This is a genomic window from Leptolyngbya sp. AN02str (genome assembly GCF_050565595.1).
Classification (GTDB): Bacteria; Cyanobacteriota; Cyanobacteriia; order Elainellales; family Elainellaceae; genus Kaiparowitsia.
On sequence record NZ_JBNXVR010000006.1, the window covers coordinates 115,343 to 173,013 of the forward strand.

General features: G+C 52.1%; 50 protein-coding genes, 1 tRNA gene, 1 riboswitch and 1 other annotated feature (2 of these 53 running past the window's edge). Of the genes, 27 read left to right on the forward strand and 24 right to left on the reverse strand.

The annotated features are described in order from the left end of the window. Nucleotides 1-83: the 3' portion of a hypothetical protein gene (locus ACQ4M4_RS06540; protein ID WP_430683673.1), read on the forward strand. The gene continues 88 nt to the left of window position 1, outside the view; only the last 83 of its 171 coding nucleotides appear in the window; its start codon lies off the left edge, out of view; it ends in the stop codon at nucleotides 81-83. A 126-nt stretch (nucleotides 84-209) separates the two neighbouring features. Continuing rightward, nucleotides 210-527 carry an RNA recognition motif domain-containing protein gene (locus tag ACQ4M4_RS06545; RefSeq protein WP_430683674.1) on the forward strand — a complete coding sequence of 106 codons (318 nt, stop codon included), beginning with the start codon at nucleotides 210-212 and terminating at the stop codon, nucleotides 525-527. 369 nt (nucleotides 528-896) lie between these two features. Here the strand turns inward: ACQ4M4_RS06545 and ACQ4M4_RS06550 are convergent, their stop codons facing one another. Further along, complete coding sequence (locus tag ACQ4M4_RS06550) at nucleotides 897-3,455, reverse strand: endonuclease MutS2 (RefSeq protein WP_430683675.1); 2,559 nt, start codon at nucleotides 3,453-3,455, stop codon at nucleotides 897-899. Between the two features lie 269 nt (nucleotides 3,456-3,724). On the opposite strand from ACQ4M4_RS06550, the gene ACQ4M4_RS06555 reads away from it, so the two are divergent. Next, nucleotides 3,725-3,940: a hypothetical protein gene (locus tag ACQ4M4_RS06555; RefSeq protein ID WP_430683676.1), complete on the forward strand. Its 216-nt coding sequence runs from the start codon at nucleotides 3,725-3,727 to the stop codon at nucleotides 3,938-3,940. A gap of 4 nt (nucleotides 3,941-3,944) precedes the next feature. Here ACQ4M4_RS06555 and ACQ4M4_RS06560 read toward each other — a convergent pair whose 3' ends face one another. Beyond that, nucleotides 3,945-4,199: a hypothetical protein gene (locus ACQ4M4_RS06560; protein WP_430683677.1), complete on the reverse strand. Its 255-nt coding sequence runs from the start codon at nucleotides 4,197-4,199 to the stop codon at nucleotides 3,945-3,947. Between the two features lie 12 nt (nucleotides 4,200-4,211). Here ACQ4M4_RS06560 and ACQ4M4_RS06565 point away from each other — a divergent pair, with 12 nt between their 5' ends. Then, nucleotides 4,212-4,421: a hypothetical protein gene (locus ACQ4M4_RS06565; protein ID WP_430683678.1), complete on the forward strand. Its 210-nt coding sequence runs from the start codon at nucleotides 4,212-4,214 to the stop codon at nucleotides 4,419-4,421. 653 nt (nucleotides 4,422-5,074) lie between these two features. Next, the gene (locus tag ACQ4M4_RS06570; RefSeq protein WP_430683679.1) at nucleotides 5,075-6,244 is read left to right on the forward strand and encodes a cysteine desulfurase family protein; all 1,170 of its coding nucleotides are present in this window, start codon (nucleotides 5,075-5,077) and stop codon (nucleotides 6,242-6,244) included. Between the two features lie 260 nt (nucleotides 6,245-6,504). On the opposite strand, the gene ACQ4M4_RS06575 is transcribed toward ACQ4M4_RS06570, so the two are convergent. From ACQ4M4_RS06575 to ACQ4M4_RS06590, 4 genes are all read right to left on the reverse strand, one after another. Next, nucleotides 6,505-8,019 (reverse strand): tetratricopeptide repeat protein, encoded by a 1,515-nt coding sequence (locus ACQ4M4_RS06575; protein ID WP_430683680.1) that lies wholly within the window; start codon nucleotides 8,017-8,019, stop codon nucleotides 6,505-6,507. 459 nt (nucleotides 8,020-8,478) lie between these two features. Continuing rightward, entirely contained in the window at nucleotides 8,479-11,667 is a 3,189-nt protein-coding gene (locus ACQ4M4_RS06580; protein WP_430683681.1) for an efflux RND transporter permease subunit, read from the reverse strand. A gap of 167 nt (nucleotides 11,668-11,834) precedes the next feature. Beyond that, nucleotides 11,835-13,094 carry an efflux RND transporter periplasmic adaptor subunit gene (locus tag ACQ4M4_RS06585; RefSeq protein WP_430683682.1) on the reverse strand — a complete coding sequence of 420 codons (1,260 nt, stop codon included), beginning with the start codon at nucleotides 13,092-13,094 and terminating at the stop codon, nucleotides 11,835-11,837. Nucleotides 13,095-13,498: 404 nt separating this feature from the next. Continuing rightward, nucleotides 13,499-14,146 carry a tetratricopeptide repeat protein gene (locus tag ACQ4M4_RS06590; RefSeq protein WP_430683683.1) on the reverse strand — a complete coding sequence of 216 codons (648 nt, stop codon included), beginning with the start codon at nucleotides 14,144-14,146 and terminating at the stop codon, nucleotides 13,499-13,501. A 373-nt stretch (nucleotides 14,147-14,519) separates the two neighbouring features. Here ACQ4M4_RS06590 and ACQ4M4_RS06595 point away from each other — a divergent pair, with 373 nt between their 5' ends. The 3 genes from ACQ4M4_RS06595 (at nucleotide 14,520) to ACQ4M4_RS06605 (ending at nucleotide 17,369) form a co-directional block, all read left to right on the forward strand. Beyond that, nucleotides 14,520-14,678: a hypothetical protein gene (locus tag ACQ4M4_RS06595; protein WP_430683684.1), complete on the forward strand. Its 159-nt coding sequence runs from the start codon at nucleotides 14,520-14,522 to the stop codon at nucleotides 14,676-14,678. 163 nt (nucleotides 14,679-14,841) lie between these two features. Further along, nucleotides 14,842-15,450: a fasciclin domain-containing protein gene (locus ACQ4M4_RS06600; protein WP_430683685.1), complete on the forward strand. Its 609-nt coding sequence runs from the start codon at nucleotides 14,842-14,844 to the stop codon at nucleotides 15,448-15,450. A gap of 557 nt (nucleotides 15,451-16,007) precedes the next feature. Beyond that, a complete protein-coding gene (locus tag ACQ4M4_RS06605; RefSeq protein ID WP_430683686.1) occupies nucleotides 16,008-17,369 on the forward strand; it encodes an amidase in 1,362 nt (453 codons plus the stop codon). Nucleotides 17,370-17,660: 291 nt separating this feature from the next. Here ACQ4M4_RS06605 and fabG read toward each other — a convergent pair whose 3' ends face one another. Both fabG and ACQ4M4_RS06615 read right to left on the reverse strand, forming a co-directional pair. Beyond that, nucleotides 17,661-18,359, reverse strand: coding sequence for a 3-oxoacyl-ACP reductase FabG (fabG, locus tag ACQ4M4_RS06610; protein WP_430683687.1), 699 nt, complete (start codon nucleotides 18,357-18,359; stop codon nucleotides 17,661-17,663). A 41-nt stretch (nucleotides 18,360-18,400) separates the two neighbouring features. Next, a complete protein-coding gene (locus ACQ4M4_RS06615) occupies nucleotides 18,401-18,775 on the reverse strand; it encodes a hypothetical protein (RefSeq protein ID WP_430683688.1) in 375 nt (124 codons plus the stop codon). Nucleotides 18,776-18,915: 140 nt separating this feature from the next. Between ACQ4M4_RS06615 and ACQ4M4_RS06620 the strand changes: the two genes are divergently transcribed. After that, entirely contained in the window at nucleotides 18,916-19,239 is a 324-nt protein-coding gene (locus ACQ4M4_RS06620) for a DMT family transporter (RefSeq protein ID WP_430683689.1), read from the forward strand. 132 nt (nucleotides 19,240-19,371) lie between these two features. Here ACQ4M4_RS06620 and ACQ4M4_RS06625 read toward each other — a convergent pair whose 3' ends face one another. Then, complete coding sequence (locus ACQ4M4_RS06625) at nucleotides 19,372-20,733, reverse strand: NAD(P)/FAD-dependent oxidoreductase (RefSeq protein WP_430683690.1); 1,362 nt, start codon at nucleotides 20,731-20,733, stop codon at nucleotides 19,372-19,374. A gap of 469 nt (nucleotides 20,734-21,202) precedes the next feature. Here ACQ4M4_RS06625 and ACQ4M4_RS06630 point away from each other — a divergent pair, with 469 nt between their 5' ends. Next, nucleotides 21,203-21,544, forward strand: a complete 342-nt coding sequence (locus tag ACQ4M4_RS06630) for a hypothetical protein (protein WP_430683691.1) — start codon at nucleotides 21,203-21,205, stop codon at nucleotides 21,542-21,544. Here the strand turns inward: ACQ4M4_RS06630 and ACQ4M4_RS06635 are convergent. The 3 genes from ACQ4M4_RS06635 to ACQ4M4_RS06645 all read right to left on the reverse strand — a co-directional run bounded on the left by ACQ4M4_RS06635 (nucleotide 21,541) and on the right by ACQ4M4_RS06645 (nucleotide 24,673). Then, nucleotides 21,541-22,152, reverse strand: coding sequence for a hypothetical protein (locus tag ACQ4M4_RS06635; protein ID WP_430683692.1), 612 nt, complete (start codon nucleotides 22,150-22,152; stop codon nucleotides 21,541-21,543). The genes ACQ4M4_RS06630 and ACQ4M4_RS06635 overlap by 4 nt on opposite strands. 198 nt (nucleotides 22,153-22,350) lie before the next feature. Then, nucleotides 22,351-24,030: a peptidase M15A gene (locus ACQ4M4_RS06640; protein WP_430683693.1), complete on the reverse strand. Its 1,680-nt coding sequence runs from the start codon at nucleotides 24,028-24,030 to the stop codon at nucleotides 22,351-22,353. A 313-nt stretch (nucleotides 24,031-24,343) separates the two neighbouring features. Further along, on the reverse strand, nucleotides 24,344-24,673 hold the full coding sequence (locus ACQ4M4_RS06645) for a YnfA family protein (protein WP_430683694.1): 330 nt from the start codon (nucleotides 24,671-24,673) through the stop codon (nucleotides 24,344-24,346). Between the two features lie 389 nt (nucleotides 24,674-25,062). On the opposite strand from ACQ4M4_RS06645, the gene ACQ4M4_RS06650 reads away from it, so the two are divergent. Further along, entirely contained in the window at nucleotides 25,063-25,617 is a 555-nt protein-coding gene (locus tag ACQ4M4_RS06650; RefSeq protein WP_430683695.1) for a DUF3124 domain-containing protein, read from the forward strand. Nucleotides 25,618-26,140: 523 nt separating this feature from the next. Here ACQ4M4_RS06650 and ACQ4M4_RS06655 read toward each other — a convergent pair. After that, nucleotides 26,141-26,272: a hypothetical protein gene (locus tag ACQ4M4_RS06655; protein WP_430683696.1), complete on the reverse strand. Its 132-nt coding sequence runs from the start codon at nucleotides 26,270-26,272 to the stop codon at nucleotides 26,141-26,143. Nucleotides 26,273-26,338: 66 nt separating this feature from the next. Then, a complete protein-coding gene (gene ppsA, locus ACQ4M4_RS06660) occupies nucleotides 26,339-28,792 on the reverse strand; it encodes a phosphoenolpyruvate synthase (RefSeq protein WP_430683697.1) in 2,454 nt (817 codons plus the stop codon). 56 nt (nucleotides 28,793-28,848) lie between these two features. Here ppsA and ACQ4M4_RS06665 point away from each other — a divergent pair, with 56 nt between their 5' ends. From ACQ4M4_RS06665 to ACQ4M4_RS06675, 3 genes are all read left to right on the forward strand, one after another. Further along, nucleotides 28,849-29,091, forward strand: a complete 243-nt coding sequence (locus tag ACQ4M4_RS06665; RefSeq protein ID WP_430683698.1) for a hypothetical protein — start codon at nucleotides 28,849-28,851, stop codon at nucleotides 29,089-29,091. Between the two features lie 31 nt (nucleotides 29,092-29,122). Beyond that, on the forward strand, nucleotides 29,123-30,055 hold the full coding sequence (locus ACQ4M4_RS06670; protein ID WP_430683699.1) for a 3'(2'),5'-bisphosphate nucleotidase CysQ family protein: 933 nt from the start codon (nucleotides 29,123-29,125) through the stop codon (nucleotides 30,053-30,055). 134 nt (nucleotides 30,056-30,189) lie between these two features. Next, a complete protein-coding gene (locus ACQ4M4_RS06675) occupies nucleotides 30,190-30,477 on the forward strand; it encodes a hypothetical protein (protein WP_430683700.1) in 288 nt (95 codons plus the stop codon). Nucleotides 30,478-30,842: 365 nt separating this feature from the next. Here the strand turns inward: ACQ4M4_RS06675 and ACQ4M4_RS06680 are convergent, their stop codons facing one another. The 3 genes from ACQ4M4_RS06680 to ACQ4M4_RS06690 form a co-directional block, all read right to left on the reverse strand. Continuing rightward, nucleotides 30,843-31,109, reverse strand: a complete 267-nt coding sequence (locus ACQ4M4_RS06680) for a hypothetical protein (protein ID WP_430683701.1) — start codon at nucleotides 31,107-31,109, stop codon at nucleotides 30,843-30,845. 90 nt (nucleotides 31,110-31,199) lie between these two features. Further along, entirely contained in the window at nucleotides 31,200-31,430 is a 231-nt protein-coding gene (locus tag ACQ4M4_RS06685; RefSeq protein ID WP_430683702.1) for a hypothetical protein, read from the reverse strand. Nucleotides 31,431-31,552: 122 nt separating this feature from the next. After that, entirely contained in the window at nucleotides 31,553-32,293 is a 741-nt protein-coding gene (locus ACQ4M4_RS06690) for a Coq4 family protein (protein WP_430683703.1), read from the reverse strand. 127 nt (nucleotides 32,294-32,420) lie between these two features. Between ACQ4M4_RS06690 and ACQ4M4_RS06695 the strand changes: the two genes are divergently transcribed. From ACQ4M4_RS06695 to ACQ4M4_RS06705, 3 genes are all read left to right on the forward strand, one after another. Further along, the gene (locus tag ACQ4M4_RS06695; RefSeq protein WP_430683704.1) at nucleotides 32,421-33,095 is read left to right on the forward strand and encodes a TetR/AcrR family transcriptional regulator; all 675 of its coding nucleotides are present in this window, start codon (nucleotides 32,421-32,423) and stop codon (nucleotides 33,093-33,095) included. Between the two features lie 428 nt (nucleotides 33,096-33,523). Further along, nucleotides 33,524-36,376: a bifunctional diguanylate cyclase/phosphodiesterase gene (locus tag ACQ4M4_RS06700; RefSeq protein ID WP_430683705.1), complete on the forward strand. Its 2,853-nt coding sequence runs from the start codon at nucleotides 33,524-33,526 to the stop codon at nucleotides 36,374-36,376. A 701-nt stretch (nucleotides 36,377-37,077) separates the two neighbouring features. Beyond that, nucleotides 37,078-39,624 carry a putative bifunctional diguanylate cyclase/phosphodiesterase gene (locus tag ACQ4M4_RS06705; RefSeq protein WP_430683706.1) on the forward strand — a complete coding sequence of 849 codons (2,547 nt, stop codon included), beginning with the start codon at nucleotides 37,078-37,080 and terminating at the stop codon, nucleotides 39,622-39,624. Nucleotides 39,625-39,829: 205 nt separating this feature from the next. Here the strand turns inward: ACQ4M4_RS06705 and ACQ4M4_RS06710 are convergent, their stop codons facing one another. After that, a complete protein-coding gene (locus tag ACQ4M4_RS06710) occupies nucleotides 39,830-41,971 on the reverse strand; it encodes a cation:proton antiporter (protein ID WP_430683707.1) in 2,142 nt (713 codons plus the stop codon). Between the two features lie 250 nt (nucleotides 41,972-42,221). Between ACQ4M4_RS06710 and ACQ4M4_RS06715 the strand changes: the two genes are divergently transcribed. The 4 genes from ACQ4M4_RS06715 to ACQ4M4_RS06730 all read left to right on the forward strand — a co-directional run bounded on the left by ACQ4M4_RS06715 (nucleotide 42,222) and on the right by ACQ4M4_RS06730 (nucleotide 45,521). Next, complete coding sequence (locus ACQ4M4_RS06715) at nucleotides 42,222-42,932, forward strand: hypothetical protein (protein WP_430683708.1); 711 nt, start codon at nucleotides 42,222-42,224, stop codon at nucleotides 42,930-42,932. 2 nt (nucleotides 42,933-42,934) lie between these two features. Beyond that, complete coding sequence (locus ACQ4M4_RS06720; protein WP_430683709.1) at nucleotides 42,935-43,789, forward strand: pentapeptide repeat-containing protein; 855 nt, start codon at nucleotides 42,935-42,937, stop codon at nucleotides 43,787-43,789. A 115-nt stretch (nucleotides 43,790-43,904) separates the two neighbouring features. Further along, nucleotides 43,905-44,477 carry a hypothetical protein gene (locus ACQ4M4_RS06725; RefSeq protein ID WP_430683710.1) on the forward strand — a complete coding sequence of 191 codons (573 nt, stop codon included), beginning with the start codon at nucleotides 43,905-43,907 and terminating at the stop codon, nucleotides 44,475-44,477. Nucleotides 44,478-45,137: 660 nt separating this feature from the next. Then, a complete protein-coding gene (locus ACQ4M4_RS06730; RefSeq protein ID WP_430683711.1) occupies nucleotides 45,138-45,521 on the forward strand; it encodes a Mo-dependent nitrogenase C-terminal domain-containing protein in 384 nt (127 codons plus the stop codon). Nucleotides 45,522-45,723: 202 nt separating this feature from the next. Here the strand turns inward: ACQ4M4_RS06730 and ACQ4M4_RS06735 are convergent, their stop codons facing one another. Further along, complete coding sequence (locus tag ACQ4M4_RS06735) at nucleotides 45,724-46,470, reverse strand: response regulator transcription factor (RefSeq protein WP_430683712.1); 747 nt, start codon at nucleotides 46,468-46,470, stop codon at nucleotides 45,724-45,726. Nucleotides 46,471-46,653: 183 nt separating this feature from the next. Here ACQ4M4_RS06735 and ACQ4M4_RS06740 point away from each other — a divergent pair, with 183 nt between their 5' ends. From ACQ4M4_RS06740 to ACQ4M4_RS06765, 6 genes are all read left to right on the forward strand, one after another. After that, complete coding sequence (locus ACQ4M4_RS06740) at nucleotides 46,654-46,863, forward strand: hypothetical protein (protein ID WP_430683713.1); 210 nt, start codon at nucleotides 46,654-46,656, stop codon at nucleotides 46,861-46,863. 58 nt (nucleotides 46,864-46,921) lie between these two features. Further along, nucleotides 46,922-47,023: riboswitch (TPP riboswitch) on the forward strand. Nucleotides 47,024-47,034: 11 nt separating this feature from the next. Beyond that, the gene (gene thiC, locus ACQ4M4_RS06745) at nucleotides 47,035-48,402 is read left to right on the forward strand and encodes a phosphomethylpyrimidine synthase (protein ID WP_430683714.1); all 1,368 of its coding nucleotides are present in this window, start codon (nucleotides 47,035-47,037) and stop codon (nucleotides 48,400-48,402) included. 155 nt (nucleotides 48,403-48,557) lie between these two features. Continuing rightward, nucleotides 48,558-48,630 (forward strand) — tRNA-Met (locus tag ACQ4M4_RS06750). Between the two features lie 1,245 nt (nucleotides 48,631-49,875). Continuing rightward, complete coding sequence (gene xdhA / locus ACQ4M4_RS06755) at nucleotides 49,876-51,288, forward strand: xanthine dehydrogenase small subunit (protein ID WP_430683715.1); 1,413 nt, start codon at nucleotides 49,876-49,878, stop codon at nucleotides 51,286-51,288. Nucleotides 51,289-51,385: 97 nt separating this feature from the next. Then, a complete protein-coding gene (xdhB, locus tag ACQ4M4_RS06760; protein WP_430683716.1) occupies nucleotides 51,386-53,734 on the forward strand; it encodes a xanthine dehydrogenase molybdopterin binding subunit in 2,349 nt (782 codons plus the stop codon). A gap of 5 nt (nucleotides 53,735-53,739) precedes the next feature. Further along, nucleotides 53,740-54,762 carry an XdhC family protein gene (locus ACQ4M4_RS06765; RefSeq protein WP_430683717.1) on the forward strand — a complete coding sequence of 341 codons (1,023 nt, stop codon included), beginning with the start codon at nucleotides 53,740-53,742 and terminating at the stop codon, nucleotides 54,760-54,762. Nucleotides 54,763-54,817: 55 nt separating this feature from the next. Here the strand turns inward: ACQ4M4_RS06765 and rplL are convergent, their stop codons facing one another. The 5 genes from rplL to nusG form a co-directional block, all read right to left on the reverse strand. Beyond that, a complete protein-coding gene (gene rplL, locus ACQ4M4_RS06770) occupies nucleotides 54,818-55,213 on the reverse strand; it encodes a 50S ribosomal protein L7/L12 (RefSeq protein WP_430683718.1) in 396 nt (131 codons plus the stop codon). 75 nt (nucleotides 55,214-55,288) lie between these two features. Then, nucleotides 55,289-55,822 carry a 50S ribosomal protein L10 gene (rplJ, locus tag ACQ4M4_RS06775; RefSeq protein WP_430683719.1) on the reverse strand — a complete coding sequence of 178 codons (534 nt, stop codon included), beginning with the start codon at nucleotides 55,820-55,822 and terminating at the stop codon, nucleotides 55,289-55,291. A gap of 51 nt (nucleotides 55,823-55,873) precedes the next feature. Continuing rightward, nucleotides 55,874-56,026, reverse strand: a sequence feature (ribosomal protein L10 leader region). Nucleotides 56,027-56,059: 33 nt separating this feature from the next. Next, nucleotides 56,060-56,782 carry a 50S ribosomal protein L1 gene (gene rplA, locus ACQ4M4_RS06780; RefSeq protein ID WP_430683720.1) on the reverse strand — a complete coding sequence of 241 codons (723 nt, stop codon included), beginning with the start codon at nucleotides 56,780-56,782 and terminating at the stop codon, nucleotides 56,060-56,062. 145 nt (nucleotides 56,783-56,927) lie between these two features. Further along, on the reverse strand, nucleotides 56,928-57,350 hold the full coding sequence (rplK, locus tag ACQ4M4_RS06785) for a 50S ribosomal protein L11 (RefSeq protein WP_430683721.1): 423 nt from the start codon (nucleotides 57,348-57,350) through the stop codon (nucleotides 56,928-56,930). A gap of 8 nt (nucleotides 57,351-57,358) precedes the next feature. Next, nucleotides 57,359-57,671, reverse strand: the 3' end of a protein-coding gene (gene nusG / locus ACQ4M4_RS06790; protein WP_430683722.1) for a transcription termination/antitermination protein NusG. Its footprint extends 326 nt past the window's final position; only the last 313 of its 639 coding nucleotides appear in the window; its start codon lies off the right edge, out of view — the gene reads right to left on this strand; it ends in the stop codon at nucleotides 57,359-57,361.

Below are 57,671 nucleotides of genomic sequence, written 5' to 3' on the forward strand. Positions count from 1 at the left end.
CGCAGCGGGTAGAACTGCAAATGTCTCAAATTGTATCATCTCGGTTGCGGCTCTTTGGAAACAGTACGAAAGTGTTAAAGTAGAGTCTGAGATTAAGTAATTCGGTTGCAGTGGTTTTTTCTGGTATTGACGAGTTTTTCGCGTTTTTTATTGGCGGCCTTCTCTCCGAAATCTCACTCTCTGCACTTTTCTGATTTTGGAGACAATCTATGTCGATTTACGTTGGTAACCTGTCCTACGAGGTTACGGATGAAGACCTGAGCGCAGTATTTGCAGAATACGGCTCGGTCAAGCGGGTTCAATTGCCCACCGATCGCGAAACTGGCCGCATGCGCGGTTTTGGCTTCGTAGAGATGTCTTCTGATGCTGAAGAGAACGCCGCCATTGAAGCTCTCGACGGAGCCGAGTGGATGGGTCGTGATCTGAAGGTCAACAAGGCCAAGCCTCGTGAAGAGCGGGGTGGTGGTTCTTTTGGTGGCAATCGTCGCAGTGGCGGCGGTGGCGGTGGCTATTCTCGCCGTTTCTAAGCTTCGTTGGTTTGCATTCAAGCTTTGCAATGGATTGAACATGGGATTTCTTCTACAGGGCTGGGCTTAAGCCTGTAAACCCAGGCATATTGATGAGTCCTGAGAAATCCGTATCGTCACTTTCGTTCGGTTTGATTTAGATTTGGGGCACTGCACGTTTGTGTGGTGCCCCAAATCCTTTAAAGAGGGCAATATTATTGCGTGAGGCTGTAGTGCTTGGAGGGAGGAGTATTGGCGATCGCTTCTGCAGCAACACTCCTGTTCGGGGAACTTCCCCCCGCAAGGTAGGCGAAAGGGTGCGGATTGGGGTATCTACCCAAACTCTGGAACCTACTCCCTACTCCCTAACTCCTAGCCCCTCTCTTCCCACTACTCCACATAAGCAACAGTCACTCCCGTGCCGCCGTCGGCTTGCTCGGCGGGTTCGAAGCGAGAAATTTGAGGATGTTGCTTGAGAAAGTCGTGAACCCCTTGCTTGAGCTTGCCAGTGCCGTGACCGTGGATGATCCAGATGGGGCCTGCGGGAGCGCTGGCGATCGCCCGATCGAGTGTGATTTCGGCATCGGCGACTCGGTTGCCCCGCAGGTCGATAGTGTTGCGGGAGGTGCGAACGGCGGGTGCCTGGTTTACGGGGGTTGCGTCTGCATCAGCGGATTTGTCCGCTTTGCCAGAGTCGCGGGAGGCTTTGGGACTACCGGAGTCGGCGGGCTTTTTGGTGACAACTTCGGCCTTTTCGCCTTGGAGCGACTCCACATCGCTAAGGGAAATCGTCATTTTCATCAGGCCAAAGCGCACCATCAGTTCGCCAGCATCATCTGGGTTGGTGAGCACTTCGGCGGTTTGTCCCAGGCGAGGAATGCGGACGCGATCGCCAACTTTAGGATGAAATCCGGGCTTGGGTTTGGGCGGCTGCTTGCGAGAAGGAAGGGCACGTTGGGCGATCGCCTGAATGGATTCCGTAGCGTGTTGGGCATCTTGAGCGGTGGCAGGGCCGCGCTGCAGCCGTCGGATCACTCCGGCAATGTCGCCTTTAGCTTGTGAAATTGCTCGCTGAATTTCCACTTCTTGCTGCTGCTTCAGCTCTTGTTCCCGCTGCCGCAACATATCCGACTTGCGAGAAATTTCGCGGTGGAGCTGCTCGGCCTGCCGCAGCAACTCTTCAGCCGCCTGGTTTTTCTGCTCCTGCTGGCGGCGCTGGCTCTCTAACCCGGCAATCACCTGATTCACATCCTGCGATGCCTCGACTCCAATGTGCGATCGCGCCGAGTCGATAATGGCCGGATTTAACCCCAACCGCTGAGCAATGGTGAGGGCATTGGAGCGACCAGGAATGCCCCACAGCAAACGATAGGTTGGAGCCAGCTGCACATCGTCAAATTCCACCGACGCATTCTCAAACCGCTCATCCTCATACTTCAGCGCTTTCAGTTCGCCAAAGTGGGTCGTGGCAATCGTGAGCAGGGCGTGATCGGCTAAATATCGCAACAGGGCGATCGCCAATGCGCTTCCCTCCGTTGGGTCTGTACCTGCGCCCACCTCATCTAATAGAACAAGAGCCGGGGCGATCGCGTTGGGAGCCACAGATAGAGCTTGGAAGTCTGGCAGCGCGTCTTGCTCTGCACCTTCCAGCTCAGATGGGGGTGATGCCGTTTCTAGCTCTGGCACAAGCGCCGAAAGAATGCGCCCAATGCGTCGAATGTGGCCAGAAAAAGTAGATAGGCTTTGCTGCAACGACTGCTCATCACCAATATCGGCCAGCACTTGATCAAACCAGGGCAGCTCTACAGGTTCGCGTGCAGGCACAAACAAGCCGACCTTCGCCATCAAAGCAGCTAATCCCAGTGTTTTTAGCGTGACGGTTTTGCCACCTGTGTTGGGGCCGGTGATGGCGACCACGCGAATGTGGGGCTGAATGATCAAATCTGTTGGGATCACCGAGGTTCCCTGTTCGTGCTGCTGCTGCCATACCAGCAGAGGGTGACGCAACTGCCGCAGGACAATCGGTTCTGGCTGTGGCGCTTCGGGGCTGGACGAGACAAATCGAGGCGGATTGGCCCCCAACCATAGGGAATAACGAGCCCGAGCAGTCGCCAAATCGAGCGTGGTGGCGATCGCCAACAGCTCTTCCAAATCGGGCAAAACTTCTGCGACCTGCTCCGTTAGGGCACGCCGAACCGCCTCTTCCTCAGCTTGTTCCTGGCGCACTAATTGGCGAAGTTGGTTCCCCAAGCTCACGATCGCATGAGGTTCTACGTAGAGCGTGGCACCACTGGTGGACACATCATGCACAATGCCGGGAATTGCATCCTTTTGCGGGGCTTTGACCGGAATCACAAAGCGATCGCCCCGCTGAGTGATCAGCGATTCTTGAATGGCGTTGCTGTGGCGTTGCATCAATCGCTGCAGTGTTTGCTGAATGCGATCGCGCTGGCTGCGCAACTGCTCGCGAATGCCACCCAGCTTTGCACTGGCCCGATCGTCAACTTGAGCCCGCTCATCAATACAGCGATGAATTTCTTGCTCTAATTCGGGATAAGTGCGCAGATCGCCAACCAACTCCTGCAAGGTTGGCACATCTTCTTGATTATCAATGACCCGGCGCAGGTTGCGGGCTCCCGACAAAGTCGTGGCGATCGCCAGCAGTTCCTCTCCACTCAGCAACCCGTGCAGCCCTGCCCGATCCAGCGCATTGCCAATATCCTGAATGCCGTCAAAGCTCAGACCACCCGGCAGCCTATTTTCTAGTAGATAGACTTCTTCAGTTTGGGCTAACAGCGCCAAGCTGTCTTCCAGTCTTTCGGGAATGGGCATATCCCGCAGGGCAGTCATTCCCAGCTTCGTAGCCGCAAAGGTAGCCACATGCTGACACAAGCGCGGCCATTCCAATAGGTTTAGGGTTTCGGTCTGAATGGAATCGAAGATAGTCAACGTCAGTACGAGCCGTTTTGTTCATCAACAGTAAGTAATGGATGCCAGCACCCATTCATCCATTATTACGTTTGTTTCGGCTTGGCGTAAGGCCAGCGCATCAGGTTCCATCTCACCAAAGTTGGCAATTCGTTGCAAAAGTCAACATCTTAACTTCCAAAATTAAAGTTTACGTAAATCTACGGGTAAGGCAATTCTTTTTTTAGAGCATAAGTTTTACCCTAAACACCTAATCATTTTTGCATTTACCCCCCAAGGTGCAGAAAAAAATGAAGATTCATCTATCCGAAGAATCAATTTTTGACAGTTCCTTTAAAGAATATGACCGTAGTTCTACGGAGATTACTTTTTCAGGGATTCGGCAGTATGTGCACTATCGGTTGAACCAATGGCGCACCCACAATCGCCAACCGCAACAGCCCGCTAGCCTAGATCCAATCCCCTGTACTGAAGAGATTGCACCTTCCCCTTCAAGGCAGGTCTAAAACTTTATCTCTTGCTCTGTGCGCAGCAGTCGTTTTGCCATCCTTCCGTGAGATATGTGCCGTAGCGATATAGGCAGTAGCTCGTCGGTACTGGATACACCACGGCTGGCGATCGCGTGCGGACATTAGTTTCATCACGCCCATTTAGGTTTGGCCCAGCGTGTAGCGTTCCGTAAACCGCGTTGGGCAGGCATTTCATCTTCCTGTTGCCATCGATGCACACTCGCATCACCGATATCCCTTTTTTAAAACGTGTCATCCTAAGCTCTCTATGAAAAACTCCCAATCTGAAGCATCGATTTTTGATAGTTCAACAGAAGCGTATCTTTACAGCCAGCAAGAACCTCAGTTTACGGGTGTGCGCCAATATGTACGGCACCATGTCCAGCAGTTACTCAGCGGCGATCGCTCCTCGTCAGTTGAGTTTTCCATAGAGAGCACATCCATCCATGATGCGACTAGCCCATCCAAACAGTCCTAATGGATGTCAAGCTGGCGTTGGCGTTGGCTTCCACTCACGTGTTGATCTGGAATGTTGGTTGATTCAAGGCTGAGTTCACACCTGCTTCCTTCGCCACATCTCAGCAAATTTCAGCAAGACTTACGCAGTTGAATGATTTTTCGGATGACGTGCGTAAGTCCTATTCAATTCACAGAATTTTGGGATTGATGACTGCGTGTTGCCTCCGCCAACCATCAATCCCTTTTGGCATGCTAAAAATAGCGCTGGGTTTCCTGCCACATCAGTAGGCTCACATCAGGAAGCCCACACTGGTCAGATCACATCAATAGGCCATCTGTACGCACGGCTTTTGGAAACATGAATCGTTGCGCGGCAGGGTTGCGTCATGATTCGTGCAGAAGGTCTCATCCCCGGACTCGCTGGTGGAATGCTCTGATACTGGGATTACGCGCGATCGCACAGGGAGCAAGATCGACAAGCGCACAAACTCACGTACTATAAGTTCGTTAACATTCGTTCATAGAGTTATCGCAATCCCCACAAGTCGCTTGCTAAAGATTCAGTAAATTCCCCCCTTCTGTTCATTCGGTTCACAAAAGCTGCATGAAGGTCGCGATACATTAGGAGCACTTTTTAGCAATCTCACTTTTTTTGACACAGGGAGCCTCGTCATGTCCCAGCCCATCGTGTATTTGGATTGTCATGCTACGACTCCGGTTGATGAGCGCGTGTTAGAAGCCATGTTGCCCTACTTTCGGGAGCATTTTGGCAATGCGGCTAGCAAAACCCATCCTTATGGTTGGGCCGCCGAGGCCGCAGTCAACCTGTCGCGTGAAACCTTGGCGATCGCCATCAATGCAGAACCTGAAGAACTCGTATTTACCAGTGGTGCCACCGAGTCCAACAATCTAGCGATCAAGGGTGTTGCAGAATCTTACTTTTCCAAAGGTCGACACATTATTACGGCTGAAACCGAACATAATGCCGTGCTCGATACCTGCAAATACTTGGAATCTTTGGGTTTTGAGGTGACCTATTTACCCGTGCAGGCCGATGGTTTGGTTGATTTGAGTGAATTAGAAAAATCAATTCGTAGCGATACGGTCTTGGTCTCGATCATGGCGGCCAACAATGAAACAGGGGTCGTGCAGCCCTTGGCCAAAATTGGCGCGCTGTGTCACGAGCGGGGCGTGCTGTTCCATACCGATGCAGCCCAAGCGATCGGCAAAATTCCCCTAGATGTGCAGGCCATGCACATTGATCTGATGTCGCTCACTGCTCACAAAATTTACGGCCCAAAGGGGGTTGGGGCACTGTATGTGCGGCGCAAAAATCCTCGGGTGCTGGTGGCTCCCCAACTCCACGGTGGTGGTCATGAGCGAGGGATGCGATCGGGCACTCTATACACTCCGCAAATTGTAGGATTTGCCAAAGCGGTGGAACTTGCCCTGGCCGAGCGAGAAACGGAAGCGCGGCGCATTGGCCAACTGCGCGATCGCCTGTGGGCAACGTTATTGATGGCAGGCGGCATCCACCTCAACGGACACCCAACTCAACGGCTGTACAGCAACCTCAACATCAGCATCGATGGGGTAGATGGACAGGCTTTGGCAATTGCTCTGCGGCAATTTGTTGCGGTATCGTCGGGCTCGGCCTGTAGTTCCTCCAAAACCGCTCCCTCCCATGTACTCAAAGCACTGGGGCTATCGGATGAGTTGGCCTATGCCTCGGTACGGTTTGGGATTGGCCGCTTCAACACGGAAGATGAAATTGAGTGGGTTGGGCAGCAGGTCATCGAAACCATTCGGGCTCTACGCAGCGTTCCGGTGGCAGCTCGCTAATTGTTTCAACACGTCAGTTTCGGTTAAGGGCTTTTCTGAGGTTTTCGCGGCGCGAAAACCTCAGAAAAGCCCATTTTTGCGTGCGCGTTGCGCACGCAAAAATGGGCACTTCAGCTTATCCATAACTCACGTTTTCAACAGCTCCAAAAGAGAGTGCGCCCCTCATCATCGCGATCGGGGGCGCTTTCTTGTGAAACGGGGCTCACGCTCCGTATTTGTAATGAATGTCCGGCATGTCGCGCCCGACATCCATCCCGGCACTATCGAGCCATTTGACTAATGGCGTTGCGGTAGCCGCGTCCGTTGCCCTGCTGGCGATACAGTTCCGCTGCCCGCATCAGGTCTTGCCGTGCCCCAGCGCGATCGCCCACAGCTTGCCGAGCCACCCCCCGGTTAAAGAAGGCATCGGCATCAAAGGGGTTCAGCTCTACCGCACGGTTATAGTCTTGAATTGCGCCGTAGGAATCGCCAATGGTGGTGCGCAGTGCTCCCCGGGTCGATAGCGCATCCGCATCGGATGGATTGTTGAACAACACTTGCGTGAGATCCTGTGCGGCACCGAACGCATCGCCCTGAGTTAGGCGCACATCGGCGCGGGCTTGCAATGCCTCTTCCAGGTCAGGCTGTAATGCCAGCGCCCGATCGTATTCCACAACTGCATTAATCACATCCCCCGACATGCGATACACATCGCCTTTGGCCTTGTAGGCGATCGCATTGGAGGGCTCTAGACCGATTGCCCGATCAAGATCTTGAATGGCTCGCTCATAGTCTCCAGCTCGACCTCGCACCAGACCCCGATTGACATAAGCCAGATAGTATTCAGGATTGAGTTCGATCGCCCGAGTCAGGTCTTCGAAGGCAGGCTCCAAGTCATTGAGCAAAGATGCCACATACCCTCGGCTAAAGTAGGCGATCGCCGTTGGGTCATTGCGCACAGCATCATTAAAATCAAGCAGCGCCGCCTCGGTGTTATTCAACACAAAGTGAACACTACCCCGGTTTAGAAATGCGGCTCCATATTTGGACTGAGAGCGAATCGCACTGGAAAAATCGGCCAGTGCGGCCTCATATTCCCCTCGCTCAGCCCGAATGGCACCCCGATGCACATAGGGTTCTGCATAGTCAGACTGAAGGGCGATCGCCTGATTGAATTGAGCTTCTGCCCGATTGATATTCCCTTGCGACTCATACACAACCCCCAGCAGGAAAGCAGCCTGCGCATTGTTGGGTAGGTACTGAGCGGCTAACTGCAAGTCCGACTCTGCAACCACATAGTTGCGAAATTGCAGATACAGCGCCCCCCGGTTCAAATAGGCTTCACCATAATCGGGTTTTAGGTTAATGGCCTCGGTAAAGCTGGCGAGGGCTTGTCCCGTATCCCCCAGCGTGTTGTACACATACCCACGGGAAACATAGGCTGGGGCATAGTCGGGATAAATGATCAAAACTTCTTCGAGGAAGATCAGCGCCGATTCATATTCCTGCTGACTAATCAGCCGTTGCGCATCGGAATATAACCGAGTGACGTACTCATCGGTAATGGGCATTTCGGCGGCCGCGTCCGGCTCAGCAGCCGTAGGGTTGGCTTGGTTGGTGGGTGTCATAGGCACCACTTCAACGGGTACCGTTGTTTCGGTGGCTGGAGCAGGGCTGGCAGCAGGAGTAACAGGCGGCGGCGGCAGGAACTCTGCTTCGGGCAGTGAATTTTGGGCTAGGGCGGGTGCTCCTGCGATAGAGGCGATCGCCCCCATTGTTGCGATGAACTTAGACACATGAACCATAGCTATCCTTAATAACCCCACAAAATTCGGAAGGCTGCACCGAATCACCAACACAGGATGCCCACCATCGCCCAAAATCTTACAGCAGTTTCATCAGAATGAACCATCGTTCTTTTAGGGTAGAAGCCACACCCAGCTTTGTTCTTGTATCTATCGTGCTCGCTGTGGGGATTCATCGGCTGATGCATGGCTGAGGGATAATTGGATATTTTGCGAACTTTTACTCCGTAAATCTCAGGGATGAATCGTGATGAATCGGCAGCAGTCCCCCTTTTGACGGGCAGACGGACACACAAAACACATTGACGCTTGGCTGATGAACAGTCATAAATGGCAATATCAGATATTTGCAAAAAACGGCTGAGCCTGATGTCTAATCAGGGTTTCAGCCGTTTCTTAGAAAGGGTGAGCGAAAGGAATGCGAAGGCTAGTTCACTTCAGGAGAACCCTTTAGCCTGTAATACCTTCTTGCTCCTCAAGGGGTTGGGGTTGGTTACCGTGAATCTCGTCATCGGCAGTGGAGGGATCTTTGGGTGGGAAGAAGTGATCGGCCAACTGCTTCACGATGATGTACAGAATCGGAACCACAAACAAACTAAGGAAGGTGGCAATGAGGTAACCTCCTACCAATGCGGTGCCGAGCGACTGGCGGCTGGCGGCTCCGGCTCCTGTGGCGATCGCCAACGGAAAGAAGCCCACCAAGCTAGAGATTCCCGTCATCAAGATTGGTCGGAGTCGTTCTTGCGAGGCTTCGATCGCAGCTTTGGTAATCGTGAGGCCTTCCTGTCGCAGCTGGTTCGCGTATTCCACAATCAAGATCGCGTTCTTACTGGCAAGACCAATCAGCATCACCAAGCCAATTTGCACGTATACATCGTTGGGAAAACCACGCAGGAAAACTCCACCCAGCGCTCCCAAAATGGCCAACGGCACCGTGAGCAGAATGATGACCGGGTCAACAAAGCTCTCGTACTGAGCCGACAACACCAAAAACACCATCACAATTCCAAAGCCAAAGAACAGCGTGGATTGGCTACCAGACTCAATTTCCTCGAGTGCCGTTCCCGTCCACTCAAAGCCCAAGTTGCGCGGTAGCACTTGCCCCACCAGCTGCTCCATCGCCCGAATCGCCTGTCCCGAACTCTTGCCAGGAGCGGCGCTTCCCTGCACCGAGATAGACCGAAACAGATTGTAATGGGTAATTGTTTGGGCGCTGGTGGTGGGTGTGAGGGTAATGAGGTTCGACAGTGGCACCATTTCATTGTTGAGCGATCGCACATAGAGCTGGTTCACATCTTCTGGATCGGCGCGAAACTGCTCATCGGCCTGCACATACACCCGGTAGGTACGTTGCCCCAGGTTGAAGTCATTGACGTACTCGGCTCCTAGATAGCTCTGCATCGTGTTGAAAACATCGCGAATATCCACATTCAAGGCTTTGGCGCGATCGCGATTTACTTCCACCAGCAGCTGCGGCGTATTAGCCGTAAAGGTTGAGAAGACTGCCATCAAGTTGGGATTTTGGTTCGCGGCACCCAGTAACTGGTACATATTGCCGACAAAGTCCGACAGGGGCAGATTGCCTCGTCGATCTTGCAGCTCCATCTGGAAACCACCAAAGTTGCCTAACCCTTGAATTGCGGGCGGATTCAGCGAAAAGATGCGCGCATCGGTAATGCCAAAGAACTTGCCCTGCACCCGTTGCAAAATTCCCTGAACGGTTTGCTGCGCTCCTTTGCGTTCTTCCCATGGCTTGAGCAGGGTAAACATAATGCCCTGATTAGGAGCCACACCCGCAAAGCTAAAGCCTGTCACTGCAAAGTTGGAGGCCACCTCGGGTTCAGCACTCACCAGCTCCGAGGCTTGATCGGCAATGCGCTTGGTGTAGTTAAGCGACACGCCCTCCGGTGCCTGAATCAGCGTAATAAAGTAGCCCTGGTCTTCCTCCGGTAGAAAGGAGCTAGGCACAATGCGGTACACAAAGCCCGTCAGCACCAACGCTGCAACAAACAGCGCCAGCACCACATATTTCAGCTGGGAGAGGAGGTTGAGCGATCGCTCATACCGCACCCGCACCCGGTCCAAGAAACCATTAAACCGATCAAACTGTCTGCCTAACCAGCCATGCTGCTCAGGCCGAGGACGCAACAACAGAGCCGACATCGCAGGCGAAAAGGTAAGCGCATTAAAGGTTGACACGACAATGGAAAAGGCGATCGTGAGGGCAAACTGTTGGTAAATGGCTCCCGTAGTTCCGGGAAATAGGGCTACGGGAATAAACACAGCCATCAGCACAAGCGATGTGGCAATCACGGCCCCTGCCAGTTCATTCATCGACTCGATCGCCGCCCGAAATGGAGAGAGCCCCGCGTCTACCTTGGCAGAAATCGACTCCACCACCACGATCGCGTCATCCACCACCACACCCGTTGCCAAGGTCAAGCCAAATAGCGTCAGCGTGTTGAGCGAGAACCCAAACAGTTTGGTGAAAATGAACACCCCAATCAACGCGATGGGAATGGCCATGGCTGGCACCAATGTTGCGCGCCAATCTTGCAGAAAGATGAACAGTACCAATACCACCAGCAGAACGGCGGTAAATAAGGTAAACACAACGTCCTGAAGCGATCGCGACACAAAGGTGGTCGCATCAAACGCAACGGCATAGTTGATACCGGGAGGAAATGCCTCGGAGAGATCGGCTAGGGCATTGCGAACCGCCTCCGATGTGGCGATCGCATTGGTTCCGGGCCGCTGCGTAATCCCAATCCCGGTTGCCTCAATCCCGTTGTAGGTCAAGAAGGTGCCGTAATTTTCGGCCCCCAGTTCGACTCGGCCCACATCACGGAGCCGCACCAAGCTGCCATTCTCCGAAGTAGCAACAATCAGATTTTCAAACTCACCAACATCCTGAAGGCGGCTATCAGCTCGCAGATTGAGCTGATAGTCTTGGTTGGGGTTGGCAGGTTGCGCTCCTAACTGCCCCGCACCCACTTGAATATTCTGTTCCCGAATCGCATTCGACACATCCTCGGCCGTTAGCCCCCGTGCAGCCAAACGGTTGGGGTCTAGCCATATGCGCATGGCATACTTACGTTCCCCAAAAATTTGCAACGAACCAACGCCTCGAATGCGGCGCAAAGAGTCCGCCATGTACTGGTCGATGTAGTTGCTCAGGAAGGTGGCGTCATACTGTCCCGTTTCGTCAAAAACGGCGATCGCCATCAAAAAATTACTCGACTGCTGCGAAACCGTGACCCCAGTTTGGGTAACTAGCGATGGCAACCGAGGCTCAACCCGCGAGACCAAGCTTTGCACATTCACCGTTGCCAAATCTGGGTCAACGCCCCCTTCAAACGTTACGGTAATTTGGCTGGTACCATCGCTGCCACTGCTGGAGCTAATGTACTTCATCCCCTTCACACCGTTGATCTCTTGTTCGATCAAGTTGGTGACAGCGCTTTCAACGGTTTCAGCATCGGCACCGGGATAGTTGGCTGTTACGACGACCTGCACCGGGCTAATTTCGGGAAACTGAGCCACGGGCAACGTGGGTGCTGCGATCGCCCCCAGCAAAACAGTGATGATGGCGCAAACGATGGTGAAAACCGGACGTTTGATAAAAAAGTTGACGAACATGAGACAGATGTGGAGAAGGGACTGAAAACACGATCAGGAACGGACAATCCAGACAGTGAATAGCAAATCGTGAAATAGTGAATCAGGCGATCAGAATGAAGGAAGAACAATCCAGGGGTGACCGCCTCACAACTCCTAGCAACTTGTTGGACAAACCTGGGGCAAACTTACTGCTGGCTCACTGGTTGCCCTCTAGAAATGGGAACCCCATCTTGCAAATTCAAAATGCCTGAAACAATGACCTCTTCCCCAGGCTGCACCCCAGAAATGACCTGATAGCCATTGCCTTGAATGCTACCCAGCGTGACCGGACGCTGCCGAGCCACCAGCATGGGTTCCCCGTCGGGGCCGGGTTCTTCCCCGGTTTCCGCTACATAAACAAAAGTTTGTCCAGCAATTCGGGTGACCGCCGCTGTGGGTATTAGCAAACCAGGACTGCTTTCCCAAATCACCCGAGTCCGAACAAGCTGGCCATCCTTCAAGCTGCCATCGTTCGCAAAGGTGACGCGGGCCAGTACGGCCTGGTTTTGGGTTGTCACTTCTGGAGAAATAAAGCTAATTCGTCCGCGCACTGCGGCGTTGCCTTGGGCGTCGAGCAGTTCCACAGGCATTCCAACCCGCAGCTCGGGCGCGCGCTCAATCGGCACCGAAATGTTGAGATCCAGTGTGCTGTTCTGAATGATGCTGGTAATGGCATCACTGGGGGTGACAAAATCGCCCACCTTGGCTGGCACATTGCCCACCACGCCAGCAATGGGGGCCAGCACTCTTTGATCGCGAACCCCCTCTGCCGCAACGGCCTGATCGGCACGGGCACGCTCAAAGCGGGCTTGGGTTTCGGCAAGGGCGGCACGAGCAGCACCAACTTGCTCTTCGGCAGCCCTTAAGGCGGCTTGAGCCGTGGCACGAGCATTCACCGCTTCATCCAAATTTTGTTGGGCAAAGGCTCCTTCATCCACCAGAATGCGAATGCGGCGCAGTTCCGTTTCTCGCAGGGTTACGTCGGCGGCATTGCGATCGCGCTCTGCCTCGGCGGCTCGTAACTGGGCCGTCGCTGTAGTGACAGCTGCTCGCGAGGCTTCCACATCTGCCACGGCCCCCGACAGTTCTGCCTGGGTGCGATCGGCACTCAGTTGAGCAATCGGCGTACCTGCCGTAACTTGTTGGCCCGGCGCTACAAAAATCTCGACAATTCGACCCGATACCTCAGGCCGCAACGCAACCCGATCCGAGGCTTCGAGCGCCCCCACAAACTCGGATGCCTCCTGCACCGTTGATGCTTCGAGCTGCTGCACTTCCACAGGAAAAGCCGGTGGACCGCCCATCATGCCAGCCGGTGGGCCACCGCGACAAGAACTGAGCATCAGGGTTGTTGCCAAAGCAGTGCCCAAAAATCGCCCTGAGCGTGGAATGGTGAACTGTTTCATCGAAGCTCTTGAAGATTGAGAAGAACAAGTGGTGAACGGTGCGAAGGAACCCATCACATCTAAAGATGAACAAACAAAAGATGATGAACAAACACGGTTGAGACCGCCACAACCATGCAATGTTGAGCAAAAATGATGTGTAGAAATGGCACGGAGTAAAAGGTTCCTGCTCTACAAAAACCTTTACATCGGGCTGATTGGGCAATCGTACCGGAGCCACCCTTGGGCTGCATCACCCGATTGGATCAATCGACAATCGGGAGCGGGATCGCGCTCCACCAGCCAAGGCTGCGCGACATTATCCTTTTTTGCGAGGATTTTGCGACCCAGGCTTAGCTTTATAAATCCTTTATAAAAGTTAAAAAGTAATTCTGTGTTGAGTAACAAGCGATAGGCGCTGAAGGTTAGGCGATAGGCCACCCGCGCAGTTGGCAGTGAACTCGCGCCAGGTGCCACATGTAGTCTTCCGGTTGGGGAAAGGATTGGGTTGCGATCGCCACAAATTGCTGAGCCTTATCCCCACGACCAAACGCTTCGTGGTACAGCCCAACATAGAGGTGCGCATAGAACTGGCCGCGATCGCCCAGTTGCCCCCCCACCTCCAACACCTGCCCAGGGGTCGCTGCTTGGGCACACAGTTCATACACCAACTGCATCACCCGGCGGCCATCAGACTGCACCGATGTTGCAATCGGCGTGAGCACCCGTCGAGCCGCGTCACCATCGGTGAGGCGAGCTTCGCACAAATAGCGCCACACCGTTTCTTCAATATCATGCAGGTTCACTTGTAGATCCCGCTCAAACTGGGCAGCCCCCTCTGCAAACTGGCCTGTGTAGTAATACGCTAAGCCTCGCTGCCACAGATACGGAGTTAGATTGGGTTCCAACACTTCGGCCTGGTCAAAATCGGCGATCGCTCCAGTCACATCCGCCAGCTTAAACCGGGCCATTCCTCGGCGAACATAGGCCGTCGCTGGCCCACCCTGACTTTGGATCATGCCGTCCCAATGGGCCAGCTCGGCACGCAAATTTGCGATAAGGGAGCTATTCATAAACGCTCTTCGTGCGAAAAATGAGGATTCAATATCTGGTCGTGTTTCAAATGTTTGGTTATTGGTTAGGGAAGGGGTGCGATGCACCCCTTCCCTAACCAATAACCAAACGTCTAGAACATCACCCAATATCTCTTGAAGGAACATCAGTCAGGACATCCCAACGGGAAAATCTAACGTTTTGATTTGAGGATTTTTAAGGTACCAGGCCATCCACATGGGCTCGCTCAACTAAAATTCTAAAACCGCAAGCCTGGGATGATTCAAGAATCTAAAACCGCAAGTCTTAAACGATTCCAACCATCGATTGAATCGATGGTTGAGGCATTGATCTGAATCTGCATCAGGCCAAAAGACATTCCATCGGCGACTGGTGCATTCCCAGCACACTCGATCGCGCTTGTCGGCTCAGGGAAAAACTGAACAGCGGGCGATCGCGTCCTCTTATCTCCTCTGCAAGCCTTGCTATCCTCCCCAAGCCTTGAAATCGCTAGAAAAATTTGGTGCCGACAGCTTAACGTTTCGTTACTAAAGTCATGCTTGCTGAGGATTCCATCAGCCCAAAGATGTAAACTAGAGCACCAAAAAGCCTGTCGGATGGGAGACGGCAAAGGTAGGTGGGCTGCGTAGGGTAGAGAAGAACAAACGCAAACATTCATGAACTGTACGCCCTCGTACAATTCAACCGGAGGAACATGATGAGTAAACTATCCAAGCGGCTGTTTTTGGGTGTGATGGGTGTTGGTGCAGCAACGATTTTGGCAGCTTGCGCCGAACCAGACACCACCGCTACTGACTCGACCGCACCCGGTGCAACTGCAGAGTCGCCTGCAGGAACCTACGAAGAACCCGTAGCTGGCGCTCCTGCAACGGATGCTGCAGGTACCGAGACAATTGATCAAGTTGTGGCTAACGACGATTCTTTCAGCACGCTAGAAGCGGCTATTCAGGCTGCTGGCGCTCAAGACATGCTGAGCCAGCCTGGTCCTTACACCGTCTTTGCTCCCACCAATGAGGCTTTCGAAGCCCTTCCTCCCGAAACGCTGGATGCTTTGTTACAGCCTGAGAACCAAGAGCAACTCCGCCAGATTCTGGCCTACCACGTAGTGTCCGGCGAGGTTCCTTCTACCGAAATTACCCCCGGCGAAATTTCCACTTCTGAGGGTCAGCCCCTGAATGTGGCTACCGAAGGTGCGAACGTTATCGTTGGCGAGGCTCGTGTGGTTGAGCCCGATATCGTTGCTAGCAACGGCGTAATCCACGCCATTGACCAAGTGCTGCTACCCCCCAACTTGCAGCTCTAAGATTCCTGTGAGTGTCATAGAGAGCTTGCAACGGTAGATTTCTTCCCCAGGAATCGACATTGCATTGACTGATTCCTTAGCCCGAACGAGAGTGTTTCCCCTTCTTTCCGCTGCGAAAGAAGGGGATTTTTTCTGATTTGATTAGAATTTACGCACGTCATCCGAAAAACCAGGGATTGAATGATGTTTGCGGGGCTAAGCGGCCCAAGCATCATTCACCTGCGCCAGTCGTGTTGATGATTCAACCGGGATGAACAAGCGAGGGAGAAACTATGAATGGGCGATCGCTCCAACGGGTGTTGAATTGAGTTCCCCAAGGACTCTTAGCAGCGACGCTCCACTTCCTGAATTGGCCTACATTTTGCGTCAGGTTTGGCCTTTTACTATAGACTGTAGACCAATGATTTCCGGCTGATTTTCGCCCCATTTCTTCCGGTTTTACATCCATCGTCGCTGCCCAACTTTCTTCGCTTAACTCTGTTATGAATCTGGCCGATCTTGCTTTCACTTCAGCCCTTGATCAAGCACGTATGATTCGCCAGGGGGAGATATCACCCTTGGATTTAACAGAGCTATATCTGCAGCGGATTGAACAGCTCAATCCATTGCTGGGGAGCTATTTCACCGTATTGGCAGACTATGCGTTGGAAGATGCCGCTACGAAAACGGAGGCACTCGCAAATTTGGGAGCCAATGCAGACCCCTTACCGCCCTTTTTTGGTGTGCCCATTTCCATTAAAGACCTGACTCCCATGGCGGGTGTGCCCTGTAGTTATGGAATCAAGGCTTTGCGCGATCGCATGGCCACCGAAGATGCTGGCGTTGTGACCAAGATTCAGCAGGCGGGCTTTGTCGTTTTGGGCAAGACGGCAACCTCGGAACTTGGGGCGACCCCCTACACCGAGCCCAAAGGTTTTGCACCCGCACGCAATCCCTGGAATGTGGACTATACACCGGGGGGCTCTAGTGGGGGTGCTGCCGCAGCCGTGGCGGCGGGGTTGTGCCCGGTTGCTCACGGGTCCGATGGTGGCGGCTCAATTCGTGGACCAGCCTCTTGCTGTGGATTGGTCGGCATCAAGCCATCACGAGGCCTGGTTTCCCATGCGCCCATTGGCGATAAGCTCAGTGGTCTTGCCATGGATGGGCCAATTGCCCGCACCGTTGCCGATGCTGCTGCTCTACTGGATGCCATGTCTGGGCCAATTGCGGGCGATCCTTACTGGCTACCGACGCCAGAGCAGCCCTTTGTAACAGCCGTGAACCAACCCATAAAGCCACTACGAATTGGCTTTTTAACCGCGTTGCCACCGATGGGCGAGTTTGATCCGCTGTGCAAAAAAGCCGTGATGGAAACGGTGCAGCTGTTGGAAGAGATGGGCCACCGAGCCGAGCAAATTACGCTGGATATGACCGATTTGGTGAAGCCGCTGATTACGGTGTGGCAGGCAGGAGTGGATATGGGGGTGCCCTGGTTTTTGATGAGTCGGCTGAATCGCTGGTTGCTCAAGCGATCGCGCCGAAATTCGGGTGGGGTATACCTAAGAGCTGTGATGCAAATGCAGGCGATCGCCCGTCGCATCGTCACCCAACTGCAAGACCTGGATGCATTGGTGCTGCCCGTGTACATGCATCCCACCATTCGGGTTGGGGAATGGAAACGCCTCCGAACCGCCCAAATGTTTGACAAGATTGTGCACTGGGTTGCGCCCTGCCCACCGTTCAACGCAACCGGGCAACCCGCGATCGCCATCCCTACCGGATTTACTCCCAACGGCTTACCCATTGGAATACAGCTCGTCGGCCAACCCGCCAACGACATGACCATCATTGCGATCGCCGCTCAAATCGAAGCTGCGCGACCCTGGAGCCAGCATCGTCCCGCGATCGCGGTAGAGGGGGAAGAGGGGAGTAGGGAGTAGGAGTTAGGATTTGGGATTTAGGGACTTGGGGTGGAAGTTCTCCCGCCACAGGCGGAAGGCAAAGGAACCAGAGGTGCTGAAGTGTTTCAGGTGTATGTCCGGTATATTCCCAACTCCCCACTCCCGATTCTCTCTCTAGCCCCTGCCCCCTAACCCCTAGCCCCTCGGCTTAGTATTGAACACGGCCCAGGCCACAAAGGCCGCAAAGGCGAGGTATCCAAGTACGGCCAACCAGTCGAGATAAGTGGTTGAGATGGTCAATTGTTGCATGGTGGAAGGATCATCTGGTTGTTACACATTTCCATAGACCGGAACGACTGCCCCGCGCATGTCTTGTGCAGCTTCTGAAGCCAAAAAGCAAATGACGCCTCCTAGAGATTCGGGTTTGACCCATTGGGCGGCATTGGCAGCCCCCATGGCGGCGCGGTTTGCTGGAGTATCGATGACGCTGGGCATGACGACATTTGCGGTGATGTTGGTGCCACGGGTTTCGTCGGCGATCGCCTGAGTCAGCGCCACCACCCCCGCCTTGGAAGCACAGTAGGCCGCCAGTTGGGCACCCGGTTGCACGGCTCCGCGAGAGCCCACCGTAACAATGCGTCCATAGTCCTGGCCTAGCATTCGCCGCAGACTGTGCTTACATACCAAAAACGTGGTTTCCAAATTGAGCTGAAAGTCTTTTTGCCATTGCTCCAGGCTGTATTCGTGGGTTTTACCCATTGAAAAGCCACCCACCAAATGAATCGCGGCATCCACACGCTCCATCTCATCAATGAGCTGCTGCACCGAGCGTTCATCGGTAAGGTCGGCGGGCACAAACCGCACCCGTGCCAAGTCTGCCGGCGCCAAGCGCCCCTTTAGCCGCTCCGATTCTTGAGCATTGTGCACGGGAATGGTGACCGAGCTCGCTCCCTGCTGCAATACGGTCGGTGTCACCCCCAAGCCCAGGCCGCCCGTTCCCCCTGTCAACAACACGTGCTTTCCCTTCATGGCGAATTCCGTTGCCTCTTACTGGATGCAATCTTACTCAATCACAGCTTTTCTTCGAGCGGCTTACAGAATTCTTCAAGACCCATTTTGTGGACATACAGCAGCATTGGCACCGCCAGACTGATGGGAATTGATGTTTCGGCCACCAGGGTATCTAGTGCATCGGGAAACGCGCCATCGATGAGTAACGTGCGGAGCGCACTGCTACAAAGCTGCACGCGCCATCGCTTGGCAAACCCATCAAGCCACCGTTCCGATTCGGTGGGTTCTTGCCCAACGCGCAACGCCAGGGAGATCGCGGCATCTTCCAAGTCTCCTTCGCAGTCGCTAATCACGTCGAGCGATCGCTGCGCCGCTGCATTGTCGGCAAGCAGGGCGCGATACTGCTCAATTTCATCAAACGAAACAATCACCATTCTGCCAATGTATCACTTTGGTATGGGTTCAACGCAGGTGCCAGTTTGCCAATCTTGGGCTGCCATTTGCAGCAAACCAGCGCTTAGGGAATGATAAAGCAGCAACCTGTTACCACTGGCGTTTATTTAGGCCGTTCCCTATGTCTGCACTCGGTTTTTTGTTTCTGGCGATCGCCAGCGAGATTACTGCCTCCACCGCCCTCAAGGCTTCCAATGGGTTCACCCGCCCAGGGTTGGGAATTGTGGTGGTCATTGGCTACAGCTTGGCGTTTTACCTATTTTCTCTCAGCCTCAAGCACATTCCGCTGAGTGTGGCCTATGCCATTTGGTCGGGAGCAGGCATTGTTGGCACCGTGCTGATTGGTGTGTTCCTGTTTCGAGAATCCTTAAACTGGGGCAGCGTGATGGGCATTGCCATGATTCTGGCAGGCGTCATGGTACTCAATCGATTTCTCGAAAACTAGTGTCCGCTCGTGCCTCAACATCAGTTGGCACGCCTGCCTTTATGCGCTCACCAAATCGGGCTTTGCTATGCGATCGCAAGCCCGATTTCCAGTTATTCCACAAGGCACCGTCCTTAGGCGATACACCCAACCCTAGACCTCTACGGGCGACTGGGGTTTATGAGCGGGCATGTGGTACTCACCGTCATCTCCAATTTCAACCGACATCAAATCGGCTTCACCGGTAATTAACCGTGCGCCGCGACTGCGGGTGAAATAGTTCCAGCCCCATTGCAGCATCACAATCATTTTGTTGTCGTATTCGATGAGGTAGTAGATGTGGGCAAATACCCAAGTGAGCCATGCCATAAAGCCACTGAATTTGACAAAGCCCAGATCCACAACTGCCGCATTTTGGCCAATCACAGCTAGACTGCCTTTGTCCTGATAGACAAACGGGGCGACGGTTTGGCTGTTGACGCGGTTTTGAATGAGATGGGCCATATACTCGCCTTGCTGCATGGCCACAGGAGCCACTCCCGGCAAGGGGCGATCGCCCTGATGGGCAAAGTGCGCCAAATCGCCAACCACATGGATATTGGGATAGTTCGGCACGCTCAAGTCGGGTTCGACAATCACTCGTCCGGCGCGATCGAGCTGGGCTCCAGTCCGTGCGGCCAAAATTTTGCCCATGCCAGATGCCTTCACTCCTGCCGCCCACAAGATAGTTCTCGCCTCCAGGCGTTCTTCTGTATCGCCCTGTTTTAAGGTCACGGTGTGCTCGGAAATATCCGTCACTAGCGTGCTCGTTTTAACCGTGACTCCCAGATGGGTCAGCGCTTCTTTGGCCTTGGTGGATAGCTCTGGCGCGTAGGGCGGCAACACCCGATCCATTCCTTCCAACAACAAGATTTGAGCCTCGCGGGTATCAAACTTGCGGAAGTCTTTGGTGAGGGTATGGAATGCCAACTCGGCGATCGCTCCTGCCAGTTCCACGCCCGTTGGGCCGCCCCCCACCACCACAAACGTTAGCCACGCTTTGCGCTTTTCGGGATCGGTTTCCTTTTCCGCCGCCTCAAATGCCATAAAGATACGTCGTCGAATTTCTAGCGCATCCTCCACCGTTTTCAGCCCAGGAGCCATCTCTTTCCAGTGCTCATTGCCAAAGTAGAAATGGCTAACGCCCGTAGCCACGACCACCGTATCGTAAGGAACGCGCCCCGTTTTGGTCATAATTTCCTGAGCGTGGGGATCGAGATCCACCACTTCATCCATAAGCACATGCACGTTTTTGTGGCGATTCAGCACCGCCCGCAGCGGGGACGAAATATCGGCCGGAGAGAGCGTTCCCGTTGCCACTTGATACAGCAACGGCTGAAACAGGTGAAAGTTGCGCTTGTCAATCAGGGTAACGTCCACATTGCTTGACCCCAGAGCCTTTGCGGCATACAAGCCACCAAACCCGCCGCCCACAATCACCACACGGTGTTGAGTTGCTGTGTTCTGTGCTGTCATGGGGCACGTCCTCGCTAAGGGTTTGTTAAAGGGTTGGCTGGTGGGCTGATTGCTCAGCCCATGTTTGCACACAGGCAGGTTTGACCTGCTCTATCTAAGCGCAATCAACTGTTACAGAAATGTTGCCTAAACTGCAATCTTATGCATTTGGCAGGATTTTATTTACCTTAGCCAGCGATCGCCAAGGTGGCAACGATAGAAATTAGTAGATCTGACCGATTCATTGGGTAAACGGGCTTGTGCAAAAAACCGCTGAGCCACCCTTCACAACCTGAATGAGGGCTCAACGGATAAATCAAACGGATAGAGCAAACGGGCGCACTTCGGGCACAATCCATGGGGTTGGATGATGGGCTATCGCGAAGTCCATATCACCCATACCACTGCGCAGTAGGTGTCAGTTTTTCGGCTTTACGGTTGCCAGATTTGATGCCGCGACCGAATCACACAACCCAACTAGCAAGTTGTTTTGGCCATTTTGGCCATCTTGCACCCAGAAGCCAGCCTTCCAGCCAACGGTTCTCTTTTAACGTCAGTTTCGGTTAAGGGCTTTTCTGAGGTTTTCGCGGCGCGAAAACCTCAGAAAAGCCCATTTTTGCGTGCGCGTTGCGCACGCAAAAATGGGCACTTCAGCTTATCCAAAATTCAGGTTCTTTTACAGCGCAATTATGGCGCAAAGATGCCAAACGGGCTGCATGCGATCCCATTCAAAAATCCAAATCTGGTCAAAAAGCAGACCAGAAGCGCATTCCGCGTTAGCCAACATTCCCATGAGTTGGGGTTCGCTGGGGCAAATCAGTCGATGCATTAGTTGGGGCGGGCTGTCATTCCCTTCGTACGGAACGTCACATTAACGCCTTCGGTCGATTGCTCCAACACCAGCAGTGGTGTGGGCTTCGCTTTTTGATCCCAATGAATGTAGGCAATGCGACCTTGAATCGTGGGCTGCCAATTTTCATCGGCTTCTTGGCCCATATAGGTTTGTAAGCATTGAATGATTTGGCTGACCGTAGCCGAGGTGGGCTGCGTTGGCAGCTTCGCCAGCTTGATTTGAATGCGGAACAGCACAGCCTTTTTGGCACCGGGCGTATCGGTCAAATCGTACTGAACATCAAAAATTTCATCCACCTGGCGGGGGGCGCTAGCAATTCCCAACGTGCCTTGTTCAGCCTGGTTGGGCCGAAGCGCAACCGAAATTTTTTCTTTTACGCGAATTTTGATTTGGTTCACGATGGAGAAGTGGAACCGTTCCTCTTCCATGCGCATGCGCAAGTAGTCGAGGTTAAATTCACGCGAGTGAATCAGGTCAGGGTTTTTCTCCATCTTGGCGATCGTGTTGAGCGCCAGCTTCAGCTTTTTCTGCAATTCGCGGTTTTTATACTCCTCAAAGCGCTTGGCTTTTTGGAGCTTGTCAAACATGATTTTTGTGTAGATGCCCAAACCAAGCAGAAGCAAGAACAACCCCCCTGTCGAGTACATCCAGACTTGGCCTGGACGTGCCTGAGCAGTTGAAGGAGCTTGAGCCAAAGTTGGCTCAGAGAGTAGGATATGGGCTGACATAGCAAGTATGCAAAAACTTTATCTAGTTTCAGGATGCCCCTGATTTTGCTTTTTCCATCATTGCGAATCTTGCCAGCGGGCGCGATGGCGACGCAAATCGAGATGGAGCAGATAGGGATGAGTGGAATAGCGCCCCAAGCCGCCATTCCACCAAGGGTCTAGCACCCAGTACAGTTGTTGAGCCGTTAGCCCTTCGCAATAAAATTTAACGGCATCTCCTAGACTGTGGCGATCGCTATCGTGGGCTCCACCACCCTGAGACGAAGCCCCTACATGCCCCGTCACAAACGAGGGACAATACCACGCCACAATCCGCAACGGACGACCCAGGCGATCGCTCACACCGTACAAGTGCTGCGCCAGTTGTACAACCGCATCCACAACCGACTGGTTGCCAGGCATCCAAAACCCACCCTGCGTAGCATCGGCCCAGGTCAAGGTTCCACCAGAAACGATGGGCGCAAAGAGTTGTAGATTGCCTGGAGTCCATGTAGCAGGTGGGGTAGCCAGAGGCAGCGATCGCGGCACCAACGGAGATTCCGCCCCTTGGGCAGGGGCACGTTCCATGTGCAGCAAATCGTCTAGCAAGGTTTGCAACAGTTCTGGCTGAGTTTCGCAGCCTTGCCACAGTTGCGCCAGCTTGAGCAACGCTTGACGCTGCTCATCGGTTTGGCGGTACTGGGTTGGCATGTGCTTGATAAAGAGCAGAAGTTCGCGATCGAGTTGGCGCGCCGCTTTGACCAAGGCTTCGGGCTTAGCGGTGGCGAGGACAGTTGGATCGATCCCCAATTGGCTAATGGCATCGGCCCGAGACTCTAGCCCGTACCACAGGCGATAGGCTTCGGTGAGCATATTGCGCTGTTCGCCCTTGCCTTGGTATCGCCGGGGAATGGACTGCACAACGCGCATTAAGGGCGCGTCCAAAATATCTAGCGGCGTGTCTGCTGTGGAATCGTGTTCCAGAGAAGCGATCGCTCCTTCGCGCGATGGCAACTGTCGCCATAGCTGCACCAGCCGCAGTAGCGCCTCTCGCTGGTGGGGAAAGCCCGCATAAGCTTCGGGAATGGTGCGAATAAGGGTCATCACTAGGCGATCGCGCTCGAGGTCTTCAGTTGGCAGTGGAATGCTCAAGCTGTGGGCCAAAGCCGCGATCGCATCATCCGATGAGTCTACTTTGCGCCAAAGCCGCAATCCTTCCATTAGGGCGTGTCGCTGGGCATGAATGCCTTTGTAGGCGGTAGGCACTTCTTCAACAAATCGCAGCAACGCCGCATCCACAAACGAGAGGTTCTCTGGCAGCCCAACCTGACGATAAGCTGCATCGCACACATTGGCGTATATTTGCTGCAAAGAATCAAGGTCGGTCGCCTCTAGCCGAGCCGCCTCATAATCTCTCGGTTCGGGGACATATCCTTCGGCGATCGCCCCCAAAAACCGGGTTGAGTAGCGCCCTGTATCCTCATCCCAAATGTCTTTGCCTTTCCAGCCCAGGGCGATCGCGCGGTTGGTCATGCTGCGAATTGTATTGGCCGCGTAAAATACCTGCTGGCCAAACGTAGCAAGCTGCTCCAGCCCAATTTTGTTGGCGGGAGAAATGCCCAGCCCTGTGTCTCCCTCGGTTAGGGTAGGCGTGCCAGATACCTTGTACAACGCAGCCAAGAGCGGCGCGTGAATTCCCGCCCGCATCGCTTCAACTTGATACCACTGATTCCGCTGTTCTGCTGTCAGACTTGCCATGCCACCCTAACCCAGCACCAGGATGCAACTCCGCATTCAGCATACTCCGGGATGCTCATGGTGGAACGATCCCTGCAGGAAATTCACTCAAACCAAGGCTCAGGACAATTTCAAGGCTCAAGACAATTTCAAGGCTCAAGGCGATCGCACGGTCCCTCTAACTCCTGTTTCTCAGTGCTTTAGCAACATTCCTCCACCCTTCACTTCGCCACCGTTTATTCAGTAGGAACGCAACTTGCAGCGACTTCACAAAGACTGCCAGTAGATCCATTCGGGGCATAAGTCCATGCCTCACCTGACGCGACTTATGCGCTCACCCCCTTGGGCCGTACATCATAATCAAAACCCCCACAATGATGACCGCCGCTCCAAACCAATCCAGACGATCGGGAGCAACCTGATCAATTCTCCATCCCCAAAGAATTGACAACATGATAAAGATGCCACCATAAGCGGCATAGGCTCGTCCAAAATTCGCAGGTTGAAGCGTTGCAACAAACCCATAAGTTGTCAGTAAAATTGCACCAACTAGCGCCAGCCACGTGCTTTTTCCTTCGCGCAGCCATAACCAAATGAGATAGCCGCCGCCAATTTCACACAGCCCCGATAGCACAAAAAATAAGAGCGATGAAATTGCTGTCATGGTAATTCTTTAATATTAAATTCAGTCATACATCACACTTAGGGCTTGTGTAATTGAATGATTTTGTGGACTGAGCCTGCAAACATCGTTGAAAGCGTTTGGGATTGTATCAAGGGTGTCAGGTCTGCCACGGTTGCGATCGCTCGCAGATAAACAGAACAGATTCAACGGTTGTTTTCGCTTCATCCATCTGCAACCGTTCTAACTGGAACGCCCATAGTAAGCTGTAGTGTTTATTCTTGATAATTGTGCAACCATCCACGTCATTACCCAATCTCCCATCGACCGCAATTTTCCCAAGAGTTTAAAAGGTGACTAGTGTTTGAGTCTACAAGGGTTCCGTCTATGCTTGAAGGAGCAAGACTGATCTGGGTCATGAGGAAAGTGGGATGGGACTGAAACATCATGTATGTTTTGCGGCGGTGATTGGAGCGATCGCGCTTGTGTCTTGCTCAACCCAATCCAACGTGGCCGATCCAGTCTTGGTTGAAAACCAAAAAAATCCGCTTCAGTTTGTTTCCTTAAATGAGGAAAAAGTTGTTGTGGGACAAACCGTTTATGTCCCCATTTATTCGCACATCTATCATTACAACAGCAAAGATCAGGTGATGAATTTGTCGGCAACGCTGAGCATTCACAATACAGACTTTGCCAACCCCATCATCGTCACGTCTGTCAGGTACTACGATACAGCTGGCCAACTCATTCGACAGGATGTTGAGCGTCCAGTAGCGTTAAATCCCATGGCTTCTACTAGCTTCTTTGTGGCGGCAGATGATACCCGTGGAGGGGTAGGAGCAAACTTTATTGTGGAATGGGTGGCAGAAGAAGCAGTCTCAGACCCGGTAATTGAGGCAGTGATGATTAGTACCTCTGGAGGGCAGGGCATTTCATTTATTAGTTCTGGAAAAGTCATTCAGCAGCGCGGCAATCCGAACAGGTGATTTCCAAATTTCTAACCCAGTGTTGGATTTTTCCAAGCCAGCTTTTCCCTAAAAACGGCTGAAAAATCGGAGCTTTTATCTAGGTCTTGATGGCCGATTGGGTGACATTGCGATCGCCATCTCATCCTGGCTTTGGTATCCGTCTGGGCGATCGCCACTAGGGTTGATTTTCTAGACATCCATAACGGTGAAACACGGCGTTGCCACCAGGATTGCAAATAAAATTTCGATCGATTTTCAACCTTAAGTTCTCTGATAATCGTCTGAACATCAGACTTCACAACTTAACAGTGTCTTCTCCATCATACATAGCGTTTACGTCGTCAGTCCCACTATTTTGATTCTGATTTTCATCATTTATCTCATTCCGCCAATCTTACTGTATCAATCCATAAATACGTTCTCTATATCTCCTCATTAGAATCATCGTGGTTGGGAAATCTGAGATTTTTCGAATTCAGAGATGTGGAATAACGGCGTTGCAATTATAGGTCGATGCCGATGCAGTAAACGTCATTTTAATTCAGGTGTTTTCTAAAGACTGCGTGGTGCCCAACTCGACGTGACGGGAAACTTGCGGAATTAACCCTAACACCATCAAATCTAGCCCACACACCAAAGTACCTGTGGAATCCAGTTGGCTGAGGGATTCCACAGGTGCAAAGACATGGGGCAATTTGGGTAAGGTGGCTACGATAGGTTATGGAGGCTTTCTCGAACTCTACAGCTTGGGTTCGACCGCAGCAGCTTCAGCCTGTACGATATCCAGGCGGCCCTTCAGCACCGTATCGGGATTGAGGCTAATGGAATCAATTCCCAAACTGACCAGAAATTGTGCAAATTCAGGATAGTCGCTTGGAGCCTGTCCACAAATACCAATTTTGCGTCCCTTGGCTTTTGCTTTTTGTATCATCCATTGAATCATCGTTTTCACAGCGGCATTGCGTTCATCAAACAGGTGCGCCACCAAGCTCGAATCGCGATCGAGCCCCAGCGTCAGTTGCGTCAAGTCATTCGATCCAATGGAAAAGCCATCGAACACATCGGCAAACTCGTTGGCCAAAATCACATTGCTGGGCACCTCGCACATGACGTATACCTGCAAACCCTGTTTGCCCCGCTCTAAACCGTGCAGCGCCATTTCTGCCAGCACCTTGCGCCCTTCCTCTGGAGTGCGGCAAAACGGAATCATGGGAATGACATTTGTGAGGCCCATGTCTTCTCGTACCTGCCGGAGTGCCTTGCACTCTAGCCCAAAGGCGGCTCGGTAGCGCTCGTCGTAATAGCGAGCCGCACCACGCCAGCCAATCATCGGGTTTTCTTCGTTGGGCTCAAAGGCGGCTCCTCCCAACAAGTTGGCATACTCATTGCTCTTAAAGTCCGACATGCGCACGATGACGGGCTTGGGGTAGAAAGCCGCCGCAATGGTCGCAATGCCCTGGCTTAAGCGATCGACAAAGTAATCGGGCTTGTAGGAATTGTGACGGGCGAGCTGGGCGATCGCCTCCTTTACCGACTCATCCGCTAGCTCATCGAAATGCAGCAGCGCCAGAGGATGCACCCGAATCTGGTTGGCAATGATGAACTCCATGCGCGCTAAACCCACGCCATCATTGGGGATCGCCGCTAACCGAAACGCCTCATCGGGATTGCCCACATTCATCAACACTTGAGTGCGCGATCGCGGCACATCCCCCAACGGTGTTTCTGTAACCGTAAAGGGCAGCAAGCCAGGGTACACACGGCCTTCTTCGCCTTCTGCACAGGAAACCGTCACGTCTTGCCCCAGTTGCAGTACGGTTGTTGCATTGCCACAGCCGACGATCGCCGGAATGCCCATTTCCCGCGCAATAATCGCCGCGTGGCAGGTGCGTCCACCCTGATCCGTCACGATCGCGCTGGCTTTCTTCATAATCGGCTCCCAGTCGGGATCGGTGCGGCTCGTCACCAGCACTTCTCCCGGTTGAAACAGGCCAATATCCGCCACCGTGAGAATGACCCGAGCTTGTCCCTGGCCGATCATGTCGCCAACAGCGCGTCCGGTGGTGACGGGACGGAGAGAGTCGGGAAGCGGGAGGAGGGAGTAGTGGCGGAGGGTGTTGTGGGTCTTTTGGGATTGGACGGTTTCGGGCCGGGCCTGAACGATGAATAGCTCGCCAGTCACACCGTCTTTGGCCCATTCCATATCCATGGGAGTTGCCACACCGCGCACGCGGGAGTAATGATGCTCAATTTGGCAGGCCCACTGTGCCAACTGCAAAACTTCGTCGTCGGTGAGGGCAAAGCGATCGCGCTCTGTTTGCGCCACTTCAACCGTGGTGGTGTGGCCCATCGCGCCACCGTACACCAGTTTGATGGCTTTGCTGCCCAGCCGCTTGCTGAGAATTGGCCGAAATCCTTCCGTTAGCGTGGGTTTGAATACCCGGTACTCATCGGGATTGACGGCTCCCTGCACCACTGTTTCGCCCAGCCCATAGGCCGCGGTAATCAATACAGCATTGGCAAACCCGCTCTCGGTATCGATGGAAAACATCACGCCAGAGGTTGCCAAATCCGATCGCACCATGAGCTGAATGCCAACGGATAACGCCACATCAAAGTGGTCGTACCCCTTGAGCGTGCGGTAGGAAATGGCGCGATCGGTAAACAGCGATGCAAAGCATCGCTGGCAGGCAGATAGTACCTGTTCCAAGCCATGCATGTTCAGGTAGGTGTCTTGCTGTCCGGCAAAGCTGGCATCGGGCAAGTCCTCGGCGGTGGCACTGGAGCGCACCGCTACCGAAATGTGAGAGCTGTAACGCTGCACCAGTTGGTCATAGGCCGTGGCGATCGCCCGCTGCAAGGGTTCGGGAAATGGCGTGCTGAGAATGAGCGATCGCGCTTGGGCACCATGCCAATGCAGATTGGCCATATCCTCCACATCCAAATCGGCAAATAGCTGGTGCAACCGCTGGTCTAATCCGGCACATTCCATAAAGCAACGGTACGCAAAGGCCGTTGTAGCAAACCCACCGGGAACCCGAATGCCCTTTGCGCCCAACTGCTGAATCATTTCGCCAAGCGAAGCGTTCTTTCCCCCAACCAGCGGTACATCCGCAATGCTCACATCATCCAACCACAACACCAACGACTGCTCGCGCGCCATCCGCGCATCAGTTTGCAGCGTCACCAGCATAGACCGCCTCCTTACGTAGCGTGAAGTGCGTTTCGATACCGAGTTTTCTTATGCCTATGCTAACCACTGGCCAGAGAGAAACATTGCTTAATTGCGATCGCCCAAAGGCTGAAGATTGCTCAGGGTTCAGCGTTTTTCTGGATGAATTGCCAATCACAAATCTTGATAAACCTATGAGGGATCAAGGGAAAAACTTAAAAAATAGAGGCGATCACACATCTATCCCCTTAAAATCCCTGCCCAAAATCAGCAAAAAACGAACACGCTTGATGAATAAACTTCAACAAAAAAAAGGCTGACGGCGCTGTTTTGGTCAACGGCTTTTTTATAATGACGAGGACGCTATTGTCAGTTGGGAACGGAATTTTGGCTTCTTTACACACAATCGAAGGAACCCCGGTTGAAGATCTGTTGGCGATCGCGCGTTCGGTGGGTTGGGGCGCCTCCAAAATTTTGCGGGCCTACTATCGCGGCAAATCGCCAGATGATGGCAGCGATCAAGATCTGCAAATTCAAGATAAAAAGGATGGCCCCGTTACGGCTGCCGACCTGGCAGTGAACCAATACGTGCTGGAGCGCTTGCAATCCGCACTCGGTACCGAACACTTTGGCTACCTGAGTGAAGAAACGTACAAAGCATCTCAAAGCCCATTTCCTCAATCCTGGGTTTGGATCATCGATCCGCTGGATGGCACCCGCGACTTTATCGACCAAACCGGAGAATATGCCTTTCATTTAGCCCTTACCCACAACGGGCGGCCTGCCTTATCCGTGGTGGCCTGCCCCGAACTGGAGCGGCTGTACTTTGCCGTGCTGGGCGGCGGCAGCTATGTAGAAACCCCCGATGGCACCGTAACCCAACGCCATGTGTCAACATGCGATCGCCCCGAGGACTTAACCGTTGTGGTGAGCCGCACCCACCGCGACGGACGGTTCAACCAGTTATTGCAAGCGCTTCCCTGCCAAAATCAGCTAGCGGTCGGCAGCGTTGGCGGCAAAATTGCGGCCCTGGTGGATCAGCGAGCCGATATGTACATTTCTCTGTCGGGCAAGTCCGCCCCCAAAGATTGGGACATGGCTGCACCTGAGCTGATTTTGACCGAAGCAGGCGGAAAATTTACCCACTTCAACGGCGATCCATTGCGCTACAACACAGGCGATGTGAATCAATGGGGCGGACTCATGGCCAGCAATGGGGTGTGTCATGACCATCTGTGTGCCGAAGCCACACGCCTTTTGACTGAGCTAGATGCCACTCGCTAAGATGCAGCCCCGTTTAGAAGTTGGAACGGAACGTTGACACTGGAGTCGGTCGATCAGGGAGCCTCGTTGACAAGCGTCGCTTATCTTGCCCTGCATGCCGCTAAGCTAAAAACAGTCGTTTGTGTGCGCTGAGTATGTTTAGAGTCGTGATGGCGGGCAAGGTAGAAGAATTCGAGCGGTGGACTGATGCACTCAACGCCGCCAAAGCACTGATGCCCCAATGCAAACGACTAACGCAGGATGTTCGCATTTACCTGCTGGATGAGTTGGTGTGGCTGTACAGTCGCGAGCACAAGTTTCCCAAGTACATGGGCGCGGGCAACTACGATCGCCTCGCTCGACTGTTCATTCAGGAGGCAATCGAAGAAGAGGAAGCCCAACAGCAAGCCGCATCCGAAAATTCGTCGTCCAACTCTGGTTAACGTCAGTTCTGGTTCAGAGCTTTTCTGAGGGTTGCGGGTCGCGCAACCCTCAGAAGTGCCCATTGTTGCGTACGCGACGCGTACGCAACAATGGGCACTTCTGCTTATCCAAAACTCAGGTTGGTTAACAATGCACAGAAAAAACCTGCCAAACGCGACGAGGGGGCGCGTTTTTAGCAGGTTGCCAAAAGCCAGATTGATGTATTTGAATGATTTGCCGTGAGCCTAGACCACAGCATCGGGTCTAAATCCTTTGGGATGCACGCACCAGTTCTGAAGAGTGGGAAGTCTACGCGTCGGTTTGGAGCGGGAATGGGCGATCGCCCTCAGCCGTCAATAGGGACAGCCGCAGCCATCACCAAAGTTTAGGCAACGTGATCGTTGGGAAGATTGAGGCGATCGCACAAAATTTCGATAGCCGTAACCACCCGATCCAACAGCTCTTGATCGGTACCCGTATGACCAAACATATCGCGGGTAATTTGCAACAGATCGCTAGAGTCGGCAGCCTCGCTATCCCCTGCAACCTCCACCGCAATCTCATCCATCTCCAATGCCAAGTCAGATGTCAAGTCAGCGGTCAACAACGCCAACTGTTCCGCATCAAGAGCATACAAGGAATTTTGAGCCATGAGGGGGCACCAAAATAGTACAAAAATACTATATCAGGGTTTCCTGCATTTCTCATTGCCTTCTGCAAATTTTAAGATTCTGATCTGGAGCTATACCCAAAACTCAGGCTGGGCAAGCTCAAGGGCGATCGCCAGCAAACTGGCAAAATCCACCCTCATCCAAAGCCTCCAAAACCGTACCCGTACCCGATCAACATGGGATACATCACCTGCACAGACAGAGCACACAGCCAGGTCATACACACACAGCAGTAATGGGATCCAAGGATAGGTACTGCGTAAATAGCGCCAGTAGAGTTTGCACAGCATGGATTCAGACATGAATTGGGGATAAATCGACGAACAAGATTTTTAGACCAAGCATCAATCAACAGCCACAGCCAAACGAATCCATCCGTAAACTCATCGGTTCATCAAATGAGTCATGACTCAAGAGTCATAAGTCACAGAACATGCCGCTCAGGATAGGTAACCGACTGAATATTTAATTCCGAACGCCAAACCTCCACAGGCTTTTCCCAATGGTCTTCCCATTTCTGAGCTAGCAATGGCTTGGCCGCAAGCCCCATCTTCCACCCTTGCTCAAGGTGGCGCAGCACAGGAAACAGTTGGTAAGGCGCTTCCACCGTGGCCTGAATCAAGCCACTCGCCACAATCAAACTCGAAAACGGCAGCTGGCACTGGGCTAAGTACACCGCTTGCAAACCGATTTCTCCCAAAAACGAGGTATCGAATCCGGTTATGAGATGCCAAATGTCGTGAGTTTGTCGCCAACGAAACTCCACATAGCTTGCATCATCATTGACCGCCACGTCCTCAGCGTAGAAGCCAGGTTCGTAGCCTAACTGCCGAAGATAGGCAGCATACACAAACCCTAACGAGGTTTTGGGCAGATCCAACAGGGACTCTAGGGAATGAGGGGGCGGGCAGTACCGTTCTTGCAGTAGGGCAACGATCGCTGGATCTTGTCGAAGCTGGTCGATCGCCACCTGAGATGCAGGACTATGCATTAGTACATGGCTCAGATTGGCTACGGGCTGCGAGTCATCCAGGTCGGCCATGAGCATCGCTTCAAACGCTTGAAAAATTTCCTCAGCTTGAGTTTCAGCGGGTTGTTGAGGCGTGGAGTCCGTCTTCTTCTGCGGGATCGCCCCATGGTTCACCACATGATTCAATCGTTGCATTGTTTCCTTCCCAGCCAATTTTGGCCTTTCACCGAATCAATCTCGGATAAAATATGAACATTGTTCATTTTCACAATATGAACAATGTTCACTTTTTTGTCAAGCCCTGGACTTACGCATTGGTGTTGTGGGTAGGCGGCAAAGTGAGGCATTGCTCCAGACCCACCAGATCATGAACCCAGAAAAAACCACCCCCAATCGACAGCGCAAGCCTCAGCAAACCCGCAGCCAAAAGCGGGTCAACCACATTCTGGATGTGGCTGAGCAGTTATTCATTGACCAAGGCTATGACCAAACCACAACTCGGGCGATCGCCGCTCAGGCTCAAGTTCCCATCGGGTCGCTGTACCAATTCTTTCCTGACAAAAATGCAATTGTGAGAGCGATCGCCCAACGGTACTTTGCGCAGCAGTATCAACTCTTTGTTACCCTGCATCGTCAACTATCCACAGCACCCATCGCAGTCTATGTTGAGCAAGTGGTGGATGCCTTTGACCAATTCACGACCGATCATCCCGGATACCAGGCGATTTTGGAACAGGTGATTGACTTTATGACTGTTGCCGATGCCAGCCAACTTGATGAATTTGATCAACAAATTCTGGCTGAGTTGACTCATTTTCTAGCCCAGCGCAACGCCACCTTACCGAACCACAAGTGCGAGATTATTGCTCTTACAATCCTCAAAACGGTGAACGAATTGCTGTGGCTATCCCTAACCCGAGATGAGGAATTTCGGCAAGCACTAGTCGATGAAACCAAGCGCTTGATCACCAGTTATTTACAAAGCTACTGCGTTTAATCTCAATGCGCGATCGCTTCTCTTATCCAGCCTGTTGTTGCAAACAATCGTTCACAAAACTTAGATATTTAACTCAAAGTTACCAAGCCCAATCGCTTAAAAAATCTTGAACCAAATAAGCTTTCAAACCTGCGCATAAACCCAAAATTCAGCATTTATACCTGATTAAATGGCCTAATTTTAGGCTAATCTTCTGAAGACAAAGATGAGTCGCCATGCAGTTTACGCTGAGATCAGACGAATTACACACTCACCCGGTTTGTATTTTTACTTCTTAACAAAGCGCAATTTTTTATCAGAAAAGCAATTAATTTCTGATAAAGTGGTCTGCTCTGCTTTACATCTTTATATTTTTTGGGCTCATTAGATCTAGTCCCATTGATCTGATTTGGATCTGATTCGTCATTCAGTTAAGTTGCAGGAACGATATGTCCGTTAATCTCCAGAAGCAAGAGCATTTGCTGCACCGCATCAGCAGTCGAATTCGTCAATCTCTGGAGCTTCAAGAAATTTTGTCGACCGCTGTTCATGAAATCCGCACATTACTACACATTGACCGCGCCAAAATCTACCGCTTCAAGCCCGATGGCTCTGGTGAAGTCATTGCAGAGTCGATTCGTGGAAAACGCTTGCCCTCGTTGCTGGGGTTGCACTTTCCGGCTGATGATATTCCCCCTCAAGCCCGCCAGCTATTTTTAAAGGCTCGACAGCGCGTCATTATCGATGTGGCCGCTCAGCGCAAAATTTCTAGCAAGCTCGATCATATCGATACGAGAGAACCCTTGACCGTAAAGGATATTCGCTACACGACGGCAGATCCGTGCCATGTCGAATATTTACTGGGCATGGGTGTGCTCTCCTCACTGATCTTGCCGATTCTCCATCAGAATCAGCTTTGGGGTTTGTTTGCCATTCACCACTCGCAGCCGCGTCAGTTTTCGGAGCGCGAGTTGCAAATTGTGCAACTGCTGGTTGATCAGGTCTCGATTGCGATCGCCCAGTCCAATTTACTCAATCAGGTTCAGCAGCAAGCCCAATACGAGCTCATCGTCAACCGCATCAGCAGCTTGTTGCACAGCCCATTAGCCATCAACGAGATTCGTCAATCCGTTTTGGAAGAAACGATCAAAGCCCTGGGGGGCTCCAGCGGACGGCTCTACCTATTCTCGGAGTCGGTCAACGCCCATGCCCAACTCTACACAGCAGGAGACAGCTTTACCTCTGACATGCTGGAAGAGAGCGATCGCTGGAAGCACCTCATGGACTCCTACGACAATCCAACTAGTTTGTTTCCAACCCATGCTGAAGTCGTTACCGCTTGGGAACATGCTGGGCGATCGCTCTTACCCACCGACCTGCCCGACCACCCAGGTACTCCCAATACCCGTGGCATTCCTGAGCCCAAGCTGCTCGACTTTACCGAAGACACAGACTGGCCAGACTGGCTAGGTGCCGACCCCAACGGCCCCATTCGTACCGCGCTCATCGTTCCGCTGCAATACCACCACCAATGCGTTGGCTGGCTCACCGTATTTCGCAACGGCTACGATAGCGAAATTTTGTGGGCAGGCCGCCAAAACTTCGATGAACGCAATCAGCTTCCTCGCCGTTCATTCGAAGCATGGCGCGAAATCAAAACCAACCAAAGCCAACCGTGGCGGCAAGACGAAGTGAACCTGGCCCAAGCCATTGGTATTCACCTATATATGGCCACCATGCAAAAGCGGGTGGAAACCATGCTACGCCACGAGGCATTACACGATCGCCTCACCGATTTGCCCAACCGTCTGTTGTTTGATGAGCAACTATCGTTAGCCTTGCTCAATACGCAACAACAAGGAGAAATTCTCGCGGTCGCCTTTCTCGACTTAGATCGCTTCAAAACGGTCAACGATACGCTGGGCCATGCCCTGGGTGACTTATTGCTCAAGCAGGTAACCCAACGCTTGCAAAAGTGCTTGCGCAAGGGAGATGTGGTTGCCCGATGGGGCGGCGACGAATTTACCCTGCTCTTTCCCAAAATTAACCATATTGAGGAAGTGGGCAAAATTGCCCGTCGCATTCTGGAAGTGTTGAGTGCACCCTTTTTTTTGGAAGGGCAAGAGCTTTATGCCAGCGCGAGCCTGGGAGTCACCCTCTTTCCCTATGACGGAAAGGATGCCGCTAGCCTGCTAAAAAACGCCGATACCGCCATGTATCGCGCCAAGCAACAAGGACGAAATAACTACCAGCTCTACTCGCCAGAAATGAATACCAAAGCGCGGGAGCAACTTGAGCTAGAAACCGACTTGCGCAAAGCCCTCATCCGCAAGGAACTGTTGCTGTACTACCAACCCCAAGTTGACATCAAGACGGGCGAAATTGTCAGCCTAGAGGCGTTGCTGCGCTGGCAGCATCCCCAGTTGGGACTGGTGCCTCCCAGCCAGTTCATTCCCTTGGCAGAAGAAACGGGGTTGATTTGTCCAATTGGGGAATGGGTCATTCGTACGGCTTGTGAGCAGCATCAGGCGTGGCTGGCTGAGGGACTTGCTCCGGTGCGAATTGCGGTGAACTTGTCTGCGCGGCAGTTTCAGCAGCAGGATTTGGTGAAGTCGATTGTGCACATCTTGCAGGAAACCCATCTCACCCCCAGCTATTTGGAGATTGAGATTACGGAAAGTGTGGCCATGCAAGATGTGGAATTCACGGTCAAGGTGCTGCAACAACTGCGAGACATGGGGGTGCAAATTGCCATGGATGACTTTGGCACTGGGTATTCGTCGCTCAATTCCATTAAGCATTTTCCGTTGCACACGCTCAAGATCGATCAATCCTTTGTGCGAGATTTGTTGACAGATCCCAGCGATATGGCGATCGCCAAAGCTGTGATTGCGCTGGGACAAGGGCTCAACCTCAAGATCTTGGCAGAAGGGATTGAAACCGCAGAGCAGTTGGAGTTTCTGCGATCGCTCGGTTGTGCGTTTGCGCAGGGCTATTTCTTTAGCAAACCGCTACCCGCCGAGGCGATCGCTCAAGTGCTAAAGCATGCTCAATATGCCTATGCCGATCGCGCCAACCAGGCCGTTGCCTCACGTTTGCCCCATCCCACCTCAGAGGAGGCGATCGCCAGCTCAACCCAGACCCTCAAACAAGAAATTAGCCAACTCATGCAGCGCACCCAAGCGTTAGAAGATATCATTCGCCATCAAGAACAACAGATTGCCAAGCACGAGCAAATAGAATTGTTCCTCCGGCAACAGCTCCAACCGCAAGAAAGTGCCCCATTTCAAGCTGGTACTTGAGCGAATCAAACCTGGGAATACACTTGAGAAAATGAGGCAAAGCCATCATATTTTCTTAGCAGGATCGTAGGGGGTTAAAGCCTTCTTTGCCTTTGGAATACACTATGCTTTTCTATTAGTTAATTCGACGTTTTTGGGCTGCAGCAACTCATGACAGGAATCACGTCATGTCTACGAGAGGCTACACCAATCGTCGTGTCCTTTCCAGGTACAGACACGGCAAGATTAAGCCACTTGGCCGGATATAATTAACGATTTTGCTGAGTATGGGAACTCAGCGATCGCACTATCCTACTAAACGTGGGATAGATATCGTTGTGTAACAGTATGGTTTTTAGCGCATTCCATCAATATTTTGAGCGATCGCAAATTTGAGCCATCTAGATACTTGAGCCGTTTTTTCCAGCAAACGGATAACGTCAATATCATCGCTTTAGGGAAAAATTGCAGGCTGGCTCAATCTGTGGCGTCCACTTTCGCGGACAACAGTAAGAGCATCGCATCATCATTTGATGAAAAAAGGGTCACATTCTCTTGTTGCTTCCGGATCAGCCATTGCCGCTTGTGAAGACTTGATTTATATCCAAAAAAGGCCGTTAGGAGGACGATCACGCAACCTAATGCTGCTGCAATTCTTGGTTAACTTAGCTACTGGCATGCGGTAATTAAAAACTGAGTTACACACAATGTTTTCGCGCTCCATGACAACCTGGCTACAAACTTTTTCCAAGCCAATTTCCCATCTATGGACAGCAAGAGGACGCTCCATTTTAATTGCAAGCTTAGTGGCAACGGGTGTTCTATCCAGTACAAAACCGCTTGGATTATTTGAGCCTCTAGAGCGCTTTAGTTTTGACGTGATGCTACGTTTCCAGGACGATCGCCCTCTCGATCCACGATTGCTCATTGTTGGCATCACTGAGGCCGATCTCCAGCAGTATGGTTGGCCCATGTCAGATGCTCAACTGGCTGAACTGCTTGCTAACATCCAAGTTCACCAACCCAGTGTGGTTGGGTTGGATCTGTATCGCAGCAATGACCGTCCACCCGGCTCCGAGGCATTGCAGGCTCAGCTTCAAGCCGAAAACTTAATTGCGATTAAAAATGTCGGTAGCGACTCCACCATTGGCGAAGTGCCGGCCCCACCTTCCGTGCCGCAAGAGCGGGTTGGGTTCAACGATCTGCCTATTGACCCAGATGGTATTTTGCGACGGGGTCTCATTTTTGTGCGATCGCGCCAAACCGCGTATTACTCATTTGCCCTGCGCGTTGTGCTACAGCACTTGGGTTCCGCCTTGCCGCTACAAACCACAGACGACGCGCTCATTCTTGGAGATACTCAGTTTCCTGTGATCACCCCTGGTGCAGGAGGGTATCAAAATATTGATGATCGGGGTTATCAAATCTTGCTGCACTACCGCAACAGCGCAGCGCCTGCCCTCATGGTTTCGGCCAGCCAGGTTTTGAGTGGGCAGCTCGATCCAGCCCTCATTCGCGATCGCGTTGTGCTGATTGGTAGCGTTGCTGCGAGCCTCAAAGATCAGTTCTACAATCCCTACAGCGCCACACGAGATACCGAGTTCATGATGTCGGGGGTGGTGGTTCACGCTCATATGATCAGCCAAATGCTGGATGCAGTAGCGGGCACCCCGGCTCTGTATCGGTTTATGCCGCAATGGGGCGAAACGCTATGGCTGTTGGGGTGGGCGATCGCCGCAGGGGTGGTGGTGTGGGCAATTAAGCGACCGCTGGGGGTGGTGGGAGCGGGCGCTATCATGCTGCTGAGCATTACCAGTTTGGGTTGGTTGGGAATTGCCAATTTGGTGTGGCTGCCCATTGCAGAACCCATGTTGGGGGTGTTGATAGCGGGTGGAATTGCGACGCTGCAAAAGTTGCTGTATCGCAGTACTCACGATGCCCTGACCGGGCTACCGCTGCGCGATGTGTTGATTGTGCAAATTCAGCGATCGCTCCAGAGTTCGCCCATGCGGCATGAGGTGCCCGCCATTAGCGTGGCCTTTTTGGATGTGGATCGCTTTAAGCTGATTAACCAAAGTTTGGGACACTCAACAGGCGATCGCGTGTTGAGAACCATTGCCAAGCGCATTCGCCAAGCTATCCCCCCAGCTGTACAACTTGCCCGGGTGGGTGGCGATGAGTTTGCCCTGCTGTTTCAAAATACCCCTCGCGAACAAATTGAGCAAGCATTGGATGAACTTCAGCAAATCTTGTCTGAACCGTTTCAACTCAACGATCATCAGCTTTCGATTACGGCAAGCGTTGGGTTGGCGATCGCCCAAGAAGGACACAAATATTTGCCCGAAAATTTAATGCGGGATGCTTATACCGCAATGTATCGGGCTAAATCGTTGGGGCGATCGCGCTACGAAATTTTTTCCACGGGGATGCAAGTTGAAGCCATGAATCGACTGCGCCTCGAAAGCGATTTACAAACCGCACTCAATCAAGATGAGTTCGTTTTGTATTACCAACCCATCGTGCAGTTAGACACCGGAAAAATTGCCGGATTTGAAGCCTTGGTGCGTTGGAGCAAACCAGAAAATTGCTTCGTGCCACCGGATCAGTTCATTCCCATTGCCGAAGATACCGGATTGATCGTGCCGCTAGGCCAGTGGATTTTTCGCGAGGCCTGCCGTCAACTCAAGGTGTGGCAGCAGCAGTTTCCTGACTATGCGCTCAAAATGAGCATTAACCTATCGCAGCGCCAATTTGAACAGGCCGATTTGGTTCAACAAATTGACACGGTGTTAACCGAGGTGGAAATTCCGCCCAACACCGTTCAACTCGAAATCACAGAAAGTACAGCAATGATTGATGTCGAAGCAGCGATCGCCCTGATGGTGCGCATTCGACAGCTGGGCGTGCGATTCAGCATCGACGACTTTGGTACAGGTTACTCCTCCCTTAGCTATTTACATCGGCTTCCGGTCGATGCGCTCAAGGTGGACAAATCCTTTGTTGGCCGCATGGAGCAAAGCAGCGAAGATCGAGACATTGTGCAAACCATGATTAGCCTGGGGCATAAGCTGGGCATGGAGGTAATCGCCGAAGGCATTGAGCGATCGAGCCATCTGGCCAACCTGCGGGAGCATCAGTGCGACTATGGTCAAGGCTATCTATTCTCAGCTCCTCTCCCCGCCAGTCAGGCAACAGCCCTGCTTCATCAAATCAGCGTCTTTCAGGGAACTTTGCCAACCACAGACCAAGACACCACCCTGGATGTGTAATCCTCCAGGACTTATGCAGTTAAATGATTTTGCAAGCATCTTGTCGCAAGCATGAGGAGGTGCACGCTGTGCAACCCTATTCCAGCCTGAGTTTTGGATAATCTGAAGTGCCCATTTTTGTGTGCGCAAAAATGGGCTTTTCCAAGGTTTTCGAGCCACGCAAACCTTGGAAAAGCCCTTAACCGAAACTGATGTAAAAAAAGCACTAAGGCTCAATCACTTGTTCAGGTTGAGCGATCGCGTCTGTTGGCTGAATGGCTTCAAGCTTGGGTTTAGTGGGTAGCTCTGGCTTGAGGTCCGGCTTAGCGTCCGGCTTGGAGTCCGGCTTGGAATCCAGCGTAGGCTCAAAATCCAGGTCGGGTAGGTTCTCAACTTCGGGAATGCGCTCCACAATTAAACGAGCCTGACTATTCGCCCCACCCAACTGTTTTAGCAACTTGGTTTTAGGCGCATGGTAAAGGTAGATGAGGCGATCGCCATCACGCCATTCATCGGATGCCGAGGCAATAAGCAACTTTTCTTCGCGCTCTAGCAGCAGAGGCATGACCTTCTCATCCTCAATCAAAATGCGAACATGGGCAATTTGACGCGGCAGCTTGTCGGTTTGAAAGAAGGTTTCACCCAAGCGAACTTCGCGATCGTTAATAAATCGATTCCAGGCTTTCAGCGGCACCAACGGCAAAAAAGCAGACTTAACCTTGCCAGCATTCACAGCCGACTCCGCCGGAATTGCCCCCGCCGAATCCTTGGTAACCATAACCGCGACTCGGGGCGGATTAAACTCTTCTACAGCCTTTTGCGCCAACACCAAATTCACTTCGCCATTATTCGTCATCGCCAAAAAGGTACCACGCTGGCTCATTCCCGCCTGGGTCAACACCTCCGCATCCAAAGCCGTACTGGCAAATGCTGGCAACCCTTCCAATTCTGCTTTTCGGCACGCCTGCAAATCAGTATCAATTAAAGTGGCCGGTTCGCCTTTGTCAATAAACACTTGAGCGAGCAAACGGCTGAGTGGGTTGCTTCCTGCAATGACCACACCCGTCGCCTCATCGGATGTAATGCCTAGCAATTGGGCAATCCACCTGGCCGTCAACCCCTGGAGAAAAACCGTCGAAATAATCGTGAGAAACACCAGTGCTTTGATCGCCTCACCACCGGAAATGCCGCGATCGGTGAGCAAAATGGCAAACAGCGATGCCACTGAAGCCGACACAATGCCGCGCGGTGCCACCCAGCAAATAAACAGCTTTTGTCGCCAGTTCAGGTCGCTATTGTAGGTGCACACCGCAACATTGATGGGGCGTACCACAAACATCAGCACGGCCACCGTGAAGACAGCCCCCTGTCCAAGCGCAAACAAGCTGGCCAGCGACAAATCGGCAGCCAGTAGTACAAATAGCACCGACACCGCAAAAATCGTGAGCTGTCCTTTGAATCGTCGCAGCAATCGCTCATCGGGAATGGAGGACGATCGCAACACCAGGCCAGCAATCACTGCCGACATTAACCCCGCTTCATCGCGAATCGCTTGTGCCAGCACAAACAGTCCCCAAACCCCCGCCAGCACCACTAAATTTTTCAAATCTTCTGATAAAAATCGAGTGCGCTTCAGAAAGTAGCTCAGCACCCAACCGCCAAGTGCGCCAATGCCGCCACCAATGCTCAATCGCAAAAATAGGCCGCTGACGACCAGCAGGGGATCGGCATCTCCGTTCAAAATGACATCCAACACCACCACCGCCAAAATCGCACCCACCGGGTCGATGAGTACGCCTTCGCCCTCAAGCAAGGTGGCCACGCGGGTATCGACTTGCACTTGCTTCAGCAGGGGGCTAATTACGGTTGGCCCCGTTACAACAACCAACGCCGCATACAAAAATGCGATCGCCCAGGGAAACTCACCCAGCCAATGAGCGGCCATGCCCCCACCCACCAGCGTAATGAGCGTGCCAATGGTCACCAAGTTGCGCAAGCTGCCAGATACTTGCTTCAAGTTGCGCAGTTCCAGATTTAGCCCGCCTTCAAACAAAATGAGGGCAACCGAGAGTGTGACAATCACCTCTAGTCCGCTACCAAGCTGCTGCGGCTGTAGAACATCGGCCCCGTCCGCTCCCAGCAAAATGCCAAACGCCAACAAAAATACGATGCTGGGCACCTTGCAAAAATCGGCCAGCACTTGCGCGCTAATGCCTGCAATAACAGCAATGACAAACTGTAGCGTTGTCGCTAGCGGTGTATCACTTGCGATGGTCAACCCATCTAGCATGGTTTCCAGGAAATGGTACAACTGCCATGGTACCCAAATGCGGGTTAGATAGGGGCGATCGCCATTTATTCCAACCAAAACAAAAATGGAGCATCAGCAAAAATTGCCCCTCTCATGATTGGTTGTGTTTCACAGTTGTGGATGTGTGTGGTAGAAGGACGGCTCCACCGTCCTTCTACCACACACATCCACAGGTCTAGAACATTACCCTCATGCTTGAACGCAACTGATAATCTCACGAATGGACTGATTGCACCCCGCCAAACGTTCCAAATCGAGGGATAATAAACGGGGATACTTCCTCAACCTGAGAGGAAGTCACTGCATTGTGCTGCGTGTTTCTGTGCGTGCCCTTGCTGCGTGTCCTTACAGCCAGCCGTTTATCTGTGTCAAACCCTTGGGAATCGATCTCCGCAGCTACGTCTATATCGACCGCCTTCAGCCACAACATGCTGCCTATTTGGGAACTGTGGCATTAGGCTTTTTGCCACTTCCAGGTGATGCATCTCTTTGGATTGAGATTTCTCCGGGCGTAGAAATCAACAATCTCATGGATAAGGCACTCAAAGCGGCTGTTGTTCGCCCTGGGGTACTGTTTGTTGAACGGTTGTACGGCCTGCTAGAAGTGCATGCCAGCAAACAAGGCGAAGTGCAAGCTGCCGGACGCGCCGTACTGCAAGAGCTAGGGCTCAATGCCAACGATTGCATGAAACCACGCATCATCTCCCGGCAAATTATTCGCAACATTGACTCCAACCACGCACAGCTCATTAACCGTAGTCGTCGGGGTCAAATGATTCTAACGGGCCAAACCCTCTACATTCTGGAGGTCGAGCCTGCAGCCTACGCATCCCTTGCCGCAAACGAAGCCGAAAAAGCCGCTCTCATCAATATTCTGCAAGTTTCGGCAGTGGGCAGCTTTGGCCGATTGTTTTTGGGTGGCGAAGAGCGCGATATTTTGGCAGGAGCCGAAGCTGCCGAAGCCGCATTAGACAGTTTGGCCGGACGGGATGTTCCTAAGACCGTTCGTATGGAATAGCCATGGCGTTGGTTGATCCGGCTATCTCACAGGTGTGGGCTTTGCTCCAGCAGGGAAGCGCTCCATGGAACGTATGGCGGGCTAAGCATCCCCACGTTGCCATTGACTTTAGCTATCAAAACTTGTCTGGAGCGGATTTTAGCGGCTATGACATGAGTCGGGTTTCGTTTCATCATGCCAATCTCACCGGGGTTCACTTTGTCTCAGCCCAGCTGGTTCAGGCCAACCTGAGTCATGCCATCCTCGATGCTGCCAACTTTACGAATGCCAATGCGGCGCAGGCCGACTTTACCCTCGTACAGGGTCAGGCCGTATCTCTCAACATGGCCGATCTCAGGCATACGATCTGGGTGGGAGCCAGTCTGCCGTTGGTGCAGCTTCAGGGGGCGATGGCGGCGTTTGCGAACTGCATTGGTGCAGATGTGAGTCACGGCAACTTTCGGACTGCCGATCTCAGTTTTACCAATTTAGAACGGGCCAATCTCAGCTTTGCTAATCTGCAGCGGGTTGACCTCAGTGAAGCAAATTTGAGCAAAGCCACGCTGTATGAGGCAGATTTGGTTGGGGCCGTGTTGCCCAATGCAAACTTGCAGGGTGCAAATTTGGTGCGATCGCGCTTTGGGGGAGCGTATCTGTCTGGAGTCAGCTTACAAAACGCGACCGTGTTAGAAGCCGACTTCCGCTGGAGCAATTTGACCCGATCGGATTGGAGCGGTGCTCACACGCGTCAAGTGCAGCTATCGATGGCAAATTTGAGCTGGGCCAACTTAGGTGGGTTAGATTTGCGAGATAGTCATACAACACAAACAAATTTTAGGAAAGCAATCTTGCTAGGATGCCAATTGCCGAGCAGTTAGTCCAAGCACAATCGGTCAAGTTCCATGCCCGTCTTTTATGAGCTGTCACTTCAGTTGGTTCAAGGCTTTTGGAACTATTGTCTGAACACCATAATCCCCTGACCAAACTAGCGCGATGAATACGCCTGCTCATGTTGTTCTCAATTTGTTGTGCCTTGGGCGTCGAGATCTGGCTTCGGTGCTGACACCTGTTATTGTTGGGGCAGTTCTACCAGATGCGCCCATGTTTATCTTTTACGGCTATGAGCGCATCATTCGCGGAATGTCGGAATCTTGGATTTGGCGTGAGGGTTACTACCAAGTACACTGGCAAAATTTTATTGATTTGTTCAATTCAATTCCGCTCATGTTGCTTGGGCTTGGTATTGCAATATGGGGGCGATCGCAATTTGGGATTCTCCTTTTCACCAGCATGTTGCTGCACATCGCTGGAGATCTGCCGTTGCACCATGACGACGGTCATCGTCACTTCTTTCCATTTTCCGATTGGCGTTTTGTCAGTCCTATATCCTATTGGGATCCCAAACATTATGGCAATATCGTTTCAATCGTAGAAATATTATCTGTTGCCATGACTTCTGCAATTCTCTTTCAGAATTATCATTCCGCAGCAGGGAAATTCATCATTGGCATCATCGGAGCGTTGTACTCGCTTTATTTTTTCTATGTTGTCACTGTGTGGATGTAGCGTGTGGGTATAGACTGAATAAAGCTTACCGCAGCAGTGACTATTAGCTTGTCAAAACAAATCATCTAGCTTGTCAAAACAAATCATCAAAGCTCAATCATTTTGTCGCTTCAGAGTATAAGTTTGCGTCTCTCAGTTGTCTTAGATAGGACTGACGCACTTCATCCGAAAAACCAGGGGGTTGAATGATGTTTAAGCGCTAAGCGCTTAAACATCATTCAACTGCTAAGTCCTGTTAAAGAAGACTGAGTGCAATTGCGCAGACAACAGATCTCGTTCAAAAATTTCCGTAATTTCACTCGCGGTATGACCCAGGCAGGCAGGGCATACTCCCAATGAGATTGAGATAAGCCAACCCTCCAATGTGGGCGGAAATCTCTACTCTTGTATCAACAACAACTTTTTGCAATAAAAGTTAACGTAGGATCGAAGAAGAACGCAGACAGATCAAGTAAGTCCCTTATCGGACTCCGTCTCTCACCAGACCGTATCGTTGAGTTCTTTGTTCAATCCGTTAGGAATAGCCGCTATTCCTGTTGTTGTTAAAAAAGGACCACAACATCCATTAGCTTGCTTTCACTGCTTACGTTGCATGATTTAGCACTTGTTCAAGCCTGTTGCGTTGCTGATGTGCAGCAACATTGAGGAATGGATATGAAAATGTTTGATTCTACAACCCGCGATTTGGCTCTCGTTAGCTGGGTTGCCCTCCATCAACCTTCGCCAGAAGAGGTTTCTCTTCAACCCGCTTCTTCTCCTACTCCCACTTGGCGATCGCTCCTAACCGCCGACCTCCTTCTACCCTTGCGCCGATACATCAATCAAATCGAAGTCAACACTCCCGAATTGGCTCACAAACTATGCCAACTGATCCCATCGCAGTGTCCCTTTGAGCGCGATATCTCTGTATTTGGCAAAACGCTCTTACACATTCCTCCCCTCTGCAAGCTCAACCCTTTCTACGAAGAAGTTGTGGCACTCCGATTCCGTGCCCTGTGCTACTTGGCCGATGAATGTGGTGTGGATATTTCCTGCTATTGCTAAGATTGAGCGATCGCATTGCTTCGCACAGTCGCCTTGCACCCAACCCTTAGGTCCACTGTAAACCTTCTGATCGCATCTGCTGGTAAGCTCTCAAATCCTCCTCCCATCGCTGCTACAGACGGCAACAAAGGCTCTAAGTCCTTCTTAGAGCCTTTGTTGCTGCGTGCAAAATATTGGGTTAAACATGCGCGATCGCACTGCACTAGTTAGCTGAGGGAACCTCATCTCCCTCATCTGCCGTCGCAGCCGTTGTTGGCAACTCTAGGCAATAGCCCGCTCCATAAACCGTTTTGATGTATTGAGGACGACGGGGATCGGGCTCTAGCTTAGTGCGCAAGTGCCGCACATGAACCCGAATTGTTTCAATATCATCGTCGGGATCATAGCCCCACACTTCCTTCAAGATTTCGCTGGGAGACACCGTTTGTCCATGCCGCTGAAGCAGACAATGGAGCAGCTCAAACTCAAGGTGTGTCAACTTAACGGTGTGATCAAACCAAATCGCTTCTAGGCGCTCTGGGACCAAGGTGAGCGGGCCAAAGTTAAGAATTTCCGTATGCTTTGCCGCTTGAGGAATGCGATCAGTACGGCGCAGCAGCGCCCGCACCCGCGCCAGCATCTCTTCTACCTCAAAAGGCTTGGTGAGATAGTCATCTGCCCCCGCGTTAAACCCCTCCACTTTGTCTTGGGTTTGGCTCAGTGCTGTCAGCATCAGCACGGGGATGTCGGCGGTTCGCTCATCTCTACGGAGACGTTGGCACACCGTAAACCCATCGACTTTGGGTAACATTAGGTCGAGCATAATTAAGTCGGGGATCAGTTGCAGCGCTAAGGCTTGACCCTTGACTCCGTCAGTCGCGCGGCTAACGTCGTACCCAGCCATTTCAAGGTTGACAGCGACCAATTCAGAGATCGCAATATCGTCATCAATGACAAGAATCCGAGGCATTTAAATGGTTTTATCTCAACAAAGGTTTTACGCAGATCAGGTTAAATCTAATTGAAGTTTTAGAAGTTTTACCCCAAGATCTTAAGGAACCTACCATAGTTTTTCTGTTGATTATGCACCTTTGGCAAGAAAAACTCTACAAATAGATACATTAGTTATAACTCTAGTTTCATGTTCTGGCCTATGTCGGGCTCGAAATCGCTAAGGGCTGCTTTACGGTTGCCGCCTGATCCAGCAGCCAAGATGAACGATTGTGGCATGGGCAAAGCCTCTCAATCAAATTCTCTGTCAGGGTTTGGTGCGCTTTTTGACGAGGAAACGAGGGATTGGCATAAAGCTGTCGATCGCATTTCTAGAGCGATCGCGATCGCTCTCACTCATGTTGCAACCTAGCAACAAGGCTTAACCAACACGTTGGTTGCAAACTCAACTGTCATTGGTGATACAATCACCCACAAGCTAGGGGTGCCTGAGCGTTCAGTCCAGGCTGAGATTACACCCTTAGAACCTGAGTCCGGCTAATACCGGCGGAGGGAAGCTGTTTACTTGAAGGAACTAAATAATATGCGAAACGACTGGGTTGCTCAGCGTCGTGGACACAGCAATGTGTCTCAAATGCACTATGCGCGTCAGGGCGTGGTGACAGAGGAGATGGCATATGTAGCCCAGCGGGAAAACCTTCCCGCTGAGCTGATTCGCTCCGAAGTTGCCCGGGGGCGCATGATTATTCCTGCGAACATCAACCATATCAATTTGCAGCCTATGGCAATTGGCATTGCCTCGAAATGCAAGGTCAACGCCAATATTGGGGCATCTCCAAATTCATCAGGAATTGAAGAAGAACTTGCCAAACTGCATCTTGCGGTCAAATACGGTGCCGATACTGTGATGGACTTATCGACTGGGGGTGGCAACCTGGACGAGATTCGCACAGCGATCATTCAAGCGTCTCCTGTACCAATTGGTACAGTCCCCATTTATCAAGCGTTAGAGCAAGTGCATGGCAGGGTAGAAAACCTGACGCCCGAAGACTTTCTGCACGTCATTGAAAAGCACGCCCAACAGGGAGTGGATTACATGACTATTCATGCGGGGATTCTGATTGAGCATTTGCCGCTGGTCAAGGGTCGGCTTACAGGAATTGTGTCTCGTGGTGGCGGTATTTTGGCCCGGTGGATGCTGCATCATCACCAGCAAAATCCACTGTATACCCACTTCAATGACATCATCGCAATCTTCAAGAAATACGACGTATCGTTTAGCTTAGGCGATTCGTTGCGTCCCGGTTGCCAGCATGACGCCTCGGATGCGGCACAACTGGCGGAGCTAAAAACGCTAGGCCAACTCACCCGTCAAGCGTGGGAGCAGGATGTGCAGGTGATGGTAGAAGGCCCAGGCCATGTGCCGATGGATCAAATCGAGTTCAATGTGCGGAAACAGATGGAGGAATGCTCTGAAGCGCCTTTCTATGTATTAGGGCCGCTAGTTACGGATATTGCACCGGGCTATGACCATATTTCCAGTGCGATCGGGGCGGCGATGGCAGGTTGGTACGGGACAGCAATGCTGTGCTACGTGACGCCAAAGGAGCATTTGGGACTGCCGAATGCTGAGGACGTGCGCAATGGCTTGATTGCCTACAAGATTGCGGCCCACGCAGCCGATATTGCCCGACATCGACCCGGAGCGCGCGATCGCGACGATGAGATCTCTCGGGCACGCTATCACTTTGACTGGAACCGCCAGTTTGAGTTGGCGCTTGATCCGGAGCGTGCACGCGAATATCACGACGAAACGTTGCCAGCAGATATTTATAAGACAGCTGAATTTTGCTCGATGTGTGGTCCCAAGTTTTGCCCTATGCAAACCAAGGTCGATGCAGATGCGCTCTCAGAGTTGGAAAAGTTTCTGACTAAAGAAGCAGTAAGCTAAATTTTCGGCAGATGCCAGAGGGCACGGTTTGTTACTGAATCTACCCTCTGGCATCCGCCCTACCCAACACCGCCAAATTCAAAAAAAATTGTCGAAGGGGTAGCGATCGCAGTCGTGATATGATAGCTTAAGAAAGTTGGAAATTTCCAGCGCACGGCTCAGTAGCTCAGTGGTTAGAGCAGGGGACTCATAAGCCCAAGGTCGCAGGTTCAAATCCCGCCTGAGCCATCTTAAGTGGAAGCAATACATGGCTTACAGCAAGATCTCAATGTTTAGAGAGCTTGCATGTTTATTGGGCGTTGTTAGCCATGTTTGGCATGAGCCTAGGGTTAAAATGGGGCATTTTGCGAGTGCAGAATCAGAGGGTGGTTTGTCGATAGCTTTGGGCAATCGTCCTAGTTTTCAGGGCTCCCACACTCCCACTGCGACACTTCATAACATTACCTGAGTTTTGGATAAGCTGAAGTGCCCATTTTGGCGGGCGCGACGCGTCCGCCAAAATGGGCTTTTTTGAGGTTGATATAGAACAGTATTGGGGCTAGTCAAGCAAGCAGTGTTGTTCTTGATATGTAGTTGTTCACGACAGCAGCATCCCTTGGATTCTGGTTTTCACGGTTTTGTTTGCCAATTTGGAGAACCGTTGTGAACAAGTTCATCGGACACACCCAAGCCTAGAAAGGACTGTTTGAATCATTAAATTAATAGCCTTATGAATACGGTTGATATACAAGGTGATCTTAAATCCAAGCTAAATAAAGATTGAAAAATTGATAGCAGTAGAAATCAGCTTAGAAAAGCTAAAGACAAAAAAAGACAGATAAAAGAAAAATTTTAATATAAAAAATCACATTAATAAAGGAGGAAAAGACTACAACACGAAAAACAAGATGGACATTTTTAACATCATCCCAAGAACCATTTAATCAAGCCCGTTAAAAACAGGCAAACGATATACCAGAATCTCTTGCCAACATAGCAAAGTAAGGTCTCAAAGCATCGCCACACGATGTTCAAAGTAATATTCACACGCGACTCTAGAGGATTTCTGTTGGTGCTCTAGAAACATCTACAAGTGTATCTTCACTGAATTACGAAAATTGCAGAATTACGAGGAATAACCAAGGACGAGTTCCTCTCAACCACCTCACGCTGACTAAGCTCGCAGAACGACGACATTGCGACCTTAGTCAGGAGGATTGTAGGGAAGAAATTTGTAGGGAAAAGCCGTAATGGTAATTCTCGTGACAATCCTTGGGAAATGCAATTTCTATACTGGGGAGACAGCACCTGTATACTGCATACAAACTGATAAGATTCATGGGCTTATGTATCTTCTATTCATGCAGCTATTTATTATGAAACTACTTATTCTAAAAACGTGTGAGTCGGGCTTTGCTTCGTTTGCAGCCTAGTCATCTCTGTTTCGCCGCTCCGTTGTTTCGTTAATACATTATTTGATACATCTTTGAACGCATGACGCATTTATCTAGCGATCGCCCTACTCTAAGCATCAACGGTTCTGTCGTTTCTTTGGCATCTACGCCTCCTACAATGACCCTGCTGCAATTTCTTCAGCAGAGTGGACGCACCGGCACCAAGGAGGGATGTGGAGATGGCGACTGTGGGGCTTGTACGGTGGTGCTGGTTGGTCAAGATGCCGACGGCCAACCTCAGTACCAGGCGGTCAATAGCTGCCTCATTCCGGTAGGGGCGCTAGTGGGGCGAGATGTGATTACCGTTGAGGGGGTTGCGAATGGCGCGTTGCATCCGGTGCAAGCGGCCATGGTGGAATTGGGAGGTTCGCAGTGTGGCTACTGTACACCCGGATTCATTATGAGTATGTTTGCGGCTTACTACGATGGGCCAATGGATGATGTAGCGATTGAGGGCAACTTGTGCCGATGTACGGGGTATTTGCCCATTCGCCGAGCAGCCCAGCAAGTTGTCGAAGCGCGATCGCCCCAAGCGTGCGACTCCTTTGCCCAAAAGCTGACTGCAGCAACGCCAACATTGGCCCCGGTGAGCTATGAGCATCACGAGCATGCATTTTATCGGCCGACTGAGCTGCGATCGCTCCTGACCCTGCTGGCAGAATACCCCAATGCCACACTCATCGCTGGAGGCACCGATTTGGGCTTAGAGTTGAGCCACCATCGCCAACATTACCCAATCATGATTTCTCTAGAAGCCGTGCAAGAGCTTCAGGGCATCACCCAAACCGATGCTGCTGTCACCATTGGCGCAGCCGTTCCCCTAAGCCAGGTGGAGAAAACGCTACAAGGAGTTTTCCCCAGTTTAGATACAATGCTGTACTGGTTTGCGGCACGGCAAGTGCGCAATCGGGCCACTGTGGGCGGCAATATTGGCACTGCTTCGCCCATTGGCGACTTGCCGCCTGTATTGCTCTCACTGGATGCGACGATTACGGTCACGAGCGTTCGGGGCGATCGCACTTTGCCACTGTCAGAGTTTTTCACAGGATATCGCCAAACCCAGCGTCAGCCAGATGAAGTCATTGTCTCTGTCACGATTCCCAAATCTTTAGGGACTGGTGCGGTGCGTCGCCTGTGCCAGTCCTACAAAATTGGCAAGCGCGGCACGGACGACATTAGCATTGTCGCAGCGGCCTTTTGTGTTGATCTAGATGCCAATGACTGTGTGGTGCGGGCTCGGCTCGGGTACGGTGGCGTAGCCGCCACTCCGGCTCGGGCGATCGCCGTTGAGCAAGCGCTGGTGGGCCAACCCTGGACTCACGACACGGTGCGATCGCTCAAACCTCTTTTGCTACAAGCATTCACCCCTCTCACAGATTTACGGGGTAGCGCCAGCTATCGCCAGCGATTAGTCGCCAATTTGTTCGAAAAATTTTTTGTCGAGATGGGATGACGATTGACGATCGCACCCATCGCATTCTCCGCCAAGGATCGTCCCTGTTCAACATCACTATCATTCAACCCCAATATCAATTTAGCTAGGTACCCCTATGAGTACGGTTGGCAAGCGAAATAGCCACGAAAGCGCCCAAGGCCACGTGACCGGCAAGGCTGTCTACACCGATGAGCAACGGCTGCCAGCAGGCATGTTGTCGGTATGGCCCGTCATGGCACCCCATGCGCACGCCCGCATCACCAAAATTGATGTGTCGTTGGCCTACGAGGTTGAAGGATTGGTCACCGTCCTCACGGCAGAAGATGTGCCCGGCGAAAACGATACGGGGGTAATTTTGCACGATGAGCCGCTCTTTCCAACCGAATTTGTGAGCTATTGGGGGCAGGCAATCGTATGGACAGTGGCAGAATCGGAGGATATCGCCCGACAGGCGGCAGCTAGGGTGATTGTCGAGTACGAGCCGTTGGAACCGATTGTGAGTATTCAAGCCGCGATCGCCCACAATCGTTTTCAGGGCAACGCCATTACGGTGCAGCGTGGCGATGCAGCCTCAGCGCTGGCAGACGCTCCCCATCGGCTAGAGGGCGAGCTAGAAATGAATGGGCAGGATCATTTTTACCTGGAGACGCAAACGAGCTGGGTAGTTCCTGATTTGGAAGGCAACTATCAGGTTTACTCATCAACGCAGCATCCCACCGAAACGCAAATTATTCTGGCGCGCATTTTGGGCATTTCCAGTAATCGGGTTGTAGTCACCTGCTTACGGATGGGGGGTGGCTTTGGTGGCAAAGAATCGCAAGCTAATCCCTTTGCAGCAGTAGCGGCGATCGCCGCTTACAAAACAGGCCGTCCAGTACGAGTCAAACTCAAGCGCGATCACGACATGACCCTTACCGGAAAGCGCCACGGCTTTTTGGGACAATACCGAGTTGGCTTTACCGCCGAAGGACTGATCACGGCGCTAGATATGGACTTGTTTGCCGATGGCGGCTGGAGCCTGGATCTGTCGCCTCCGGTGCTGCTGCGGGCCGTGCTACATGCCGACAACGCCTACTACATTCCCCACATCACCGTACGAGGCCGCATTGCCAAAACTCACAAAGTCTCCAACACAGCATTTCGTGGCTTTGGTGGCCCCCAAGGCATGTTAGTGATTGAGGATGTGGTCGATCGCATTGCTCGATATTTACGCTTGCCGCCAGAACTGGTACGGGAGCGCAATTTCTATCATGGTTCTGGCGAAACCAACACAACCCATTACGATCAAGAAATTATCGATAACCGCATTGCTCGGGTTTGGAATACCGTACAGGCCAACGCCAACTTTGCAGAACGGCAAGTAGCGATCGCCCAATTCAATCAAACCCACCCTCACCGCAAACGCGGGTTAGCCATTACGCCTGTCAAGTTCGGCATTTCGTTCAACAAAAAGCAGTACAACCAGGCCGGGGCGCTGATCCTCATCTATACCGATGGCAGCATTCAACTCAACCACGGCGGCACCGAAATGGGCCAGGGGCTTCATACCAAGATGCTGCAAGTTGCCGCCAAGAGCCTGGGGGTGAGCATGTCGCGCTTTCGCATGATGCCCACCAGCACCGACAAGGTACCCAACACGTCTGCGACTGCTGCATCCAGCGGTTCTGACTTGAATGGTCAAGCGGTAAAAGATGCCTGCGAAGCCGTCAAAGCCCGCCTAGCAGAGGTGGCCACCCGCCTGCTGGATTTAGACGGGCCAGAAGAGATCGTGTTTGAAGATGATTGGGCGTTTTGTCGCACCTACCCCAGCCGTCGTGTGCGGTTTGAGGACGTAGTGGCTCAAGCCTACAGCGATCGCATCAGCCTGTCGGCCACGGGCTTCTATCGCACCCCCAACATTTTTTGGGATGAGAAAGCAGGCAAAGGTCGCCCATTCTACTACTTTGCCTACGGTGCCTCCATTAGCGAGGTAGAAGTTGATGGCTTCACAGGCACCTTTAAGCTGCGCCAAGTCGATATTGTGCATGACGTAGGCTCATCCCTAAATCCATTAGTAGATCAAGGCCAAGTGGAAGGTGGGTTTGTGCAGGGCATGGGCTGGCTGACGATGGAAGAATTGGTGTGGGATGAGCAGGGCCGCCTTCGGACTGTCGCTCCCAGCACCTACAAAATTCCCACGATTGGCGAAATTCCTGAACACTTTGACGTGCAATTGCTGGAGCGTGCTGCCCAAGATGGCGTCATCTACGGCAGCAAAGCCGTGGGCGAGCCACCCTTTATGCTGGCGATGTCTGTCCGAGAAGCCATTCGAGCAGCGATCGCGGCATTTGGCGAAGCTGAGGCTGTACCGTTAGCATCCCCTGCCACACCCGAGGCCATTTTAGATGCGATTGAGTGGGTACAGCAGCACTCCCCCTCTGTGACGAGTGCATCAACCTCTCCCCAGCCAGCGCTCTTCGAGTAGCGCTTATGACCATTGACTGTTTTGAACAATTGGCTCAACTGCTGCCACAGCATCCTGTGGTGCTGGCAACGGTGGTTGAGGTCACGGGCTCGGTACCGCGTGAGGTTGGTGCCAAAATGCTGATTGGCGCTGATGGATTGCTGTACGGCACCATTGGCGGTGGTGCGGGAGAGGCCAAAGTGCTTCAACAGGGGCAGGCACTGTTAGCCACCGGCCAAAAGTGCGCGGTTGAGATCGATCTCTCCGGGGCTCCTCATCGGGAGACCCAAGGAATCTGCGGTGGATGGATGCGTGTATGGCTAGAGAGATGGGATAGTCGTGCGATCGCCCTGGTGCAAACGCTGCTGCAAAAATTACAAACTGGGCAATCCGCTACTTTAGTCACTCCCTTTACGGCTCAGTCACCCTATCTGCTGAACTCACCCGCCCAATCGACAACCCAGTCTTCAACGGATGCGTTTGTCGAAACTTTGGCCCCCCTGCCAACGTTACTCATTGTGGGAGCTGGTCACTGTGGCGAACAGTTAGCCAAAACCGCTCACCTGGCGGGATTTAACATTATTGTGCAGGACGATCGCCCCACATGGGCAAATCCAAAACGCTATCCCCAAGCGTTGCAAGTTCTCAACCAACCGATTCACGAAGCGATCGCGCCTCTGGGCTTCTACTCCGAACTCTACGCCGCTCTGGTGACTCGGGGTTACCAGTATGACTTAGACGCACTGATTGCCCTGCTTCAACGCCCGATCGCCTGCCGCTATATCGGCATGATTGGCAGCACCAAACGAGTTCGTCAAGCACTCCATACACTCTATCAGACAGGTATTCCTCTCCAAGCTGCACCGCCCATTCATGCACCCATTGGCTTAGATATTGGCGCACTCACTCCTGCCGAGATCGCCATTAGCATTACAGCTGAACTCATCTTGGTCAGGCGAGGAGGGACCGGCAAGCCCCTGTCGAATAAGATTGGGGCGATCGCGCAAACACAGACTCACCTAAGCAATCAAACAAACAGCGAGAGGTAAGCTCTCACTGGATAGCTTACCTCTCGCCTTTCAGCTGTTAGATTTCAGTAAAACCTTACTTCACAGCGGCCTTACCGCCGGCTTCTTCCAGCTTCTTCTTAGCATCTTCAGCGGCATCCTTAGCCACACCTTCCATCACAGCCTTGGGAGTCGATTCCACAACTTCCTTAGCTTCCTTCAAACCAAGACCCGTCAGTTCACGAACAATCTTCAGAACTGCAATCTTCTTGTCAGCAGGAACTTCTTCCAGCACAACATCAAATTCGGTCTTCTCTTCAACTTCCTCAGCAGCAGCACCACTGCCAGCACCAGGAGCCATCATCATCATGCCACCAACAGGAGCAGCAGCAGACACACCGAAGGCTTCTTCAATTTGCTTAACTAGGTCAGCCGCTTCCAACAGGGTTAGCGACTTTAGCTTCTCAAGAATTTCATCAGTTGTAGCAGACATGTGTAGGATCTCCCACTAGTACGTAAATTACAAATCGAACAAATCTAAATCGCGATTCTAGGCATGCCAACCGAACTAAGCGGCATCTTGCTCTTTGTCGGCAACAGCCTGCAAAGCGCGAGCCAGAGACGATGGTACTTCCTTGATACCAACGGCCACTTTGGTCGTCACAGCATTGATAGCACCAGCAATCTGACCCATGAGCTGCTCCTTGGATGGCAGATCGCCAATGGCTTTCACCTCATCCTCGGATAGGGCACGGCCTTCCATGACCCCACCACGAATGACCGTCTTTTTGCTGGCCTTTTGGAAATCTTGGTAAGCCTTGATAGCGCCACCAATGTCATCCTTCAGCAACAAAAAGGCCGCAGAGTCCTTACAGAACTCGGACATGGGCTGCCAATTGTCATCACCATCGATCGCGATTTTCATCAGCGTGTTTTTGGTGACCTTACAAACGGCTCCGCTCTCACGCAACTTGTTGCGCAGGTTGGTGATCTCGGCAACGGTTAGCCCTTTAAAGTCGATGACAACAGCCATCTGAGACTGACTCAACTGTTCTTTCAGCTCAGCGACTATCTCTTGCTTGTTTTCTAGTGTTCTACCCATACATCAATCACCTCCTTAATTCGGGTGTGAACTACCAAACTTTTGCCACCCCTGAGAAAGCCGAAACCCCGGCATGAGTACCGGGGTCGAGGAAGCATACGCCGTATCACCATGACACAGGGATACGATGAGAGTGCATTCACACGCCTCGGCAGGATATTAAGCTGACGCACCTGCTGTCTCCGGCTTTCAATTCAATTGTGAGTTGGGGATTTGTCGATAAACTTATGCTCGAACTCAAGATGCGGTGGCGTCGGATGTCTTCATGTCACGAAGAGCGTTGATGTCCACCTCAATGGAAGGACCCATCGTAGCAGAGACAAACACACTGCGCCAGTAGCGACCTTTGGCTCCAGAAGGACGGTTCCGATCGATCGTCTCTTGCAGGGCTTTGAGGTTCACTAGCAAATCTTCAGACGAAAAAGTCGCCTTGCCAAACATAACATGAACGATACCCGAACGATCAGCCCGGAATTCTAATTTACCGGCTTTAAATTCGTTGATGGCTTGACCCAGGTCAAAGGTAACGGTGCCACCTTTGGGAGAGGGCATCAAACCACGAGGGCCGAGTTGACGACCGAGTTTTGCCACCTGGGGCATCATGTCAGGAGTCGCAATCAGTACGTCAAAGTCCATCATGCCTTTCTGAATTTCGTCGATTAAATCCTCAGATCCAGAAATATCGGCTCCTGCGTTAGCAGCTTCAGTCACCTTTTCACCCCGAGCAATGACCGCAACCCGTACAGTTTGACCTGTCCCTTTGGGTAGCGCAACAGTGGTTCTAAGCTGCTGATCGGTGTACTTTGGGTCAATACCGAGGCGGATGTGAGCTTCAGCAGACTCAGAGAACTTAGCCGTAGCGGTTTCTTTCAACAGCGCTAGTGCTTCCAAAGGCTCATAGGGCCGATCTTCAACTTTTTTCTGCAACTCTTGCAGACGACGGGATACTTTCTTAGCCATGGTTTCTCCTTGGGGTACAGGCGAGACAGATCTCTCCCCCACTAAATGATGAATTAACGAAACTAGCCACCGTGGGCTAAATATTCGGGACTGCTGAGGCGGGAACGGGCGATCGCTCATCTCCAAACACTCAGTTAGCTATCGACTAGCTAACGGTCACGCCCATATTGCGAGCGGTACCTTCCACAATCCGCATTGCGGCCTCAACATCGTTCGCATTGAGGTCAGGCATTTTCTTCTCAGCAATTTCGCGGAGCTGATCGCGAGTAATCGAACCCACTTTTTTCTTGTTGGGTTCACCCGAACCGCGCTCAATTCCTGCTGCCTTCTGAATCAAAACTGAAGCAGGAGGCGTTTTGAGAATAAATGTGAAACTGCGATCTTCATAGACTGAGATCTCAACCGGAACAACTGTCCCTGTTTGATCCGACGTCTTCGCATTGTACTCCTTGCAGAAGGCCATAATATTGACCCCATGCTGACCCAATGCTGGGCCAATCGGAGGAGCCGGGTTTGCTTTTCCGGCCTGAATTGCCAACTTAATAATTGCTACGACCTTTTTTGCCATTGTCTAAACTAGCTCTGTTTTTGAACCTGGTTGAATTCCAACTCGACAGGGGTGTCTCGTCCAAAAATTGAAAGCAACGCTTTCAACTTGCTGCGCTCAGGGCTAACTTCAATGACTTCGCCTTCGAAGTCTTTGAAGGGCCCAGATAGAACAACAATCTTGTCTCCGGTCGCCATATCAATCTTGACGACAGGCTTTTGCTCCTGGGCACGCTTGAAGATGCGCTCAACCTCGGAATTCGAGAGAGGCATAGGCTTTACGTGCCCTCTACCCCGTCCATAGCGACGTTTTTGCTCAGCCCCCACGAAGTTAATCACGTTG

Excerpts from the sequence above, each read along its gene's own strand:
- ACQ4M4_RS06735 (WP_430683712.1), bottom strand. The coding sequence starts at position 46,470 with ATGCCTCGGATTCTTGTCATTGATGACGATATTGCGATCTCTGAATTG.
- ppsA (WP_430683697.1), bottom strand. The coding sequence starts at position 28,792 with ATGCTGGTGACGCTGCAAACTGATGCGCGGATGGCGCGCGAGCAGTCG.
- ACQ4M4_RS06645 (WP_430683694.1), bottom strand. The coding sequence starts at position 24,673 with ATGACAGCAATTTCATCGCTCTTATTTTTTGTGCTATCGGGGCTGTGT.
- ACQ4M4_RS06560 (WP_430683677.1), bottom strand. The coding sequence starts at position 4,199 with ATGACACGTTTTAAAAAAGGGATATCGGTGATGCGAGTGTGCATCGAT.
- ACQ4M4_RS06565 (WP_430683678.1), top strand. The coding sequence starts at position 4,212 with ATGAAAAACTCCCAATCTGAAGCATCGATTTTTGATAGTTCAACAGAA.
- ACQ4M4_RS06615 (WP_430683688.1), bottom strand. The coding sequence starts at position 18,775 with ATGGTGATTGTTTCGTTTGATGAAATTGAGCAGTATCGCGCCCTGCTT.
- ACQ4M4_RS06555 (WP_430683676.1), top strand. The coding sequence starts at position 3,725 with ATGAAGATTCATCTATCCGAAGAATCAATTTTTGACAGTTCCTTTAAA.
- ACQ4M4_RS06620 (WP_430683689.1), top strand. The coding sequence starts at position 18,916 with ATGTCTGCACTCGGTTTTTTGTTTCTGGCGATCGCCAGCGAGATTACT.
- rplK (WP_430683721.1), bottom strand. The coding sequence starts at position 57,350 with ATGGCAAAAAAGGTCGTAGCAATTATTAAGTTGGCAATTCAGGCCGGA.
- ACQ4M4_RS06600 (WP_430683685.1), top strand. The coding sequence starts at position 14,842 with ATGATGAGTAAACTATCCAAGCGGCTGTTTTTGGGTGTGATGGGTGTT.
- ACQ4M4_RS06705 (WP_430683706.1), top strand. The coding sequence starts at position 37,078 with ATGACAACCTGGCTACAAACTTTTTCCAAGCCAATTTCCCATCTATGG.
- ACQ4M4_RS06580 (WP_430683681.1), bottom strand. The coding sequence starts at position 11,667 with ATGTTCGTCAACTTTTTTATCAAACGTCCGGTTTTCACCATCGTTTGC.
- ACQ4M4_RS06570 (WP_430683679.1), top strand. The coding sequence starts at position 5,075 with ATGTCCCAGCCCATCGTGTATTTGGATTGTCATGCTACGACTCCGGTT.
- ACQ4M4_RS06675 (WP_430683700.1), top strand. The coding sequence starts at position 30,190 with ATGTTTAGAGTCGTGATGGCGGGCAAGGTAGAAGAATTCGAGCGGTGG.
- ACQ4M4_RS06700 (WP_430683705.1), top strand. The coding sequence starts at position 33,524 with ATGTCCGTTAATCTCCAGAAGCAAGAGCATTTGCTGCACCGCATCAGC.
- rplA (WP_430683720.1), bottom strand. The coding sequence starts at position 56,782 with ATGGCTAAGAAAGTATCCCGTCGTCTGCAAGAGTTGCAGAAAAAAGTT.
- xdhB (WP_430683716.1), top strand. The coding sequence starts at position 51,386 with ATGAGTACGGTTGGCAAGCGAAATAGCCACGAAAGCGCCCAAGGCCAC.
- ACQ4M4_RS06720 (WP_430683709.1), top strand. The coding sequence starts at position 42,935 with ATGGCGTTGGTTGATCCGGCTATCTCACAGGTGTGGGCTTTGCTCCAG.
- ACQ4M4_RS06635 (WP_430683692.1), bottom strand. The coding sequence starts at position 22,152 with ATGTTTGACAAGCTCCAAAAAGCCAAGCGCTTTGAGGAGTATAAAAAC.
- rplL (WP_430683718.1), bottom strand. The coding sequence starts at position 55,213 with ATGTCTGCTACAACTGATGAAATTCTTGAGAAGCTAAAGTCGCTAACC.
- ACQ4M4_RS06690 (WP_430683703.1), bottom strand. The coding sequence starts at position 32,293 with ATGCAACGATTGAATCATGTGGTGAACCATGGGGCGATCCCGCAGAAG.
- ACQ4M4_RS06650 (WP_430683695.1), top strand. The coding sequence starts at position 25,063 with ATGGGACTGAAACATCATGTATGTTTTGCGGCGGTGATTGGAGCGATC.
- ACQ4M4_RS06625 (WP_430683690.1), bottom strand. The coding sequence starts at position 20,733 with ATGACAGCACAGAACACAGCAACTCAACACCGTGTGGTGATTGTGGGC.
- ACQ4M4_RS06730 (WP_430683711.1), top strand. The coding sequence starts at position 45,138 with ATGTTTGATTCTACAACCCGCGATTTGGCTCTCGTTAGCTGGGTTGCC.
- thiC (WP_430683714.1), top strand. The coding sequence starts at position 47,035 with ATGCGAAACGACTGGGTTGCTCAGCGTCGTGGACACAGCAATGTGTCT.
- ACQ4M4_RS06670 (WP_430683699.1), top strand. The coding sequence starts at position 29,123 with ATGACGAGGACGCTATTGTCAGTTGGGAACGGAATTTTGGCTTCTTTA.
- xdhA (WP_430683715.1), top strand. The coding sequence starts at position 49,876 with ATGACGCATTTATCTAGCGATCGCCCTACTCTAAGCATCAACGGTTCT.
- ACQ4M4_RS06585 (WP_430683682.1), bottom strand. The coding sequence starts at position 13,094 with ATGAAACAGTTCACCATTCCACGCTCAGGGCGATTTTTGGGCACTGCT.
- ACQ4M4_RS06725 (WP_430683710.1), top strand. The coding sequence starts at position 43,905 with ATGAATACGCCTGCTCATGTTGTTCTCAATTTGTTGTGCCTTGGGCGT.
- ACQ4M4_RS06765 (WP_430683717.1), top strand. The coding sequence starts at position 53,740 with ATGACCATTGACTGTTTTGAACAATTGGCTCAACTGCTGCCACAGCAT.
- ACQ4M4_RS06665 (WP_430683698.1), top strand. The coding sequence starts at position 28,849 with ATGCTAACCACTGGCCAGAGAGAAACATTGCTTAATTGCGATCGCCCA.
- ACQ4M4_RS06685 (WP_430683702.1), bottom strand. The coding sequence starts at position 31,430 with ATGTCTGAATCCATGCTGTGCAAACTCTACTGGCGCTATTTACGCAGT.
- ACQ4M4_RS06640 (WP_430683693.1), bottom strand. The coding sequence starts at position 24,030 with ATGGCAAGTCTGACAGCAGAACAGCGGAATCAGTGGTATCAAGTTGAA.
- ACQ4M4_RS06740 (WP_430683713.1), top strand. The coding sequence starts at position 46,654 with ATGTCGGGCTCGAAATCGCTAAGGGCTGCTTTACGGTTGCCGCCTGAT.
- ACQ4M4_RS06680 (WP_430683701.1), bottom strand. The coding sequence starts at position 31,109 with ATGGCTCAAAATTCCTTGTATGCTCTTGATGCGGAACAGTTGGCGTTG.
- ACQ4M4_RS06590 (WP_430683683.1), bottom strand. The coding sequence starts at position 14,146 with ATGAATAGCTCCCTTATCGCAAATTTGCGTGCCGAGCTGGCCCATTGG.
- fabG (WP_430683687.1), bottom strand. The coding sequence starts at position 18,359 with ATGAAGGGAAAGCACGTGTTGTTGACAGGGGGAACGGGCGGCCTGGGC.
- rplJ (WP_430683719.1), bottom strand. The coding sequence starts at position 55,822 with ATGGGTAGAACACTAGAAAACAAGCAAGAGATAGTCGCTGAGCTGAAA.
- ACQ4M4_RS06545 (WP_430683674.1), top strand. The coding sequence starts at position 210 with ATGTCGATTTACGTTGGTAACCTGTCCTACGAGGTTACGGATGAAGAC.